We start from the raw sequence: 56,836 nt of genomic DNA, 5'->3' as shown, positions 1-56,836 counted from the left end.
TGTGGTAATCACATGTCTTTTTTTTATTGATTTCTTTTGCGAGCGTCTTCCGGGCCTTCTAAAGTTGTTGCCCCTTTGTGATGAATGGATTGATCGCGATCAGATTCAACTCTTCTTGACGCCTTTAGGCGTTTTTCCTGTCTATCCTTACCCATCATACATCCCTCCTCAACTATTAGGGTGTCACCTCTTGTTTATTTCATGCAAATCCCGCACCTTCTCATACGTTTAAAAACTGGAGATTTTCCCATAATGTAATTGAGGTGATGAGGGTTGGAGGCATTGTACTATTATTGGTCAATATGGTTCGTTTGGATTATGGTGACATTTATCATGGAGAAAAGCACGTGGCGCAATGTGCTGGGCGTATGTGTTCTCATTCATATTATATGCAGTCATGTCATGGTTTCTATTTTAGACATTAGGATCAATGCAGGATTTTTGATGACCTTTTTATATGCTTGCGTGTCATTCGTGATCTTTCTGCCTGCTCATCGAATCATGCGAATCATGCAATTAGGTTCCATGGTCAGTGCGTATGCTTTTTTTATGATTTTTGCATTATATGATCCAGTTTGGTTCACGATAATAAAGGTGGACTGGGTTGTATTTGCCTTGCTGATCTTGATGTGTTTAACATATGGGCATCAGTTAACGGAACGGATCACTTTATGGATGATGGCTATATGTCTGGGGGAAGCCCTTTATGCGCTTACGATTCATCGCCTCACATCTTCCATTGTCATAGGAGATCTCTCGTTTCTTTCCATGGCTGTTCAAGGAGCTGTCTTTCTATTAGGTGTAGGTCAGCTTGAAAAACTCTTGAACACCCGTTCATCTAGAAAACCAGTAAAAGGGGCTGCAAAATCAACATGACGGATTACACGTTTCCTGTGATTATTGGTGTCATCTTTGGGATGGCGGCTAGGCTTTATATGCTAAGAACTGATTATCGGCAATATCCCACATATATTCATGGACAAGTGATTCACATTGCGCTAGGTTTTATCGCATCAGGGCTTGGTGCTATTATTATGCCTGCGCTGATCCAGGAAGAATTCACTGCCATTACCTTTCTGACGCTTGCAGCCACGCAATTTCGTGATGTGCGTAATATGGAAAGAAATACATTGACCCAAATGGATTCGTATGAGCTTGTCTCACGAGGCAGTACATATATCGAAGGCATTGCGATCGCCTTTGAAAGTCGAAATTATATTGCCATTCTTACTGCCCTTATTACAACGACCGCCTGTATTTTCTTTTCGCTCGTCGTTGGGACAGTGGTCGGTATTCTTTGTTTTTTCATGGCAAAACTATTAATGTCAGGGAGCCAATTAAAGGATATCGTGAATATTCAAAAAGGGGAACTTCGTTTTGACGGCGCAGGACTTTACGTAAATGATATTTACATTATGAATATCGGGCTGCCTGAAAAGCAAAAATTGATTTTAGAGCATGGAATGGGGTTCATCTTGACTCCGAAGAATTTTAACTCGGCCACAACCATCGCAAACCTTGGGCAGCGGCAAGCTATCTTATTTGATTTATCCAACGTGCTTGGTGTATACCGAGATTCTGGTGAACCATCGCTTTGTCCGCTCGCAAAACGTGATCTGAATAATGGCACACTTGGCGTATTCATTTTACCGCAATGGCAGCGTGAAGATTTGGCTGTCCGTGTATTAGAAGAGGTGCCTATTTTAGAAAATGCCATTAGAATGCCGACAGATTTCATTAAAAAGAAAGTGAGGTAATAGGGCATGGCGAACACCATTGAACAATTTATATTGGCTGTGGCGACAACAAATAAAGAGCGGGTCATTGGCGGAACAGCCGTTTTTTTCTGTGAAAATAAAGAAGAGCTCGACATGTATGCCATGAATTTAGAGGCCATTTTAGATGGAATTGCACACGGCATTGGAGAAGATCTTTACTTGATCGTCAAACATTTTTAAGTTATTCATTGTGGTCTGATTAAAAATTGATATAATATATAAGTTGAACCCTTCATGTTTGAAGGGTTTATTTCATAAAACTGAATGAAAATTATAAATCCCGGTTGAAACATGATGATGAACATATTGAATCGCGGCTGGATTGAAAGGAAGGGTACTATGGGTAAACCTGTCGTAGCCATTGTTGGAAGGCCCAACGTTGGAAAATCTACAATTTTTAATCGAATCGCAGGCGAAAGAATATCGATTGTAGAAGACACACCTGGTGTAACAAGAGATCGAATCTATAGCTCTGCTGAATGGTTAAATTATGACTTTAATTTAATAGATACTGGTGGAATTGATATTGGAGATGAGCCGTTTTTGGCGCAAATTCGCCATCAGGCTGAAATCGCAATGGATGAAGCGGATGTTATTATCTTTATGGTCAATGGAAGAGATGGCGTCACATCTGCGGATGAAGAAGTCGCAAAAATTTTATATCGCACGAAAAAACCTGTCGTACTTGCTGTCAATAAATTGGACAACCCTGAAATGAGAAGCGACGTGTATGACTTTTATGCACTTGGATTTGGCGAACCGTATCCGATTTCTGGAACGCACGGACTCGGTCTAGGTGATCTGCTTGATGCTGTCGCAGAGCATTTCAAAAACTTACCAGATACACAGTATGATGAAGAAGTGGTCCAGTTCTGCTTAATCGGCCGCCCAAATGTAGGGAAATCCTCTTTGGTGAATGCGATGCTCGGTGAAGAACGTGTCATTGTCAGCAACATCGCTGGTACAACAAGAGATGCTGTAGATACAATGTTTACGTACAACCAACGTGACTTTGTCATTGTCGACACAGCCGGTATGAGAAAAAAAGGGAAAGTATATGAAACAACAGAGAAATACAGTGTACTCCGTGCGTTGAAAGCCATTGATCGATCGGATGTTGTCGCTGTTGTTCTTGATGGTGAAGAAGGCATTATTGAACAGGATAAACGTATTGCCGGCTACGCACACGAAGCGGGTAAAGCCGTTGTGATCATTGTGAACAAGTGGGATGCTGTTGAAAAAGACGAGCGTACAATGAAGGAATTTGAGCAAAACATTCGCGAGCATTTTCAATTCCTTGATTATGCACCTGTCTTATTCATGTCTGCTCTTACGAAAAAGAGAATTCACACGTTAATGCCAACAATCATTACCGCTAGTGAAAATCATGCGATGCGCGTTCAAACTAACATTCTAAACGATATTATCATGGATGCCGTAGCAATGAACCCAACGCCGACCCATAACGGACAGCGTCTGAAAATTTACTATGCAACACAAGTGGCGATCAAACCGCCGTCCTTTGTTGTGTTTGTAAATGATCCAGAACTTATGCACTTTTCTTATGAGCGTTTCCTAGAAAACCGAATTCGAGATGCATTTGGTTTTGAAGGAACACCAATTAAAATATTTGCGAGAGCGAGAAAATAAAAAGGGTGAGCAGGATGAAGAAAATTTCAGTACTTGGAGCAGGGAGCTGGGGAACAGCTCTTGCGCTTGTATTAGCTGATAATCATCATGATGTACACATGTGGGGACATAGACAAGAATTAATTGATCAAATCAATGAGAAACATGAAAATCATGATTACTTGCCTAATGTTGCATTGCCAGCGTCTATTCAAGCGACAACAGATATGAAACAGGCACTAGAAGGGACAGATGCGATTATTGTCGCTGTGCCAACAAAGGCTATTCGAGAAGTATTGAAACAGGCAAATGAGTTCATTACGTCAAAGGTGCCATTTGTTCATGTCAGTAAAGGAATTGAACCAGATACGCTTCTTAGAATTTCTCAAATGATTGAACAAGAAGTCCCAGAAGCGAAAAGGGAAGCAGTGGTTGTCCTGTCAGGACCAAGTCACGCTGAAGAAGTTGGCTTGCGTCATCCGACAACTGTGACTGTCTCGTCAGAAAATATTGAAGCAGCTCAATTTGTTCAAGACTTGTTCATGAACAATAATTTTAGAGTGTACACCAACCCTGATGTGATTGGGGTGGAAATTGGCGGGGCGCTGAAAAACATCATCGCTCTTGCAGCAGGGATCACAGACGGACTCGGATATGGCGATAATGCGAAAGCAGCGCTCATCACAAGGGGTCTTGCTGAAATCGCCCGCCTCGGCACAAAAATGGGAGGAAACCCTCTTACGTTTGCCGGATTAACAGGTGTTGGAGATTTGATTGTCACATGTACAAGTGTTCATTCGCGTAACTGGCGCTGCGGGAATTTACTCGGTAAAGGATTTAAGCTCGAAGAAGTGCTTGAAAAAATGGGGATGGTTGTCGAAGGCGTCCGCACAACAAAAGGCGCTTATCAGCTCTCCAAAGAATACAAGGTCAGCATGCCGATTACAGAGGCTCTTTACGGCGTCCTATTTGAAGGGAAAAAGGTAGACGATGCTGTAGAATCCTTGATGGCACGTGTGAAAACACATGAGATGGAAGACCTTGTGAACATGTTCGAAAACCAAACAAAGTAATTGGAAGACTGAACTTAGGCGTGTAGAGGATGCAAGAAGGGGAAGACTTGCATAACATAACAATGAAGTTTGAATAGAGCTTTGCCTCTACAGAATGAGGAAAAATAGTCGACCTAATGACTGAAGCAGAGTCCCCCTCTTTGCTTCAGTTTTTTTATTCACTTTTTTCTGAATGATTGGAAAAATGATTGATATTTTACTTAATTTTGGTTTAGAATGAAATATAAACGCTTACAATTCGTTTATATTAAAGGGGGACAGGCACGATGAGTTTTGCTTTAATCAAGATGTGGTTTGCGCTTGGTTCAATGGGGCTCATGTTTTTAGCCGTTGTAACCATTTATTTGAGTAGGTTTAAGCTGAAGAGCCGATTTCTGAAAATAACAGCTTCGACTGTTGCGTACAGCTTGATGCTCATATCAGGTATCATTGTGTTTTTAGTTGTAGTTAGCGGGCCGGTCAATGAATAAAGAAAAAGGAAGAATGTGATGATCAAAGCAAAAATCAGTGTCATGCTGTTAACACTTATTTTACTTACGGGGTGCCTTTATCCAGAGAATCGCAAAGCTGAAAACCGCGTGCCATATAAAGAGCAGCTGCAAAGTGTGCAGACAGCGATTGAAGATTTTCAAAAAGCGACAAATGGCCTTTTACCGATTGAAACAAAAGAAGGCGACACACCTATTTATCAGAAGTATGTCATTGACTTTAAGCGTCTGTCACCAAGATATTTACACGATGTACCGTCGACATCTTTTGAAGGCGGGGGCGAATATATCTATGTCCTCACAGACGTCGAACAAAACCCAACGGTGAAACTGCTTGATGTCAAAATGACACAAACGATCAGTGAATTACGCCTGAGGATCAAAATATATCAAGATGAACATACATATCCGCCATATGGCAAAGTAGTATCCAAAGATTTATATACGTTAAATGAAAAAAAACTAGGGTTAAAAGCACCGCCTACAGTGACGAGCCCTGTCACGGGTGAATCACTTCCATTACTGATTTCCTCAAATGGCGAAATCTATGTTGACTATCGCAGTGATTTTGCCCAGATTTTGAAAAATACGAAACAAAAGCTGAAACCAGGTGAAAATATTCAAGATGTCTATTGGCAGGAAACTCCGTTTGTACCAGCGTTTTCTGTTCCATATACGATCAACAAAAAAGGTGAGCCGGCTTTTTTAGAAAAAAAGACGTCATAAACAAGAATGAACCTTTCTCCTCTGCATATAAATGAGGAGAAAGGTTTTTTTATGGCTAAACATACTCTCAAAACAAAAAAGGTGTCATATTCAAATAGGACAACGTCATACACATATATTGTCCTGACACCTTTCAAGCACCGTTTGATTGAAGTATAGAGTATTTTATTTGAAAACGAGGATAGCAAGTCCGGGAGGGGATCACTTGGAAAAAGTCGATATTTTCAAGGATATCGCTGAACGAACAGGAGGCGATATATATTTAGGAGTCGTTGGAGCTGTTCGTACAGGGAAATCTACGTTTATTAAAAAGTTTATGGAGCTCGTGGTGCTCCCGAATATCAATAATGAGGCAGACCGTGCAAGAGCACAGGATGAATTGCCGCAAAGCGCAGCAGGAAAAACCATTATGACCACAGAGCCAAAATTTGTGCCAAATCAAGCGGCATCCATTCACGTGAGTGACGGCCTGGATGTTAACATTAGGCTTGTCGATTGTGTAGGCTACACCGTGCCTGGTGCACGTGGGTATGAAGATGAAAATGGTCCGAGAATGATTAATACGCCGTGGTATGAAGAGCCAATCCCGTTTCATGAAGCAGCGGAAATTGGTACACGCAAGGTCATTCAAGAGCATTCAACCATTGGTGTTGTGATTACAACAGATGGATCAATTGGGGAAATCCCAAGACATGACTATATTGAATCAGAAGAACGTGTCATTGACGAACTCAAAGAAGTTGGAAAGCCTTTTATTATGGTGATCAACTCTGTGAGACCTTATCACCCTGAAACAGAAGCACTGCGGCAGGAACTTAGTCAAAAATATGATATTCCTGTACTCGCGATGAGTGTCGAAAGTATGAGAGAACAAGACGTCCTCAGTGTACTTCGTGAAGCATTATATGAATTCCCAGTGCTTGAGGTGAATGTGAACCTGCCAAGCTGGGTTATGGTACTAAAAGAAGATCATTGGCTAAGAGAGAGTTATCAGGATTCAGTGAAAGAAACCGTCAAGGATATTAAGAGATTAAGAGATGTTGACCGAGTGGTAGGTCAGTTCAGTGAATTCGATTTTATCGAAAGAGCGGGCTTAGCGGGCATTGAAATGGGTCAGGGGATCGCAGAAATTGATCTGTATGCGCCGGATGATCTATATGATCATATCCTAAAAGAAGTGGTTGGTGTGGAAATTAGGGGCAAAGATCACCTTCTTGAGCTCATGCAAGATTTTGCACATGCGAAAACGGAGTATGATCAAGTGTCTGACGCTTTAAAAATGGTGAAGCAGACTGGTTATGGAATTGCGGCACCAGCTTTGTCGGATATGAGTTTAGATGAGCCGGAAATCATTAGGCAAGGATCAAGATTCGGCGTCAGATTAAAAGCAGTCGCGCCATCTATTCATATGATTAAGGTAGATGTAGAAAGTGAGTTTGCGCCGATTATCGGAACAGAAAAACAAAGTGAAGAGCTCGTCCGATACTTAATGCAAGACTTTGAGGATGATCCGCTTTCTATCTGGAATTCCGATATATTTGGACGCTCACTCAGCTCGCTTGTCAGAGAAGGCATTCAAGCAAAACTCTCGCTGATGCCGGAAAATGCAAGGTATAAACTAAAGGAAACGCTTGAACGAATTATTAACGAAGGATCAGGCGGTCTGATCGCGATTATTCTATAGGATGTGAGACCTCTCATTGATGGGGGTCTTTTTTTGCGTGCGGGTGAAGTCATAAAAAGACAATTGTATAAAGATTAGTCAGATTCAGGCTGAAATTAGGAATATTCGTTCGCAAAAGTGCCCTTAATCCTTGACGAATAAGGATTCTTCCCTTTAAAATGCTTGATATGGTATTTCATATGTGTTAATCTACTTACAGAAAATCTTCACTTTGTTGGACAAACATTCCTTCAAAGAGAAGTTTTCTAATGAAAAGCCATGTATGACGCTTTCTAGACGCTCTTTTTTTCAAAAAAAGTGTATAGAAAGAAGATGAATTGTGAAGAAATGATAACAATCTATTGAATGCATATTTTTGGGAGGAGGTGAAAGGCATGAACAAGACAGAACTTATTAACGCGGTTGCTGAAGCAAGCGAGTTATCTAAAAAAGACGCGACAAAAGCAGTTGATTCTGTTTTTGATACAATTTTAGATGCACTTAAAAATGGTGACAAAATCCAACTTATTGGTTTTGGTAACTTTGAAGTACGTGAGCGTTCAGCTCGTAAAGGACGTAACCCACAAACTGGTGCAGAGATCGAAATCCCTGCAAGCAAAGTACCTGCTTTCAAACCAGGTAAAGCACTTAAAGACGCGGTGGCAGGTAAATAATCGTTATGTGTAATGATCCTATTGAAGGAGTTATACATATACAGTTTCACACTGGTCTAGAAAAGCCCCTTTGATAAGGGGCTTTTCCTTTTGAATCAAATGGTTTGTTTAGAACGCTCTCCTTTGCTTTTAGGATCTGAAGTGTGCTAGAATCTGAATGAAATGTAATCGCCTTTGGAGGATATAATACATGAGTGAAATAAATAAAGAATTAATCGAACACGCGGTACGCGATATATTAAAAGCAATCGGAGAAGATCCAGATCGTGAGGGACTTCTTGATACCCCAAAACGAGTAGCAAAAATGTATGAAGAAGTGTTCTCGGGATTAAATGAAGATCCAAAAGAACATTTTAAAACCATTTTTGGTGAAGATCATGAAGAACTTGTTCTTGTGAAAGATATTGCTTTTCATTCAATGTGTGAACACCATCTTGTGCCATTCTATGGCAAAGCCCATGTCGCTTATATTCCGCGCGGCGGAAAAGTAACGGGACTCAGCAAGCTGGCGAGAGCAGTAGAAGCCGTGGCAAAGCGCCCGCAGCTTCAGGAGCGCATTACATCAACGATTGCAGATAGTATGGTGGAAACTTTAAATCCACATGGTGTGATGATTGTCGTTGAAGCAGAGCATATGTGTATGACGATGCGCGGAGTGAAGAAACCCGGCGCTAAAACCGTCACTTCAGCCGTACGCGGTACATTTGCAAATGATGCGGCAGCAAGAGCAGAAGTGCTTTCATTTATTAAAAACGACTAATCCATAGATGGAAGGTGAACAGATTGAGTGAAAATAAAGCATCTGATTTTGTGGTGATTAAAGCCATTGATAATGGTGTCAATGTGATCGGCTTAACTAGAGGTTCCGATACAAGATTTCACCATTCCGAAAAGCTCGATAAAGGTGAAGTCATTATCGCACAATTTACTGAGCACACATCAGCCATCAAAGTGCGAGGCGATGCTGTCATTCAAACAAGCTTCGGTGAAATTCAAAGCGAAGCAAAGAAATAACGCACGACTATGCACTTGATAGCATGAAAGTCAGGCCTGATATGGTATAATAAATCTCTATACAATGTAGAGAGCTACATATGAAACTGTAATTTTTGGGACAAGGGTGATATCTTTGCAAGACATCTACGGAATTTTATCTAATCTGAATATAAAATTAAACAAAAAGCTTTCTCATCCTTATTTGGCGAAGCATTTGCGTGCGCCGCTCATCGATGAAGATAAGCTCCTTCTTTTTCATGCAATGTTTGATGAAGCTCAAATCGATGCTGAGAAAAAAGAAAATTATATTTTAACGGCGATGCTTGTGCAAATTGCCCTTGATACCCATGACGAAGTCACAACTGCTGCAGCCATCAAACAAGACGAGTTCAAAAATCGTCAGTTGACCATCCTAGCAGGAGACTATTTCAGCGGTCTCTATTACTCTCTTCTCTCTGACATGAAAGATATTTACATGATCCGTACTCTCGCCACGGCGATCAAAGAGATTAATGAACATAAAATTAGACTATATGATCGATCCATTCAAGATGCAGCCCACTTTTATAAAAGTGTTGCTACAGTAGAATCTGCGCTATTCCAAAGAATTTCTGAGCACTTTCAATTGACGCATTGGAATGAAATTGCAAGTCGCTTCCTTGTTTATAAACGTTTTATGAAACAAGTAGAAGACGACAAACATTTAAAACTTTTTTTGAACGATAGCTATACGGACGCCTATACATGTTTTGACAACTTTGAAAGTGAAGGCTATGAAAAGGCCAAACGATCAATCAAGGAGCATCTAGTTTCATCTCCGATCGTTCAAAAAGAGCTATTAAATCGCTTGGATCATATGAAAAATGAACCTGCGTACCATCAGAAAGTGGAAGAAGGGTAAGTCATGCAGCAATCAAAAGAACAGCGAGTACACGGTGTATTTGAAAAAATTTATAAAAACTATGACCAAATGAACTCTGTCATTAGCTTTAAACAGCATAAAAAATGGCGCGATAAAACAATGAAGCTCATGAATGTTCAAAAAGGAGCCAAAGCACTAGATGTATGCTGCGGAACTGCCGATTGGACGATTGCGCTTGCAGACGCTGTTGGAGAAACAGGCGAGGTCAAAGGTCTTGACTTCAGTAAAAATATGCTGAGTGTTGGCGAAACGAAGGTGAAAACAGGCGGCTACAATCAAATTGAGCTGCTCCACGGCAATGCAATGGAGCTTCCTTTTGAGGACAACTCATTTGATTATGTCACAATCGGTTTTGGCCTTCGAAATGTCCCTGATTACTTAACAGTGCTAAAGGAAATGACACGAGTGGTAAAACCCGGTGGAATGGTTGTCTGCCTTGAAACATCACAGCCTGAGATGATTGGGTTTAAACAAGGATATTATGTCTATTTCAAATACATCATGCCGCTCTTTGGCAAGCTGTTTGCCAAAAGCTATCAGGAGTATTCATGGCTTCAAGAATCAGCCAAAACGTTCCCTGGCATGAAAGAACTGGCGTCTCTTTTTGAAGAGGCCGGTCTGTCTGATGTCTCGTATCATCCATTTACAGGCGGTGTAGCAGCAACACATATCGGAAAGAAGCTTTGAATAAACGATATTTGGGTGAAAATAATGAAACTAAAAGCAATGATTTCTTTTCTAAATCATGATATCGATATAATTGAAAAAGAGCTTGAACAAACCGTTCGCTCTGATTATGCATTATTAAGTGAAGCCGGTCTTCATTTGCTGCAAGCGGGCGGAAAACGAATCCGCCCCGTTTTTGTTCTCCTTTCAGGCATGTTTGGTGACTATGATATTAATAAAATTAAATATGTAGCCGTAGCGCTTGAATTAATCCACATGGCATCACTTGTCCATGACGATGTCATTGATGATGCAGAACTGAGAAGAGGAAAACCGACGATTAAAGCAAAATGGGACAACAGAATTGCGATGTACACGGGGGATTACTTATTTGCAAGGTCACTCGAGTACATGACGAAAATCAATCACCCAATGGCACATGAAATTTTGTCAAAAATGGTCGTCGAGCTCTGTCTTGGGGAAATAGAACAAGTCAAAGATAAATACAACATGGACCAAAACCTTCGTACATATTTAAGAAGAATTAAACGAAAAACAGCCTTGCTTATTGCAGGCAGCTGCCAATTAGGTGCGATTGCAGCTGGAACAGATGAAAAAACACATAAAGCCCTTTACTGGTTTGGGTACTATGTTGGTATGTCGTACCAGATCATTGATGATGTCCTTGATTTTACAGCAACTGAAGAAGAATTAGGTAAACCTGTTGGTGGGGACCTTTTACAAGGAAATGTTACCCTTCCTGTTTTATATGCGCTTCAGAACCCGACGTTAGAAGGTCAGTTGAAGCTGATCAATAGTGAAACGACGGAAAAGCAGCTGAAACCTGTGATTGAACATCTCAAACAAACAGATGCGATCGACCGTTCCATTCGAGTGAGTGAAATGTATTTGAAAAAAGCATTTGAACAGCTCGATCAACTTCCGCGTGGGCGGGCTAAATCTTCATTAGCGTCGATTGCAAAATATATTGGTAAACGAAAATTCTGATCAACGTTTCGTTGATTGGTTTTTTTGTGAAATTTTTTGTCAAAAATTGATTATTATAAAAAAAAATGATACGATCACTTTGTAACAATGTAAGCCTATACATACATAACGACGGGGTGGAAAACGTATATGGACAAAACATTTCTTATGGTCAAGCCTGATGGTGTGGAAAGACAATTAATCGGTGAAATTGTGTCAAGATTCGAAAAAAAGGGGCTTCAGCTTGTTGGAGCAAAGCTCATGAGCATTCCAAAAGAAGTAGCAGAAACACATTACGGAGAGCATAAAGAAAAACCATTTTTCGGTGAATTGGTTGACTTTATTACGTCAGGACCTGTATTTGCGATGGTATGGCAAGGTGAACAAGTCGTAGACGTAACAAGGCAGATAATTGGAAAGACAAATCCGAAGGAAGCGCTTCCAGGAACAATAAGAGGCGACTATGGATTAACTGTTGGCAAAAACATTATCCATGGCTCAGACTCACCAGAAAGTGCCGAAAGAGAAATCAACCTTTTCTTCAAACAAGAAGAACTGACAAACTGGGATCAAACGATCTCAAGCTGGATTTATTAATGTTCAAGCCAAAGTGTTCATCAAATGATCACTTTGGCTTTTTTATATTGAGATTTCTATACGATTTTTCGCATGAGATGATACAAATTTATGATAAAAACAGCTATACTAGGACAAAGATAGATGAGACAGGAGAGGACATTGATGGATCAGTATCAAGTATTTGTTGGGAAATGGAAAAAACTAACTGGGGTAGATCTGAATTTATATAAAGAAGCACAAATGAAACGAAGATTAACATCTCTTTATGATAAAAAAGGATATAAAGATTTTGAGGCATTTGCGTCTGCTCTTGAAAAGGACAAAGCGCTATTAGATGAAACGATGGATCGAATGACGATCAATGTGTCAGAATTTTACCGAAATTATCAGCGCTGGGAAGTACTTGATCAAAAAATCCTGCCGCTGCTTTCAAAAAACAGCGGCACCCTAAAAATATGGAGTGCAGCTTGCTCTACTGGAGAAGAGCCATATACACTCTCAATGTTGCTATCAAGCCATCCGCTTGTGAAGGACTTCCAAATTATTGCAACGGATATAGATGATAAAGTCCTGCAATCTGCGCAAAAAGGAAGATATCATGAACGATCTTTGCAAGAGGTGCCAGATCAAATCAAGCAAAAATATTTCACCAAAGAAGATTCTTCATTTTACACGGTGAAGGATGAGATTCGAAAGCACATTCAATTTAAGAAACACAACCTTTTAGCAGATCCATATGAAAAACAGCTGGATCTCATCGTGTGCCGAAATGTCCTCATCTACTTTACAGAAGAGGCGAAAGAAGAAATTTACTTAAAAATGAGCAGCAGTTTAAAGCAAAACGGCGTATTATTTGTTGGTTCTACAGAACAAATTTTTCACCCAGAAAAGTTTGGACTAACCTCTGCTGATACTTTCTTTTATCAAAAGAAGGGGTAGTAGCTGACTTTTTAGTAGGAAGTGTGTTATTATAGTTTTACTTAAAAGCGTTAATGCGATGAAGGGAGAATAAGTCATGAGGTACTTAACAGCAGGTGAATCACATGGTCCACAACTGACCACAATTATTGAAGGAGTTCCAGCGGGACTTTACATAGAGCAGGATGACATCAATTATGAACTGGCTAGAAGACAAAAAGGTCATGGCCGCGGAAGAAGAATGCAGATTGAAAAAGACCAAGCAAAAGTGTTAAGTGGAGTCCGCCACGGGAAAACATTAGGTTCTCCTATTGCACTTGTTGTTGAAAATAATGATTGGAAGCACTGGACAAAGGTCATGGGTGCAGAGCCGATTACTGAAGAAGAAGAGAGTGAAATGAAGCGTCAAATCTCTCGTCCAAGACCAGGGCATGCGGATTTAAATGGTGCGATTAAATATGGTCACCGTGATATGAGAAACGTATTAGAGCGCTCATCAGCACGCGAGACAACGGTTCGTGTAGCAGCAGGTGCAGTAGCGAAACAAATTTTGGCTCACCTTGGAATCAAAGTGGCTGGTCACGTCCTTGAAATTGGTGGAGTAAAAGCTTCCCATACCGCTTATGAATCTATTGAAGATTTGCAAAAAGTAACAGAAGAATCACCTGTTCGCTGCTATGACAGTGAAGCTGGTCAAAAAATGATGGATGCCATTGACGAAGCGAAGAAAAACGGCGATTCAATTGGTGGTATTGTCGAAGTCATCGTTGAAGGGATGCCAGTTGGAGTCGGCAGCTATGTGCACTATGACCGCAAACTGGATAGCAAGCTTGCGGGTGCAGTACTTAGTATCAACGCTTTTAAAGGGGTTGAATTCGGTATTGGCTTTGAGGCGGCTTCTAAAAATGGCAGTGAAGTTCATGATGAAATCATCTGGGATGAAGAAAAAGGCTATACGAGAAAAACAAACCGTTTAGGTGGTCTTGAAGGCGGAATGTCAACTGGCATGCCAATCGTCGTAAGAGGGGTTATGAAACCAATCCCAACCTTATACAAACCATTGCAAAGCGTGGATATTGAAACAAAAGAACCTTTCTCTGCAAGTATTGAGCGTTCTGACAGCTGTGCTGTTCCAGCCGCAAGTGTTGTAGCAGAAGCAGTTGTTGCATGGGAAATCGCCAATGCAGTGGTTGAGCAGTTTGGTCTTGATCAAATTGACCGCATTAAAGAAAATGTGGACAAAATGCGCCAGCTTCAGAGGGAGTTTTAATGAAAACACTGGAAGTGAAGACGTCTTCAGCCACTTATCCTGTATATATCGGTGATGGGATTAGACAAAATATCGTAGACTTGATTACTTCCACTGGACGATCCTACACGAAGCTCTTTATCGTGACAGATTCAGCCGTCGATGCCCTTTATGGAGATGAAATGGTTCAATTACTTAAACAGAAATGGTCTGTACAAAAAGTAGTGGTGCCAAACGGAGAACAATCAAAATCTTTTGCGCAGTTTGAGCAGATTCATACGAAAGCCATCCAATTTCAACTCGACCGCTCCTCATGCATCATTGCATTAGGCGGCGGGGTGATTGGAGACTTGGCTGGCTTTGCTGCTGCCACTTATATGAGAGGCATTGATTTTATTCAAGTGCCGACCACGCTGCTTGCACATGATAGTGCAGTCGGCGGAAAAACCGGAATCAATCATCCGCTCGGCAAAAATTTAATTGGTGCGTTTCATCAACCGGCTGCTGTCATCTATGATACAAGTATGCTAGAGACACTCTCACCAATAGAGCTGAGATCAGGCTTTGCAGAAGTGATAAAACATGCACTGATTTCAAGTGAAGTCTTTTTATCAGAACTGATGTCCATTCGTTCGTTGACAGAATTATCAAAGGATGAACTTGCACATATGCTTTATAAAGGGATTCAAGTGAAAGCATCCATTGTTCAAGAAGATGAAAAAGAACAAGGTGTGCGGGCATACTTGAATTTAGGTCATACACTAGGGCATGCCATTGAAGCGGAGTATGGATACGGTGCGATCACGCATGGAGATGCCATTGCAATTGGCATGCAGTTTGCTTTATATGTCAGTGAAAAAGAGCAAGGACTCAGCCTAGATCGTGAGAAACTTAAAGTGTGGATGAAAGAACTAGGGTTCCCAGTTCAAGTCACACAAACGATTTCAACCAAAACATTTGTCGATCGCATGATTGGTGATAAGAAGGCAAGAGGCGGGAGTGTTCAGTTTGTTTTGCTAAAACAAGTTGGAGACGTCACCCTGCAATCTTTCACAAAAGATGAGCTGTATCACTGGCTCGAAGAATGGAAACGGGAGGAGGGCTGTCTATGATGTTTCGCGGGATACGCGGGGCTACAACTGTGACAGAAGATACAGAAACAGAAGTGTTAACCAAAACGAAGCAGCTGCTAGAAGCGATCATTTCAAAAAATCAAGTAGATCCAGAGCGTGTCGTGCAGATCTTGATTTCAGCTACACAAGATATTCACTCTGTTTTTCCAGCAAAAGCACTCAGGCAGTTTGAAGGATGGACCTATGTGCCTGTTACTTGTATGCAAGAGCTTGACATTGATGGAGGTCTAAAGAAGTGTATTCGCGTTTTAATGACCGTTCAGACAGATGTCAAGCAGGAAGACATCCAGCACGTATACTTGGAAGAGGCTGTCACGCTTCGGCCTGATTTACAGTTGACAAAAAACAAGGAATTATAATACGATATGAACAGCCGAAGTTTACACACAGGTGTGAACGGCATTGCAAGCTTAGAGAAGATGAGAATGAGACTAGGGTAGTTGAGATGAGTAGAGTTGAGCAGAGATACGATACTTCTATTTAATCATACTGCCTAAAAGAGCGAAGCCTCTTTTAGGCTTATTTCGTATACTCAAACAAATCCTCAAGATGTCCCCTCATTCTCCTTAATTCCATTTAAGGAGTGTGCTTATGAAATCCCAATCAAACCTTACCCAATTTTTAAGAGACAGTCAGTTTTACAAAACCATCCCGATTGTTGAAACCATTACAGTTGATACGCTCTCACCCATTCAAATTGTTGAGAAACTGAAACAGGATATTGTGTATTTGCTAGAAAGCAAAGACGAATCTTCTAGCTGGTCGAGATATTCCTTTATCGGATTACATCCTTTTTTAACATTACATGACGAGCAAGACCATTATATTGCTCGTGACGCTGCGGGAAAGACAGTGATGCAAAAAGCGGAGCTGAAAGAGTTGCTTGACTGGATGAAAGAGCAATATCAAATCAAGACACCTGAAATTGATATTCCATTTACTGGCGGAGCCGTAGGGTACTTAAGTTACGACCTCATTCCAAACATTGAGCCGTCTGTCAAGCCGCATCCGAATGCATCAACAACAGATAATTGCACATTATTTGTTTGCCAAACAATGGTTGCATTTGATCACGAAACAAACCAAGTTCATTTTATTCAGTACACGCAGCTGAACGGTCATGAAACAGAGGAAGAAAAAATTCTGGTTTATCGAGAAAATCAAAAGCAGCTTGAACTGATGATACAGCAGCTTCATACAAAAATTGATATGAAAGAACTTATTATCTCAGGGAATATGAATGAATCCCCTTCTTTTGAACAGGTGACGTCTACCTATGAAAAAGCAAAATTTTTAAAGGATGTCGAAAAAATCAAGGAGTATATTCGAGCGGGTGATATCTTCCAGGGTGTACTTTCTCAGCGTTTTGACATTCCAGTGACAGTGAGCTCATTTGAATTATATCGTGTGCTTCGGATCGTCAATCCATCACCGTATATGTATTTTATGAAATTAAAAGATCGAGACTTAGTCGGAAGCTCGCCAGAACGATTAATCCATGCGAAAAACGGACACTTAGAAATCCATCCAATTGCTGGTACAAGAAAACGAGGAATGACAAAAGAAGAAGATGATGCACTAGCAAGAGAGTTGCTCGATGATGAAAAAGAAAAAGCAGAACATTACATGCTGGTGGATCTGGCTCGAAATGATGTGGGACGTGTGGCAGAATACGGCAGTGTGTCTGTCCCAACTTTTACAAAAGTCGTGAATTTTTCGCACGTCATGCACATTATTTCTATTGTGACAGGAAAGCTGAAGCAGGATACACATCCAGTAGACGCGCTTATGTCCGCTTTTCCAGCAGGCACATTGACAGGCGCCCCCAAAATTAGGGCGATGCAATTATTAAACGAATTGGAGCCTGAGCCAAGAGAGACGTATGGCGGCTGTATTGCCTATATTGGTTTCGACGGCAATATCGATTCCTGTATTACCATACGCACAATGAGCGTCAAACATCAGACTGCTTCTATACAAGCAGGTGCCGGCATTGTCGCTGATTCCGTTCCAGAAAACGAATGGGAAGAGACATGTAATAAGGCAGGAGCACTTCTAAAAGCCATTCAGCTTGCTGAACATATTTTCTCAGAAAAGGAGAGTGTGCCAAATGAATCAACGACTATCAGCTCTTGTTAATGGAGGAAAACTATCAGAAAAAGAAGCGAATGGCCTGATGCATGATATGATGAGCGGCTCGTTAACAGATGCTGAAGTCGCTGCTAGTCTATCTATTTTAGCGCATCGAGGAGAAACTGCCGAAGAAATGACAGGCTTCGTGAAAGCCATGAGGCAGCATGCAGCACCAGTAGAAAGGTCACTTGATGTTGTTGATACGTGCGGGACAGGAGGCGACGGTTTATCAACATTTAATATATCAACAGCCGCTGCCATCGTTGCTTCGGCTGCTGGGGCGAAAATCGCCAAGCACGGAAATCGTTCCGTCTCCTCTAAAAGCGGGAGTGCTGACGTGCTAGAATGTCTTGGTATTCAAATTCAATCCACACCTGAAGAAACAAGACGGCAAATACAGCAGAAAAACATGGGCTTTTTATTTGCACCGCTCTATCATTCTTCTATGAAACAAGTAGCCGCCGTACGCAAGCAGCTCGGATTTCGGACGGTATTTAACTTATTAGGACCGCTTTGCCACCCGATGCAGGCCAAAAAGCAAATCATCGGTGTGTATGCAAAGGAAAAGGCAAAGCTCATGGCGAAAGCTCTTGCTCCTTTAGAGCCAGAACATGTCCTGTTTGTTTGCGGAGATGATGGGCTGGATGAATTAACCATTACAGCAAATTCATACATCATTGAACTCAAAAAAGGTGTCATGACAGAATATACGTTAAACCCAGAAGACTTCGGACTTGAAAAAGGGCATTTATCAGACATTCAGGTCGAATCACCAGAAGAAAGCGCCAAATTGATTCAGAATATATTGAATTATCAAGCGGGTGGAGCACCGCTTCATATTACAGCGCTTAATGCTGGGGCCGCATTATATGTGGCAGGAAAAGCAGAGAGTCTGATGGCAGGAACAATGAAAGCATTAGAAACGATCAAAAACGGATCAGCTAAAGAACAATTAGCCCGTCTAAAACAAAAAACGAAAGAGGAAGAGATCTATGCTTAATCAAATTATCGCCCGTAAAAAAGAACATGTGCAAACCTTGCAATTACCTGAGGAAGGACATTATGAAAGACAATCATTTAAAGAAGCCCTTATGAATCCTCACCGCTCGATCGGACTGATTGCTGAGGTGAAAAAAGCGTCTCCTTCCAAAGGAATCATTCAGCCTCATTTTGATCCTTTACAGACAGCAAAAGCATACGAAGCATCAAATGCTGATTGTTTATCTGTCTTAACGGATGAACCGTTTTTCCAAGGGAAAAACGAATATTTGTCTCTTATTAAAGAACACATCACACGTCCCATTTTAAGAAAAGATTTCATTATTGACTCTATACAAGTAGAAGAATCGAAACGGATAGGGGCAGATGCCATTTTATTAATTGGAGAGGTGCTTGAGCCGCAAAAGCTGTATGAGCTCTATACAGAAGCGAAAGAAAAAGGACTGGATGTCCTCGTTGAAGTACATGCAGCACATACACTAGAAAAGATTTTACACCTATTCACTCCTGAGATCATCGGTGTGAACAACCGGAATCTCAATACGTTTACAACAACTGTTGAACAAACAAAAGAGATCGCGCCACTTGTTCCAAAAGACGTATTACTAGTAAGTGAAAGCGGGATAAAGACATTTGATGATCTGACCTTTGTGAAACAGTACGGAGCAAATGCCGTTCTTGTTGGTGAATCTTTAATGAGGGAACAATCACAGGAGAAAGCCGTTCAGGCATTGTTCGGAGAATGAAGAAAAGTAAGCCTTACTTAAAATATTGCGGGGCTGTCTCACAAGAGGATGTCGCATGCATCTCGCAATCTCAAGCGGATGCCATCGGTTTTATTTTTGCGCCGAGTAAAAGACGAGTTGATCCAGATCAAGTGAAACACTGGCTGTCACAAGTAAAATGCAAAAAAGAGATAGTGGGGGTATTTGTGAATGAAAAAACACCAAAAGTGTGCGAGATCACAAACAACCTCCCCTTAGATATTGTGCAGCTTCATGGCGATGAGACGCCAGAAGATGCAAGCGACATCAAACAACAAACGAAGGCGCTCGTTTGGAAAGTGTTCCATCACGAGCCCGATGTAAACGACACACTTGAACATATGACGGCATTTGCTCCAAGTGTCGACGGCTTTCTCATTGATGCGAAAGTAAAAGGAATGAGAGGCGGTTCTGGAACAGCTTTTGCATGGGAGGCGGTGCCTTCATATGTTCAGCATGCAAAACAACTGGGAAAAACTTGCGCCATTGCTGGCGGGATCACGCCAGACACCATAATAGATCTGCTTGCTTTTGGTCCAGACGCCATAGACCTTTCAAGCGGTATAGAAGAAAACGGGAAGAAAAGTAGTACAAAGATGAAAGTGCTCGAAGAAAGGATGTTGAACCATGTACGCATATCCAAATGAGATTGGCAGATATGGAGAATTTGGAGGGAAATTCGTTCCTGAAACGCTCATGCAGCCACTAGAAGAGATCGAACAAGCTTTTCGTGAATTAAAAGAAGACCCTGCTTTTCAAAAGGAATATATATCGCTTTTGAAAAACTATTCAGGCAGACCAACTGCACTCACATACGCTGATCAATTATCGGCATATCTCGGTGGTGCTAAAATCTATTTAAAAAGAGAAGATTTAAACCATACAGGCGCTCATAAAATTAACAATGCGCTTGGGCAGGCACTGCTAGCGAAAAAAATGGGGAAATCAAATATCATCGCCGAAACAGGAGCAGGTCAGCACGGTGTAGCTGCTGCAACAGTGGCCGCAAAATTCGGTTTATCCTGCACTGTATTTATGGGAAAAGAAGATGTGGAAAGACAATCACTCAATGTGTTCCGAATGAAACTACTCGGCGCTGAAGTTATACCTGTCACAAGCGGGAATGGAACATTAAAGGATGCAACCAATGAAGCCATCCGCTATTGGGTCCAGCATTGCAGTGACCACTTTTATATGATCGGCTCAGTCGTTGGACCTCATCCGTATCCTCAAATCGTCAGTGAATTTCAGCGGATGATCGGAGATGAGGCAAAAGCGCAGATACTTGAAAAGGAAGGGCAGCTTCCTCATAAAGTCGTTGCCTGTGTTGGCGGAGGGAGCAATGCGATAGGAATGTACCGGGCGTTCTTAGATGAAGAGGTCGATATCATTGGTGTAGAAGCTGCTGGGAAAGGAATCGACACTCCGCTTCATGCAGCGACCATCACGAAAGGGACAAAAGGTGTCATACATGGATCTTTGACATACTTGATTCAAGATGAATTTGGTCAAATTATTGAGCCTTATTCGATTTCAGCTGGATTAGACTATCCGGGGATCGGGCCAGAGCATGCGTATTTGCATGCGAGCGGCCGGGTTCAATATGTGAGTGCGACAGATCAAGAAGCACTAGATGCGTTAAAGCTGCTCACAGAAAAAGAAGGAATCCTGCCAGCGATCGAATCTGCACATGCTTTAGCAAAAGCGTTTGAAATGAGCCAGAACATGAGTGAAGACGACATTGTTCTTGTCTGCTTGTCAGGCAGAGGAGATAAGGACGTGCATACATTAATGAATGTGCTTGAAAGTGAGGGTGAAACAAAATGATCACATTTCAATTAGAGCAAGGTCAGAAATTATTTATTCCATTTATTACAGCGGGTGATCCATCAGAAGAGATCACCATTGATTTAGCCCTCGCGCTTCAAGCAGCAGGGGCACATGCGATTGAACTAGGTGTTCCGTATTCCGATCCGTTAGCGGACGGCCCCGTCATTCAAAGAGCTTCTAAAAGAGCACTTCATCATGGTATGAATATCGTAAAAGCGATAGAATTAGCAGGAAAGATGAAAAAAAACGGCGTAAAAATTCCTGTAATTCTATTTACGTATTATAATCCTGTGTTACAATTAGACACAGAATACTTTTTCGCTTTACTGCGCAAAAATCATATTTCGGGGCTCTTAACACCCGACTTGCCTTTTGAAGAGAGTAGCGAGCTGCAGAAGAACTGTCAAGCACACGACATTTCATATATATCACTCGTTGCACCAACAAGCAAGGAACGATTAGAAAAAATTGTAGAGCAGGCAGAAGGTTTTGTGTATTGTGTTTCATCTCTCGGCGTCACAGGTGTCAGACAATCTTTCGACGCATCGATTACAGATTTTATTCAACAAGTGAAACAGCTGAGTCAAATACCAGTTGCTGTAGGTTTTGGTATTTCAACAAGAGAACAAGTAGACTCAATGAATAAAATGAGTGATGGTGTCGTTGTCGGCAGTGCGCTTGTCAAAAAAATTGAAGAGCTTCAAGAACAATTAGTAGCAAGTGATACACGCCAAGAGGCTTTAAGAGAATTTGAAACATATGCAAAAACATTTAGTCCCCTCTATTCATTCAAATGAGGTGAAACATTTTGCAAATCAAAGATCAATTAAAACAGCTAAAACCGTATCAACCTGGGAAACCAATTGAAGAGGTCAAAAAAGAATATCAATTAGACAAAATTGTGAAATTGGCTTCAAATGAAAACCCTTTTGGATGTTCCACACATGCAAGAGAGGCCATACAAGCTGAACTTGAACATTTAGCGATTTATCCAGACGGATACAGCGCAAGTTTAAGAACGGAACTGGCTGAGTTTCTTCAAGTAAATGAAAAACAATTAATATTCGGGAATGGCTCAGATGAACTTGTGCAAATTATTGCTAGGGCATTCCTTGATCAACATACAAATACGGTGATCCCATCCCCGTCATTCCCGCAATACCGTCACAATGCAGTGATTGAGCATGCAGAGATTAGAGAAGTACCACTTCTAAATGGAGGAGCTCATGATCTAAAGGGAATGCTGAATGCGGTGGATGACAACACAAAAGTCGTTTGGGTGTGTAACCCGAACAATCCGACAGGAAATCATTTGTCAGAGTCTGAGCTCGTATCGTTTTTAGATCAAGTGCCTGCTCACGTGCTTGTCGTTCTAGATGAAGCATATTTTGAATATGTTCGCGCGGAAGACTTTCCGAACAGTTTATCTCTATTAAAAGCCTATCAAAATGTCATTGTACTGCGCACGTTCTCTAAAGCATATGGACTTGCGGCACTTCGAGTAGGTTATGGGGTTGCCTCAGAGGAGTTGATTACTGCCATTGAACCTGCGAGAGAGCCTTTTAATACAAGTCGTATCGCTCAGGCAGCTGCACGTGCAGCCATTAAAGATCAAGACTTCATTCAATCGTGCAGACAAAAAAATGAAGCAGGTCTTAAACAATATCAAGAATTTGCAGACCGTTTTGGATTGTTTATCTATCCATCTCAAACAAACTTTGTGCTGATTGATTTTAAAAGAGATGCAGATGAGCTGTTCAATGCACTTTTGAAAAAGGGCTATATCGTTCGATCTGGTCAAGCTCTCGGATTCCCAACTTCTTTACGTATTACTGTTGGAACAAAGGAGCAAAATGAAGAAATCCTAACTACACTTGCCGATTTATTACAAGGCATTCGTGCGTAGCATAACAATGAAGTCATATCCTGTTTATGGGATATGGCTTTCGTTGTAACTCATCCAATATACATATAAGCTATTGAAACAGCTTGTTTAATTTACGCGAAAAATCAGGTGATGAACATGAATGAAGCAAACGAAACCATATTAATCGCTGGGCTTGGTTTAATTGGTGGTTCTATTGCACTGTCGATTAAAAAAGAATTTCCACATAAAAAAATTGTAGGCTATGATGTCTCTAAAGAACAAATGATTGCTGCAACAAAACTAGGAATCATCGACGCGACTGCCGAATCCTTGATGGAAGGCTTAAAAGCATCAGCAACGATTATTTTGGCAACGCCAGTACAACAAACCGTCAAAATGTTAAGTGATATTGCAGCATCTGGTATTGAAAGAGAGCTCACGATTACGGATGTAGGGAGCACAAAGCAAAAGGTCGTTCACTTTGCTGAAAAAACGTTGCCTGATCATTACCAATTTATTGGCGGGCATCCGATGGCAGGGTCTCATAAGTCAGGTGTCATTGCAGCAAAAGACTTTTTATTTGAAAATGCATTCTACATTTTAACGCCAGCAAAAGTAACAAGTCGTCAAGCTGTTGACCGTTTGAAGGATCTACTGAAGGGAACCAATGCTCATTTCATTGAAATGACACCCGAAGAACATGATGCTGTGACAAGTGTGATTAGTCACTTTCCACACATCGTCGCTGCCAGTCTTGTGCATCAAGCGCATCATTTTGAGGAAGAATTTCCTCTTGTAAAACGGTTTGCTGCTGGAGGCTTTCGAGATATTACCCGTATTGCATCAAGTAATCCTGCAATGTGGCGCGATATCCTGTTGCACAATAAAAACAAGATTTTAGACCGATTTCATGAATGGAAAAAAGAGATTGACCGCATTGAATCCTTTGTGCAACAAGAAGATGCTGAGGGGTTATTCTCTTATTTCCAAGAGGCCAAGGAATATCGCGACGGCCTGCCTCTGAGGAAAAAAGGAGCGATCCCTGCTTTTTATGATCTTTATGTCGATGTGCCGGATCATCCAGGTGTTATTTCGGAAATTACAGGATATCTAGCAAATGAAAACATCAGTATTACAAATATCCGTATTATTGAAACGCGAGAAGACATTAACGGGATTTTACGCATTAGTTTTCAAACAGATAATGATCGAAAGCGGGCAGAACTCTGTATAAAAAATAGAGCAAATTACGATACATTTTATGCTGATTGAGGTGAGGAACATGAAAATTCATAAAAGTGCTCCTATGAATGGAGAAATTCATATTCCAGGAGATAAATCCATTTCTCATAGAACTGTGATGTTTGGCGCTATTGCTGACGGGACTACAGTAGTAAAAAACTTTCTTCCTGGCGCTGATTGTTTAAGCACGATCGATTGTTTTAGAAAGATGGGTGTCGACATCGAACAAAAAGGTACAGATGTTGTCATTCATGGTAAGGGACTAAAAGGACTTAAAGAGCCGAGTGATATTCTCGATGTCGGTAACTCTGGCACGACCATTCGTTTAATGATGGGAATCTTGGCTGGCTGTGAGTTCCACAGTACGCTGATCGGAGACGAAAGTATTGCCAAAAGACCGATGAAACGGGTAACAGGTCCGCTAAGACAATTAGGAGCCAAGATAGATGGCAGAGCAAATGGCGAGTATACACCGCTTTCTATACGTGGGGGTAATTTAAAAGCTATCTCTTATGAGTCTCCAGTTGCCAGTGCCCAGATTAAGTCGGCTGTCCTTCTAGCTGGACTGCAGGCAGAAGGAACAACGACGTTAACTGAACCGCATAAATCAAGAGACCATACCGAAAGAATGTTATCAATGTTTGGTGTCTCGCTACATGAAGATGCACAAAGTGTTTCAATTGAAGGTGGACAAACGTTAAAAGCAACAGATGTATTTGTCCCTGGAGATATTTCTTCAGCTGCATTTTTCTTAGTGGCTGGATCTATCGTTCCAAACAGCCGGATTGTATTGAGAAATGTCGGTTTGAACAAAACGAGAACTGGTATTATAGATGTGCTAAAACAAATGGGTGCAGACCTCGACATTCAAGAAGTGGATGCTAAAGGCGGAGAACCGTACGGTGATTTAACGATCTCTACCTCTTCATTAAAAGGGATCGACATTTCAGGTGATATGATCTCTAGACTGATCGACGAAATTCCTATTATTGCGCTCCTAGCTACTCAAGCAGAAGGAACAACGATCATTAAAGATGCTGCTGAATTAAAAGTGAAAGAAACCAATCGTATTGATACAGTCGTTTCAGAACTTAAAAAACTAGGTGCTCATATTGAAGCAACAGATGATGGAATGAAGATTCATGGTAAAACGAGACTTAAAGGCGGCGCAGTCGTCTCAAGCTACGGAGATCATCGAATTGGTATGATGTTAGGAATTGCGGCATGTATAACAGAGCAAGCAATCGAGATTGAAGATACAGATGCAGTACGTGTATCTTACCCAAATTTCTTTGAACACATTGAATACTTAACGCAAACAGTCTGAGGATTTCCTCAGGCTTTTTCTTTCCTTTTGCATATTTGAAAGAACTATAGCATAGCTTGTCTCAAGGTGAAACCTTGAAAAAGAGCATTTTGCTGATTCAAAAACAATTTTTTAGTGTATTCGGTTTACAAATCATCAGTTTAGTAAAGTATTGATTGAAAAAGAGTCTTCAAAACACAAAAATGGCTTCATGTTAAAAGAGCAACATATTTGCTGGATATGCAGCTGTCGATTATGATATGAAGTAACAACAGTTTAGGTTTTTGGAAACAGAAAGGAACGGTTTGATTTGAATAGTTCATTACAAGAAGCCATAAAATTAGTTGAGGCGGGTGAGACTGAAAAGGGACTCCAAACACTTGCTCAAGCAGAGAAGCATCTTCATGATGAAGAAAAAGCGCAGGCAGCTCAGTTATATTATGACTGGGGAGATATTGACAAAGCGCGGAACCTCATTAGTGATTTACATGATTTATATCCAGAAGAAACAGGATTAACCTGTTTTTATGCAGAGCTGTTAATAGACTCTGATGAAGAAGAGAAGGCAATAGCAGTTCTTGAAACGATTCCTGAAGATGACGATGCGTATCCAGAGAGTTTATTGTTAATGGCAGATTTGTATCAAATGCAAGGACTATTTGAAGTTAGTGAACAAAAGCTTTTAAAAGCGAAAGAGTTACTACCTCATGAAGCCGTCATTGATTTTGCTTTAGGGGAATTGTATTTTTCCCAAGGTCTTTCAAAGAAAGCAGCCGACTATTTCTACAAAGTGGCCGATCAACAAAATGAAATTGGTGGTGTCAATGTATATCAGCGGCTCGCTGAATCATTAAGCACAGCTGGAGAATTTGAAGATGCCCTTGAATGGTATGAAAAAGCTGTAAAGGATCAAGTGGATCCAAATACACTTTTTGGCTACGGATTTACAGCGATGAGGGCTGGCAGAACGAAAACGGCTATTCAGCAGCTCTCTGAACTAAAAGATATTGATCCTTCGTATTCGTCACTTTATATGCCTTTAGCCAAAAGCTATGAGGAAGAAGGACTATATCATGAAGCTTTAGAGATAGTAAAAGAAGGAATTAAAGTGGATGAGTATAACAAAGAGTTATATTTATATGGGGCAAAGATTGATTTAAAAAATGGCCATTCGGAAGATGCGAAAAAATTGCTTCAAGAAGCACTTGCTCTTGATCCAGGATATATTGAAGCGGTTCAAACGCTGCTTGCGATCTATTTAAATGAAGAGCTGTTTGATGAAATTCTGGATGTGATTAAAGAGGTTAAAAGCTTTGGGGAAGAAGATCCAAAATGGAATTGGTATGCTGCTTCTGCTTCTGTCGGACGAGAAGAATACGATGAAGCCGCTGAGTATTTCAAACTTGCTCTGCCTGATTTTGATGAGGAACGTGACTTTTTATATGAATATGCTTCGTTCCTTTTAGAAGAAGGCAGACAAAAAGAAGCCTTGCCGTTATTACGAAAAGTTCTTCAGAAAGATGGCACGAATGAAGAAATTGAAGAAACGATTTTAAGAATTGAAGACGAAATTTCCTTATAGTTTGCAGGAATGAAGAACTGGTTTGTTGAATAATTCATGTATAGCAATTTAATTTACGATAGAGGAGGGAATAACATGCAGACCCCTGTTTCTGTCAATGAAAAGAAGGAATTTATCCGGTGGTTCTTAAACCATTATCAGTTAAAGCGAAGAGAGTGTGTTTGGATATTAAATTATTTAATGAGTCACGACTCTTTGATGGAAAAGGTTCATTTTGTAGAGCAAGCAGAATTTTGCCCAAGGGGAATTATTATGTCAACACACTGTGTGGATGAAGTTCCCTTTAGATTTTATAAAGAAAATATCATGACGACAGATGCAGAAAAATCATTTCATGATATTCGTTTGAATAAACAGCAAGATTTGTTTATTCAATTGAATTTCCGATCTGCATATCGTTCGCCGGAATATGCCGCTGTACTTGAAACAAATCCTCATATTCCTAAAGATCTTTATGAAAATGAAAAAGATAAAGATCTTGCTGAGAAAGTGCTAGAGCATTCTATCGCTACTTTCCAAAAAGAACGGCTGATGAAAGAAATCGATGAAGCGCTTGACCGTCATGATCAAGAAACATTTAATAAGTTAGCAAAAGAATTAAGCCTATTATCATAAACCAAGCCAATAAGCCTTGCCCTATACAGGCAGGGCTTATGTGATGAAAGAGGGGAACTAGATGAAGTTTCAGGCGGAGGACGCGGATCTCTTTTTACAATCTAAAGATTACATTGATACCGCTATCATTCCATTAGTTGGGATAAATGCAAGCCATATCAAACAAACCGTGTCTTTAGGTGAGTTTACAATGCTTGTGGCAGAGGATCTTGAAAGGCAACTGAAAGGCAGAGTGTTTCTTTTTCCTCCATATACATATTTAGAAGTAAATAATCGTAAGCAAGAAGACATACTTGCACTAAAACAATCATTGCAAGAACATTTTCAGCATGTTGTGTTTATCACATCTGATAACAAATGGAAAGAACAGCTAGAAGTGAGCGAATCGGCATTTATATTGCAGTCTGTTCCGCTTGAGCATTTAAAGGTCAATTTAAAGCAAAAAGTCATTCAAGACAGTGTAGAACAAATTTTGAACTTTTTGTTACAAAAATGGAACCCGTCATAAAAACCCTTACATTTGCATTGTACATAGCTTTTTAGGCTGTTGACCTTGTGAATAGATTGATATATTATGAGGGTGTCCTAGTTTTATGAAATTTTTTCTAATTCAGTTATAAAGTAGCTGACGACCTGAGGGGGGGAGAAAAAAATGAGCGAGAAGAGACATGGAGTGTCCAGGCGTCAATTTTTGAATTACACGTTGACCGGCGTGGGGGGATTTATGGCCGCTGGAATGCTCATGCCTATGGTTCGCTTTGCGCTTGACCCTGTGCTAAAAGGAACAGAGGATCAGGATATGGTTCAAGTTGTCAGTGTAGATGAACTGACAAAAGAACCGAAGCGCTTTGACTTTAAAATTGATCAAGTAGATGCATGGTATGAGTCAAAGGAATCTAGGTCTGCATGGGTGTACAAAGAAGGGGATGAAATTGTCGCTTTATCGCCAATCTGTAAACATTTAGGATGTACAGTGAACTGGAACAGTGATCCGAAAAATCCAAACAAATTTTTCTGCCCATGCCATTATGGGCTGTACGACAAGGATGGTACAAACGTACCCGGAACTCCACCGCTTGCTCCGCTTGACCATTATAAGCAGCAAGTGAAGGACGGATACCTCTATCTTGGAAAAGCTGTGCCGAAAGGGGAAGGGTAACGATGCTTAACAAGATTTACGATTGGGTAGATGAGCGGCTGGACATCACACCGATATGGAGAGACATTGCGGATCATGAAGTGCCTGAGCACGTCAATCCAGCACATCATTTCTCTGCTTTTGTGTATTGTTTTGGCGGTTTAACGTTTTTTGTGACGGTCATTCAAGTCCTTTCGGGCATGTTTTTAACGATGTATTATGTACCGGATATTAAAAACGCATGGGAATCTGTCTATTATTTGCAAAATGAAGTGGCATTTGGACAGATTGTAAGAGGGATGCACCACTGGGGTGCGAGTCTAGTCATTGTTATGATGTTTTTACATACGCTGAGGGTCTTTTTCCAAGGGGCGTATAAAAAGCCTAGAGAGCTAAACTGGATTGTCGGTGTGCTCATTTTCTTTGTGATGCTTGGACTTGGTTTTACAGGGTATCTTTTACCGTGGGATATGAAGGCGCTATTTGCGACGAAGGTTGGTCTTCAAATTGCAGAGGCGACACCTTTCATTGGGAAAGAGATTAAAACGCTGCTTGCAGGTCATCCTGACATTGTAGGTGCACAAACGCTGACGAGATTTTTCGCTATCCATGTCTTTTTCTTGCCAGCGGCATTATTTGGGCTGATGGCTGCCCACTTTATTATGATTCGTAAGCAAGGAATTTCTGGACCGCTGTAAAATTTTGCGTTTGATGAATGTTCAATGAGGAGGGGATGACTTTGCATAGGGGAAAAGGGATGAAGTTTGTCGGAGATTCCAGAATACCGGCAGAAAGAAAACCTAACATACCTAAAGACTATTCCGAATATCCGGGAAAAACCGAAGCCTTTTGGCCGAACTTTCTTTTAAAGGAATGGCTTGTAGGTGCTGTTTTTTTAATTGGATTTCTTGTCCTAACTGTTGTTCATGCACCTCCGCTTGAGCGGATGGCTGATCCGACAGATACGGGCTATATTCCGCTGCCAGACTGGTATTTCTTATTTTTGTACCAGTTGTTAAAATATGAGTTTGCTGCAGGGAGCTATACGGTGGTTGGCGCAATGATTATGCCTGGAATTGCGTTTGGTGCTCTTTTACTCGCACCATTTCTTGATTCTGGTCCTGAACGTAGGCCATATCGAAGACCAATTGCAGTTGGGATGATGATTCTTGCAGTTGGTGCAGCAACCTATTTAACATGGGAGTCTGTTGCTACTCATGACTGGGAAGCAGCAGCGAAGCAAGGTGAAATCAAGAAAGAAGCAGAGATTGATACCTCAGCTGAAGAGTATAAAATCTATCAAGAGCAGACATGTATCTCCTGTCACGGAGATAATATGCAAGGCGGTGCAGCTGGCCCGTCACTTGTTGACAATGGCTTAGCACCAGAGGAAATTGCGAAAATCGCTGTAGAAGGAAAAGGCAACATGCCTAAGGGCATTTTTAAAGGCAGCGATGAAGAACTTGAAAAGCTCTCGAAATATTTATCTGAGGTCAAATCTAAATAATTCAGTTGTTTAAATGCAAGTACAAGGATATACTCAAAAGGAGAAAAAAGCTGGCGCTGTCAGCTTTTTTCTGATTTTAACAGATCGTGAGTGAAGAGAAATATGAGATGGATTCAATATCTGCTAGCCACACGCTACATGCTTGTGCTCGTGCTCATTGTCAACTTTCTTGGGACTGCGTACGGCTACTACTGGTATATTCCGCAGCTCGTTGAGACGCCGGCTGTCTTTTTACCTTTTGTACCGGACAGTCCGACGGCAAGCTTTTTCTTTTTATTTGTATTACTAGCCTTTCTAATGAAACGCCATGCTCCTTATTTTGAAGCACTGGCCCTTGTCACCTTGATCAAATATGGATTATGGGCTGTAGGGATGAATCTTTTCGTGCTCGTTTCTGTTGATGATTTTCCGTGGGAAGGATATATGCTAATTGGTTCGCACTTTGCGATGGCGGTACAGGCTGTGTTATTTGCGCCGTATTATCGTTTTCACATGCGTCATTTGGTTGTAGCAGGCATATGGATTTTACATAATGATGTGATTGATTATGTATTTGGAATGATGCCGCGTTATTCTATGCTTTCTGCCTATTCAAATGAGATCGGCTACGTGACGTTTTGGTTAAGTATTGCCGTTCTTCTTGTTTCGTATTATCTTGTCCTCTCGAAAAAGTCGGTCAAGCTTGAACTCCCTTAACAATGTTGGTCTAACCTTGTCCTTTTCTTCATACGCTGTATGGAGAAAGGCTAGGAGGGACTTGCATGAAACGAAAGTCAATCGCGATGATTCTATTATTATTTCTCGTCTTGCATCCAGCTGCTGCAAAAGGTGAGGAAACAACAGCTGCTAAAGCGCTGCAAGAATTAACGGAACTATCAGATTCAATCTTTCAATTAACGAGACAAGCTAAATATGATGAGGCATTACAAGTCGCATTGTATGCTGAAAAGACATTTAAAGCTGAGAATTGGCGTGGAACTCTGACGAATACGCAGGTTCGGCAAATTACACTTGGCTATCAAGATATCATTAAAGGACTCCCGCAGGAAGACTTAAATGAGCGCGAAAAACTTCGGTATGCCTCTCAGTTTAGAATGCTTCTCGATGCGATACAATCAAATTCAGAACCTCTTTGGGGTTCGCTTGAGAAGCCGATTATGGGGTCTTTTCCGACATTAAAGAAAGAAGTAAAAGATCCAGAATCGACGACGTTCTATGAAACTTGGAATGAGCTGGTTTCATTGTATGATATGATTTATCCGAGTTTAACCATTGATATCTCGCCTGAAAAGCTGCAAACAATTAAGCAGCACATGGAAGTAATTGAACAAGGTGAATTTTTAAAAGCATCGAGTGGGACAAAGCTTGAGCGTCTCACGAAACTCGAAGAAGATTTATCAAGTGTGTTTGCGAACGTTGATCAAGATGAAGCGGATCCATCGCTTTTATGGGTCATCTTAACAACAGGAAGTATGATTTTACTCACTTTAACGTATGTTGGGTTTAGGAAATACCGTGCTGAAAAAGAAAAAAAGCAAAAGCGACAAGCCGATTATCCAAAGTCATAAAAAAAGAAGCACCGTTATCGGGCTTCTTTTTTAGTGGGGATTGAGCGGCTTTTTATGTTCATCTAATGTGAAGCCTTCACCAAGTACGTCATGCACGTCACTCACTGATACAAAGGCATGAGGATCGACGGAAGTTACGACACTCTTGAGGTGGACAAGCTCATTTTTTGGAACGACGCAGTAAAGGACGTTGCGTTCCTGTTTCGTATAGGAGCCGACACCCTTTAAAATGGTCACTCCGCGCTCCATTTCCTCTGTGATTTTCTTTTGAATGATGTCATCCTTTTCAGAAATAATCATCGCTCCTTTGGCAGCGTAAGCGCCTTCTTGCATGAAGTCGATGACTTTTGCAGCAACAAATACGGCAACAAGTGTATACATGGCTTCTTTGTAATTTAAATAGGTGAGAGAGATGGTAATGACACATGCGTCGAAGATAAACATCGTTCTTCCCATTGCGACTTGATAATGTTTGTTGATCAGTCTTGCAATAATGTCCACGCCGCCTGTTGTCCCGCCGAATTTAAAGATGATTCCGAGGCCTGTTCCGATAAACACACCTGCAAAGAGTGCGGCTAAGGCTAAATCATGCTGAAGAGGCATATGTATTTGAAAGCGCTGAAAGATGGCTAGAAAGACAGAAAGACTGACGGTTCCGACAATTGTATATGTAAACATGGTTCTGCCAAGCATTTTCCAGCCGATAAAAAAGATCGGAATGTTTAACACAAGGTTTGAAATAGATGGGTCAATGTGAAATAGAAAATATAAAAGCAGTGTGATACCTGTAAATCCGCCTTCCGCCAAGTTGTTCTGCATATTAAAATGAACAAGGCCGAAAGAAAAAATCGCAGATCCTATTAAAATAAATACGATATTTTTAAGACGAATTTCTTTTAGCAAAAGATCACTCCTTTTTTTGCTTAGACAGCGATAATATTATATGGTATGGAAGAGAAACAAGCAAACTGAGTTTTAAACATTTGTCAAATATTTATGATTTCGCTAACATGTAAGAGATGGATAGGAGGATGAGCTTCATGACGAATGAAAAAACGCTGCGTCACGTGCAGCAAGAAGTCGATGATTACATAGGACAATTTAAAGAAGGCTATTTCAGCCCGCTTGCCATGATGGCCCGTCTGACAGAAGAATTAGGTGAGCTGGCAAGAGAGGTCAACCATTACTATGGAGAAAAGCCGAAAAAAACAACAGAAACAGAAAAAAGCATGGAAGAAGAAATTGGCGATGTGCTGTTTGTGTTAACATGCCTTGCCAATTCACTCAATATATCACTTGAAGAAGCCCATGATCGTGTGATGCATAAATTCAATACAAGAGACAAAGACCGCTGGACGAAAAAAGAAGGGAAGTAGAGAAGATGACGAATCAAACCATCAAAGTTGTAATCGCTGGAGCAAGAGGAAGAATGGGGATAGAGGCTGTCAAGCTGGCAGAAGAAACAAGCCATTTCGAACTAGTAGCAGCACTTGATCACACACATGAGGGGAAAAAGCTATCAGATGTGCTTCATACAACATCTGATGCGCCCATTTATACGGATATTGACGTGTGTCTTTCAGAAACAGCACCGGATGTATTAATTGATTTGACGACCCCAGAAATCGGGAAAGTACATACAAAAAAAGCCCTTGAACATGGCGTACGTCCAGTCGTAGGCACAACAGGTTTTTCAGAAGACGACCTAAAAGAACTTCAGCAATTAACAGAAGAAAAAGGGATAGGCTGTATTATTGCGCCTAACTTTGCTGTTGGTGCTGTTTTAATGATGAAGTTTGCCAAAATGGCAGCAAATTATTTTCCTGATGTTGAAATCATTGAGCTTCATCATGATAAAAAATTGGACGCTCCGAGCGGTACAGGACTAAAAACGGCTGAAATGATTGCTGAAGTAAGAGAAAGCAAAAAGCAGGGGCACCCTGAAGAAAAAGAACTAATCGAAGGTGCTCGAGGAGCAGATTATGATGGCATCCGTCTTCACAGCGTAAGGCTTCCAGGCATGATTGCTCATCAAGAAGTGCTGTTTGGAATGGACGGACAGACGCTCACGATCCGTCATGATTCTTATAACCGTGCATCCTTTATGTCAGGTGTGAAGCTTTCTGTTGAACAGGTGATGCATATTGATCAACTCGTCTATGGCTTAGAAAATATTATCGACTAATAAGGAGTGGATCCCTGATGAACATTGCTTTAATCGCTCACGATAAGAAAAAAAGTGACATGATTCAATTCGCCATTGCGTATCGAGATCTTTTGGCAGATCATACACTTTATGCAACAGGAACCACAGGTTTAAGAGTGAAAGAAGCGACTGGGCTGCCCATTCATCGTTTCCAATCAGGACCACTTGGAGGAGATCAGCAGATCGGTGCTATGATTGCTGATAATGCAATGGATCTTGTGCTCTTTTTTAGAGACCCTCTCACTGCACAGCCGCATGAACCGGATGTATCTGCACTCATCCGGCTTTGCGATGTGTATGCCATCCCATTAGCAACCAATATGGGGACCGCCGAAATTTTAGTCAGGAATTTAAATAAAGGTACGTTTGATTTTCGAGATGTAGCAAAAAACGGAGGAACGCATGAAACCACTTGATATCCTTGCATTCGGTGCCCATAGCGATGATGTAGAGATCGGTATGGGTGGAACGATTGCAAAATACGTAAAAAAAGGGGCACGTGTTGGGATTTGTGACTTGACTCAGGCTGAATTATCTTCAAACGGAACGGTTGAAAGCCGAAAAGAAGAGGCCAGAGCAGCCGCTGCCATTTTAGGCGTCACGACTCGAATCCAGCTCACGTTGCCAGATAGAGGACTTTATCTGAATGACGAAGCGATGAAAGAAATTGCAGGTGTCATCCGAACATACAAACCGAGACTTATTTTTGCCCCGCACCACCAAGATCGACATCCTGATCATGGTCATGCGGGTTCACTTGTAGAAGAGGCCGCTTTTTCTGCAGGTATACATAAATTTGAAGATTCATACAAGCAGCCAGCGCATAAAATAAGCCAGATGTATTATTACATGATTAATGGCCACCATCGTCCAGATTTTGTGATCGATATCTCAGACGAGATGAAGCAAAAAATTGATAGCTTACATGCGTATAAAAGCCAATTTGTCAAAACAGAGAGTTCAGTGGAGACACCGCTTGTAAATGGTTATATCGATTTTGTCAAAATGAGAGAGTCGATGTATGGAAGGGAAGTCAATAAACCTTTTGCAGAAGGGTTTCTGACAAAGAAGCCACTTTTGATGGACGATGACTTACTTGGGGGGTAATTATGAAAAAATTGAAGATCGGAATCACTTGTTATCCGAGTGTTGGCGGTTCGGGCATTATTGCCACAGAGCTTGGAAAACGTTTAGCTGAAAAAGGGCACGATGTTCATTTCATTACCTCAAGTATTCCGTTTAGACTCAATAAAGTGTATCCGAATATTTATTTTCATGAGGTGGATGTCACTCAATATGCTGTGTTTCAATATCCGCCTTATGACCTTGCACTGGCAAGTAAACTCGCAGAAGTGGCAAAACGAGAGAAGCTTGATATTATTCATGCGCATTATGCGGTCCCTCACGCTGTCTGTGCGTTCTTAGCCAAACAAATGACTGGACAGTCTGTCAAAGTCGTCACCACCCTTCACGGGACGGATATTACGGTTTTAGGCTATGACCCATCTTTAAAGGAAGTTATCCGGTTTGCGATCGAATCATCTGACCGCGTAACGGCTGTATCACATTCATTAGCTGCGCAGACATACGATCTAATTAAACCGAATAAAAAAATTGATACGATCCATAATTTCGTCGATGAGCGTGTATATTTGCGTGAAGATCACGAAGTGCTGAAGACGCATTATGGTCTTCTGCAGGATGAGAAGGTCGTCATCCATGTATCAAATTTCCGTAAAGTGAAGCGGGTGCATGACGTAATCCATGTGTTTAAACAGATTTCTGAACAGGTGAATGCAAAACTGCTACTGATTGGGGACGGCCCTGAAAAATCGGTTGTTTGCGAGCTTGTGAAAAAGCTTGGATTAACGGACCGCGTGTTATTTTTAGGAAAGCAAGAGAAGGTGGAGGAGCTCTATTCGATTAGTGATTTGAAGCTGCTGCTTTCTGAGAAAGAGAGTTTTGGTCTTGTACTACTTGAAGCAATGGCATGCGGAGTACCTTGTATAGGAACAGACGTTGGAGGAATTCCAGAGGTGATTGCACATGGAGAGACAGGATTCCTTGTTCCGCTTGGTGATGTAGATGGAGCAGCAAAACATGCCATCTCTATTCTGAAAGACAATGCGCTCCATAAGCAAATATCGATGGCAGCCAAGTCTAGTGTTGAAGCCAATTTCTCTTCTGACAAAATTGTGAGAGAGTATGAAGAGCTTTACTTAGAATTGATCGAAGGTGATGTTGAAAATGAATGAACCATTCACACATGCGATCCCTATTTTACATACACTGCATGAACATGGGTATCAAGCTTATTTTGTCGGCGGTGCGGTGAGAGATGTCCTTTTAGGCAGGGAAATTGGGGATATCGATATTGCGACAGATGCCACACCTGATGTGGTGGAGTCTTTATTTGATAAAACAGTAGATGTCGGCAAAGAGCATGGCACTGTTATTGTGTTACTTGACGGGGTCAGCTATGAGGTCACTACGTTTCGGACTGAATCAGAATATGAAGACTTTCGACGGCCTAAAGAAGTGGCGTTTATTTCATCACTAAAAGAAGATCTTTTAAGAAGAGATTTAACGATCAATGCAGTGGCCATGGATATTCATGGTGACATCATTGACCATGTGGGCGGCAAGCGGGATATTAAGCGAAGACGAATTCAAACGGTTGGAGATCCTGCATGCCGCTTTCAAGAAGATGCGCTTCGGATGATGAGAGCGGTGCGGTTTTTAAGCCAGCTCGGGTTTGAGCTTTCTAAAGAGACGGAAGAAGCAATGAAAAAAGATAAACATCTGCTTGCTAACATATCTGTTGAACGCAAAAAAATCGAAATGGAAAAACTTTTAAAAGGCCGCTACTGTGAGCAAGCCATCAAGGTGCTCATCTCCACCAAATTGTATGAAGAATTGCCCGGCCTCAAAAAGGATCAGCTGAATGAAACGTTCCAAGCTTTCCCGTATTATTTATTGGATGGGTTAGATGAGGTATGGGGAGCCTTTATCCATTTACTTGGTCTAGATGAGGCGGAGGCGGTGTCCTTTTTAAAAGAATGGAAGTTATCAACGAAACTTTTAAAAGAAGCCGTTGCCATTAGCAAATATGTTGATTGTGACTGGGATGCGGAAAAAATGTTTGAAGCTGGTGAACATGTCCTGCTTTCTAGTATGAAAATCACGCAACTCAAACATGAGCGCCGCATTTTCTTTGATGAGCTGGAGGCGGCGAAACGTTCATATGATGCGTTGCCGATTAAACAGCTTCAAGACCTTGCAGTGTCAGGAAAAGATTTGATGGCCTTTCGGCAAAAGCCAGCTGGTAAATGGATTGCAGAAGAGCTTTCTTCTGTAAAAAAAGCCGTTTTGCAAAACCAGCTTGAAAACCGAAAAGAAGCCATAGAGGAGTGGCTCATAGCGTGCGATCAGCGATTAGAAAACGATTAATTGAACTATTTACAGCATCTGAGCAAGATTTTGTCTCAAGCCAGCAAATATGTGATGAGCTTGGCTGCTCCCGAACGGCAGTATGGAAGCATATAGAGGATTTGCGAAAAGAGGGATATGAGGTCGAAGCGGTCAGAAGAAAAGGATACCGGCTGCTTCGTAAACCGGACAAAATTAGTGAAGACGAAATTCTGTTTGGTTTGGAAACAGAGCTGTTTGGCAGGCATATTTATTTTCAAGAAGAAGTCACCTCAACTCAGCTCATTGCCCATGACCTCGTCAATAAAGGAGCCCCGCACGGCTCGCTTGTTGTCAGTGATCATCAGACAAACGGAAAAGGCCGCCTTCAAAGAACGTGGCATTCACCAAATGGGACAGGCATTTGGATGAGTTTGATTCTCCGGCCGGAAATACCGCTGCACAAAGCGCCGCAAATGACGCTTTTAGCATCTGTCGCCATCGCTGAAGCCATAGCGCAGCAAACGGGTCTCAGTCCATCAATCAAATGGCCAAACGATATTTTGCTTAACGGAAAAAAGGTCGTTGGTATTTTGACTGAATTAAAAGCAGAAGCTGACCAAGTTCACGCAGTCATTATTGGTCCAGGCATTAACGTGAATCAGACGGCAAATGATTTTCCTGAAGAATTAAAGGATGTTGCGACGAGTTTGCAAATGGAGCTGGGTGAAAAGATAGACAGAGCGGCATTGATTCAAACCATCATGTCCACCTTTGAAAAAAGGTATGATGAATATATGACTTATGGTTTTGCTCCGATCAAACAATTATGGGAATCGTATGCGATGACCATTGGAAAGCGTATCATCGCACGCACCGTCAATGGACAATATGCTGGAACGGCGCTTGGGATTAATGATGAAGGCGTTCTTTTACTCGAAACGGAAGGCGGAATCCAAAACATCTACTCCGCTGACATTGAGATCAAGTCAACTTAAGTGGAACACCCGGCACATTTTTGATATACTTCGTGTGGGCAGTATCTGAAAAAGAACTGTACCTGTTAGGAAGAAAAATTCGATAAATTTCTGCCTTGATCCTAAGGGACTTGGACAGAGGGATGATTCGTCTGCACATGAGAGATAAAAGCATGTGAGATCAGACAAGCCATCTCCTCTCCAGAATGAGGAGGAACAAATGAAGACAAAGTTAGATTTTTTCAAAATGAAAGAACAAAACGAACCTATTGTGATGCTGACAGCATACGACTATCCAGCTGCAAAGCAAGCGGAAAAAGCGGAAGTCGACATGATCTTAGTTGGTGACTCACTTGGGATGGTTGTCCTTGGACTTGATTCCACAGTGCAAGTGACGATGGATGATATGATTCATCACACAAAAGCAGTCAAAAGAGGCGCAAAAGACACATTTGTTGTGACGGATATGCCATTTATGTCTTATCATTATTCATTAGAAGAAACGATGAAAAATGCAGCACGCATTATGCAAGAAAGCGGTGCTGATGCCTTAAAGCTTGAAGGTGGAGACGGAGTATTTGAATCCATCCAAGCACTTACAAGAGGCGGTATTCCTGTTGTAAGCCATTTAGGGCTCACCCCCCAATCAGTCGGTGTCCTTGGCGGCTATAAAGTGCAAGGAAAAGACAAAGAGAGTGCACAGAAATTGATTGAAGATAGTCTGAAATGTGAGGAAGCAGGCGCCATCGCCCTTGTGTTAGAATGTGTACCTGGTGAACTGACAAAACGGATTACTGACATGCTAAAGATTCCTGTGATCGGAATTGGGGCAGGGGCTGAAGCAGATGGACAAGTTCTCGTTTACCATGATGTGGTAGGGTACGGCGTGTCTAGAACACCTAAATTTGTGAAACAATACGCGCAAATCGATGCTGTATTAGAAGAAGCGCTCATACAATATACAAAAGAAGTAAAAGCACGCACATTCCCAGAGGATGCTCATACCTTTCATATGAAAGAAGAAGTCCTTGATGGTTTATATGGGGGGATCAAGGAATGAAGGTTGTCTCCCATATTCATGAACTAAAAGAAATGATCAAGCAGCATCAAAAGAAGCAGCATTCCATTGGATTTGTCCCTACAATGGGTTTCCTTCATGAAGGACATCTTACGCTTGCAAAAGAAGCAAGAGATCAAAATGACATCGTAGTGATGAGCATCTTTGTTAATCCATTGCAATTTGGACCGAATGAAGACTTTGAATCCTATCCAAGAGATATGAAAAGAGACCAGCGTCTTGCCGAAGAAACTGGAGTAGATATATTATTTACACCTGATGTGAAGGAAATGTACAAAGACGAGCCATCGATTACGATGACTGTCCAAAAGCGTACAGACGTCTTATGCGGGAAGAAACGCCCAGGACACTTCGACGGAGTTGTCACGGTGCTGACAAAGCTGTTTCACCTTGTCGCACCAACCAATGTATACTTTGGTCTAAAGGATGCACAGCAAGTCGCTGTTATCGATGCGATGATCAAGGATTTCTTTTTTGATCTTCACCTTGTGTCTGTTCCTACTGTTCGAGAAGAAGACGGTTTAGCGAAAAGTTCAAGGAACGTGTATCTGTCTGAAACAGAAAGGCAAGAAGCACCTGCTTTATACCGGGCATTAAAAAAAGGACAGACAGCTGTAGAAAATGGTGAACATGATGTAAATCGTATTTATCAATTAGTGGAAGAGGAGATTCTTCAAACGAGTGGGGAAATCGATTATATTGACATTTACTCCTACCCAGAGCTTGAACCTCTTCAGCACTTAACGGGCCAAGTGATCATTGCCACTGCTGTGAAGTTCTCCCGGGCAAGACTGATTGATAATGTGATTTTCCATGTTCCTGAAAGCGGTGAAAAACATGTATAGAACTTTTATGACCTCGAAACTTCATAAAGCGACAGTGACTGAAGCAAACTTACACTATGTAGGTAGTATTACCATCGACGAAGATTTGCTTGATGCGGCAGGCATGATGGCAAATGAGAAAGTGCAAATTGTCAATAATCACAATGGTGCTAGACTTGAAACATATATCATCCCTGGGGAAAGAAAGAGCGGTGTCATTTGTTTAAATGGTGCGGCAGCAAGATTGGTTCAGCCAGGAGATGAAGTCATTATTATCGCTTATGGGATGTTGTCAGAGGAAGAAGCGCAATCGCACACACCTAAAGTGGTCGTGTTAAATAAACAAAATCAAATTGAACAAATGATTGGGCAAGAGCCTGCGAGAACGATTTTATAACGCACGCTCACATGGAAACAGAACAGTTTCATCATAAGGAAGCTGTTCTGTTTCAGCTATATTGCCCAGAGTGTGTTTCACTATGAGTGGAACGAGGAATTGAGGTGTCCATTTTATGACCGATCAAAGGTTTGTTGTCGTTGATATTGAAACCACCGGGAATTCACCAAAAAAAGGTGATAAAATCATTCAAATTGCTGCGGTGGTCATTGAAAATGGACAAATTGTCGAACGGTATTCAAAATATGTGAACCCAGGGAAAACGATTCCTGGATTTATTGAACAGCTGACAGGTATTAAACAGCACATGGTTGATGACGCGGTGTTTTTTGAGGACATTGCCCAAGAGGTGTATGATCTCATACAGGGCGCTTATTTTGTTGCGCACAATGTTCATTTTGATTTGAACTTTTTAAACGATGAACTAAAAGCATGCGGGAAAAATGAGCTGGATGTGCTAGCGATTGATACGGTTGAAATTTCTAGAATTCTTTATCCTGAGCTTGAAGGTTATAAGCTAACTGAATTAAGCGAAGAGCTCATGCTTCCACATGACCACCCGCACAGGGCGGATAGTGATGCGGAAGTTACTGCCATGTTATTTTTAACCTTATTACATCAATTAAGGAATACACCGCCAAATGTGTTAAAACAGCTGCGCAGATTATCCTCTTATCTTCTAAGTGATATAGGACTTTTAATTAAGCAGCTTGAAACCAATCACTCTAGTCAGGATGATTCGCTTGTAGAAGTAGGATCTTTTGCTGTGAAAGATGTGACCAATCCTATCACTGAATCGACATATGCAGTAGGCGCTGACGACGAGCAGCTGTTTGAGGAGATAAAAGAGAAGCTTCCTCAAACATTAGAAGGCTATGAAGTAAGAGAAGGCCAGCTCACGATGATGAACAAAGTAAGAGATGCGTTCCATGAAAGAGCTTATGCGTTAATTGAAGCGGCGCCAGGAATCGGGAAAACACTCGCTTATCTTATACCAGCTGCTTTAGAAGCAAAGAAATCAGGAAAACCTGTCATTATCAGTACATATTCAATTTTACTGCAGCAGCAAATGCTTCAGCGCGATGTTCCGCTACTCAAGCAATTGCTCCCATTTGAGCCAGCCGCCTGTGTGTTTAAAGGGCGGGCACATTATATTTGTTTAGATAAGTTTGAGCATGTGCTGCATGAGGAAGATGATAACTATGATGTTGTCTTAACAAAAGCGCAAATTTTAATGTGGCTTCTTGTCACTGAAACAGGTGATTTGTCTGAACTGAATTTACCGTCAGGAGCTGCAAATATAAAAGACCGTATCTCTTGTATGCACATGCCATTTACATCGAAAAAACGCCGTTTTAAAGAACATTGTTTTTATGAACGGGCTAAACGAAAGGCTCAAACCGCTGATTTAATTTTGACGAATCACCGTCTGCTTTTATCTCAAACGGAAGGACCTTCTATCTTTCAGCATGCAGATGTCTATGTGATTGATGAGGCCCACCAATTTGAAAAAACAGCCAATGAAACGCTAGGTGACAGTGCGTCTTATCTCCAGCTTCATGCGAAATTAACGCAGCTTGGCTCTTTGCATGGCGGGCTGCTTAAGAAATTGAAAAAGAGATTTCATGGGGCAGGTTTATCAACTGACACCTTTATTGAAATGGACGAGTATCTTCAGCAGCTTCAGATGGAAAGTGACGCATTTTTTAGTACCGTACATTCTTTTGTCAAAAGGACAAAACCAAAAGCGGACATCAATCGTCTCATTCATAGAGTCCGTCATCATTCAAAACATGCTCAGTGGGTCCGAATTAAAGAATCAGCGAGTAAGCTTTGTTCATTATTGATTGCTTGTGAGAAACTGTATGAGCAGCAAAAAAATGAGTTGCTTCACAAAAGTGATCAGTTCATAGAGCAGTTTGCATTTGAAGCAGAAGAATACGATCAAGTGATGTCATTTATGCAGACATTCTGCAGTACGCTGTACCGGTTTATCTTTGAACCAAACAATGATGAAACCGTTTGGATTGAGATTGATGCAAAGGGTGCCAAGAATGCTGTCTTTATGCACGCGCAGCCGCTAGATACAGGGGAGTTGCTAGCTGATCGGTTCTTCATGAACAAAAAAAGCGTTGTCCTCACATCAGGGACGCTTACCATCAATCAACGCTTTGATTATTGCTTGGAACGTTTTGGCCTGCAAGATTTTTACCCACACCTTGTCCAAATTGATTCACCCTTTGAACTTGAAAAACAGCTTAAGGTCGTTGTACCTGCTGACATGCCGCCGATCACAAACCGTGATGAACGCGAATATGTGAAGCAAGCTGCAACATATATTAAGATCATGGAAAAGCAGGATCAAGCGAAAATATTGGTGTTATTTAATTCACATGAGATGTTAAAAGCAGTGTATGAAGAGCTGAAATCAGAAGGTATGCAATCGGCCTTGTTTGCTCAAGGTTTGACAGGCGGGAGCCCTGTAAAATTGACAAAAATGTTCAAATTGGCGAAGCAGGCCATCTTGCTAGGAACAGGGAGTTTCTGGGAAGGTGTGGATTTTCCTGGCTCAGAGCTAACGACCGTCATTATGGCAAGGCTTCCTTTCCGACCGCCCGATTCACCGCTCATTGAAGCAAAATGCGAAGTGGCAAAAAAACAGGGGAAGAATCCGTTTAAAGCCGTCGCTCTCCCGGAAGCTGTGTTAACGTTTAAGCAAGGAGCAGGCCGCTTGCTGCGCTCGGAAAAAGACATCGGAACATTGCTGATTTTAGACCGCCGAGTGAAAACCGCTTCGTATGGAAAACTATTTTTAGAATCACTTCATCATGCGCCAGTTCACGAGATGTCCAAAGAGTCGCTTGAGGCGTATATAGAAAAGCTTAACAACGAAAAGCCGCTGTCATAAGCGGCCTTTCACTGGTGTGGGTTTGGAGTTAATTTATCGTAACGGCTTTTTATGTTCCGTTGTAAAAATAGTATCGGTTCTCACATTGAAAAGTATGACTAACAATATTTACGTACCGAGGAGGAATTAGAAGTGGAAAGTAAAATAGAGGTACTTTCAACTGTTCAAATTAAGCATTCAGAAGACCTATACAAAATCGTCGATTTGCTGAACAGAACGCTTAAAAGGGAAGATCTTATGTTTGGATTAGCATTAGATCAAGAAGATCAAAATCAAGCGATATTTACCATATATCGCACATAGGGGAAGCTTGACATGAAAAAAATAGTTTGGATTATTTCATCCATTGCTGCGCTCGTTTTACTCATTGGCATCATTAGCTTTTCGTGGATTTATCAAATTGCCATGGGACAAAAAGAAGAAGGTCATGAGGCAGCGATTGAACGAGCAAAAAAGCAAGCATCAATAGAACAAGTAGAGCAAGTGGATACCTTTGTTGGGAAAGAAAAGCAATTTATTGTGGAAGGTAAAAACAAACAAAACGAAGCGATCTATGTGTGGGTACCTGCCAGCAAAAAAGAAAAAGTCATTGCTAAAAAAGCAAAAGAAGGCATTACTTCAACCCAAGCAGTACAAGCCGTTCAAAAGGAGAACACCATTTCTAAGCTGAAAAATGTTCAATTAGCAAGAGAAGGTGACGTCCTCCTTTGGGAAGTAACGTACTTAAATGAGAACAACCAATATAGTTTCAGCTATGTTGATTTTACGACAGGACGAGTGGAAAAAAATTTAACACCATAGTTTCTTCTGTCTTGCGTTGACCATGCTGATTTAGAACGGTTATAATAAAATGTATGAAAAAAGAATCACACCTATCTAACAAGGTGAGTTTCTTTCTGGCTTTGGAGGGAAATATGTTGAAAACAACTATTAATCAAGTGTTCAAACACGTCGATGAAGAAGTAACAATCGGCGCATGGATTGCCAATAAACGTTCAAGCGGGAAAATTGCATTCTTGCAGCTTCGCGACGGGACAGGCTTTATTCAAGGAGTCGTTGTAAAAGCAGAGGTGGAAGAGGAAGTCTTTAAGCTTGCGAAATCAGTGACACAAGAGACATCGGTCTATGTCACAGGACAAGTAACAAAAGACGAACGTTCACCACTTGGTTTTGAATTACAAGTGAAATCCATTGAAGTGATTCACGAAGCAACAGATTACCCAATTACACCAAAAGAACATGGAACAGAATTCTTAATGGATCACCGTCATTTATGGCTGCGTTCTAAAAAACAGCATGCCATTATGAAAATCCGTAACGAAATTATTCGTGCTACATATGAGTTTTTCCATCAAGAAGGCTTCGTGAAAGTGGATCCGCCAATCTTAACAGGAAGTGCTCCAGAAGGAACAACAGAGCTGTTTGCTACTAAATATTTTGATGAAGATGCTTACCTTTCTCAAAGTGGACAGCTTTACATGGAAGCTGCTGCGATGGCACTCGGAAAAGTATTCTCATTCGGTCCAACATTTAGAGCAGAAAAATCGAAAACAAAACGTCATTTAATCGAGTTCTGGATGATCGAGCCTGAGATGGCATTTGTTGAATTTAATGAGAACCTTGAGTACCAAGAAAATTATGTGTCTCACGTTGTTCAAAGTGTACTTGAAAATTGTAAAGTAGAACTGCACACACTTGGCCGTGATACAGCAAAATTAGAAAACATCAAAGCACCATTCCCGCGCATCACATATGATGAAGCGATTAAATTCTTGCAGGATAAAGGATTTGATGACATTGAATGGGGAGATGACTTCGGTGCGCCGCATGAAACAGCGATCGCCGAAAGCTATGATAAACCAGTCTTTATCACTCATTACCCAACCTCATTAAAACCATTTTATATGCAGCCTGCACCAGACCGTGATGATGTCGTCCTTTGTGCAGATTTAATTGCACCAGAAGGCTATGGAGAGATTATCGGCGGTTCTGAACGTGTTCATGATTTAGATCTGCTTGAAGCAAGATTAAAAGAACATGGGTTAGATCAAGAAACGTACAAATGGTACACAGAATTAAGACAGTATGGTTCTGTACCACATTCAGGTTTTGGTCTTGGACTTGAACGAACAGTTGCTTGGATTAGCGGAGCGCCGCATGTGCGTGAAACAATTCCATTCCCAAGATTATTAAACCGTTTATATCCTTAAGACGTGAAAGCCTCCAACATATGGAGGCTTTTTCAAACGTCTTAAGGGCAGCACGTATGAGAAAACGTGATATACTGAAAGTTAAGAGGTGTATCCGATGAAAAGGCAGCAATTTATAGATATGCAGAAAATGGGTTCGACCAGTTTGCCTAATTTGCTGATTGCCCATTATGAGCAATTAGGACTGAATGAATCACAAATGATGGTCATGTTAAAGATTAAAATGAATGAAGAACAAGGCGTCTTTTTTCAAACATTTGAAGAGCTTTCACATGGTATGACCATTTCGGCCGAAGAATGTGCTTATATGGTGCAGTATTTGATTCAAAAAGGGTTTATTTCGATCCAGCCGTTTGAAGACAGGTCTGGTATTCAGCATGACCGTTACTCGGTAGAACCCTTATGGGGTGTGCTGTATGACTTTTTAGAAGCAAAACAGGCGAAAGACCTGCAAAAGAATCATGTGCAGGCTGAAAAATCTTTATATGCGCTATTTGAAGATGAGTTTGGCAGACCACTTTCTCCTCTTGAAGGGGAGACACTCTCGATCTGGATGGACCAAGACCATCATGATGCTGAGATGATTCGTCTTGCTCTAAGAGAAGCTGTTTTATCAGGGAAATTAAATTTTCGCTATATCGATCGAATATTGTTTGAGTGGAAAAAGAAAGGGCTGAAAACAGCGGAAGAAGCGAAAGAGCATAGCCAGCATTTCCGTTCGCAGCAAAAAGCCCCACCTTCAAAAGAAGAAACATCTTCATATAAAAGACAAGTTCCTTTTTATAATTGGCTGGAACAATAACCAATAAAGGAGAAGGCATGTTATCAAAAAAACAAATCAATGAATGTTTAGATATTATAGGAGATATGTTTCCAGAGGCTGAGTGTGAGCTTGTTCATTCCAATCCATTTGAACTAGTGATTGCTGTCGCACTCTCAGCGCAATGTACAGATGTTCTAGTGAACAAAGTGACCAAACATCTATTTCAAAAATATAAAACACCAGAAGACTATTTAAGTGTGCCGCTTGAAGAGTTGCAGCAGGATATTCGTTCGATCGGTCTTTATCGTAATAAGGCAAAAAACATTCAAAAATTAAGCCAAATGCTGATTGAAGATTATGGCGGTGAAGTGCCAAGAGATCGAGATGAGCTAATCAAGCTCCCAGGGGTGGGACGGAAAACAGCAAATGTCGTTGTATCTGTCGCTTTTGGAATTCCCGCCATTGCAGTAGATACACATGTCGAGCGCGTCAGCAAACGACTTGGGATTTGCCGCTGGAAGGATTCTGTTCTTGAGGTAGAGCAAACCTTAATGAAGAAGGTGCCAAAAGATGATTGGTCCGTGACCCATCATCGTCTCATCTTTTTCGGCAGATATCACTGTAAGGCGCAGCGGCCACAGTGTGAATCTTGTCCACTTCTTGATATGTGCAGAGAAGGGCAGAAGAGGCTGAAAAAAGGGCTGGTGAAGCTGGCATGAGCGGAGCAGCTGTTTTCACCTCATATGTCGAAAAGCTAAAAGAGAAAAAGGTAGAGATAAGCGGCGAAAAAAAGGATATATTAAGAATCAATCCACTCGCATTTGATCTATCTTCAGAACCTTTACTAGATGAGCAACCGTGGCAGAAAACGGAAGAATTTGTTCCTTTGATGTTTGATCTGTGGAATGAATTAAAAGACAACATGCTTCCTCGCTTTCAAACGAGAAAATCTCGGTGTGAAGAGGATGATATGCTGCAAGGCATTGTCAGTATGATTGCAATGTTTTACTGGATCAAAGGAGAGAGGCTTCAAACCGTTGATTGGGAGGAAATTAAACAACAGACGTTTCCAGTAGCCCCCATTAACTGGACAGAACGATTAGAGTTTATTTTGCTTAAACCTACTCAATATCATTGCTTTATTCAATTGGACGAGTTATACACAGAGCTCAAAAAGCAGTATGGAAAATATGAAGCACTCAGAAAGTTAAAACAAAATCGTTAAAAAAGCACTTGCCACATAGGGCAAGTGCTTTTTTGTTATTCGTCTTCTTTGCGAGAAGTAGAATTTGACTGAGTATTTGAGCTTTGAGAATTGGCTTTCTCGTCGTCTTTCTTTTTATCTTTATTGGCATCGCTCTGTGAGTTGCTGTTTCCATTTGTACTGTCTGAGCCATCACCATTTTCGGTATTTCCGCCTTGATCTTTTTTATCATCAGGCTTCTGCTCATCAGTGCCGCCTTGGTTTTGATTATCATCTGTTTGATCTGTTTGCTCATCATCAGGTTGCTGTGGCTCTTCTTCTTCTTTGTTCTCATCATCTGCTTTTTCTTCCTCTTCTTCGTCATCTTTAATGGTGAGGAAGGTAGAAGCAGCTTTACTTGTGACATCGTCTACAGTCGCTGTCACTTGGAATTTATAGGTGGATCCTGGCTTCACATCAGAGATGACGGCTTCTTTAGAAGAGCTGTTTTGAATGTCTTTATAGCCGCCATCATCGACCGCTTGCTTCACATTAAATGTTGCATCTGCATCGTCATCATAACCCCAAGTGAGTGTAATCGATTTTTTCTCTTCATCATACACCGCTTTTAAGTCAGATGGTTTGTCAGCTTCTTTCTTTTCATATGTGTCAGAAACTTTTGTTGGGACAGTTCCTTTGACGAAGTATTCCGTTGTCTTCTTATCACTTGGTGTGTTTGGTCCAGCTAACTTCGCTGGATCTGATCCTTTTTCAACCGTTGCTTCAACGACACTGTCTGGCTTTTCAAATGAGCCGCTTCCATCATCAATTTGAGAAATTAATTTCTGGAAGACAACTTTGGCAACACGTTGTTCATAATCCGTGAGCCACATTTTGCCGTCTGCATCTTTTGAGTTGCCGATTCCGGTCCACACAGCTGCTGTGTATTGCGGCGTGTAACCGACAAACCATGAATCTTTCGCCCCGCCAGAAGGGACGTTGTATTTATTAATATCATCTTGTGTAAAGTTGGTTGTACCTGTTTTACCAGCTACTTGAACATTCGGTACTTGTGCGAGTGTACCTGTTCCAGATTGTACAGCAGTTTTCAGCATATCTGTAATCATAAACGCAGTGTAATCACTCATGGCTGCTTTAGAGTCTGGCGTTAAGTCAAGCTTCGTCCCGTCATTAAATTCAACAGACGTTACGGCATGCGGTTCATTATAGTATCCGTTGTTACCGAATGCACTAAATGCACCAGCCATTTTAAGAGAAGAGACTCCTTCGTCAAATCCGCCGATTGAGTAAGACTCAGGAATGTCAGAAGGTAAGTCCAAACCTAAGTTATTGGCGAATTGAACAGCATTATCTGTACCAGCTTCTTGGAAAGCTTTTAAAGCAGGGATGTTTCGTGATTGCGCCAAAGCACTTCTCATCGACATTTTCCCTAAGTGTCTTCTGTCAAAGTTGTTAATTGGTGTACCGTTAGAGTACGTATAAGGCGCATCATCAATTTGCTGATATGTTGACCATTTTTTGTTTTCAATTACAGGACCGTAATCTAAAATTGGTTTAATTGTAGATCCCGGCTGGCGTTTTGCATCAGTGGCATAGTTAAAGCCGCCGGCTGGCACATCACGACCACCACCAATGGCACGAATTTCACCATTTTTTGTATCCAGCAGGGTGACTCCAGCTTGCATACCTTTCGTAAATCCGGCTGAATCCCCATTGATGATGTCATCCAGATGATCCTGAGCTTTTCGATCAAGAGAAGTATAGATTTTTAATCCATCTGTTGATACATCTACTTTGGCTTTTTTCTGTACTTCTTCCATGACTTCTTCAATATAAGCAGAGTACTTACTTGAGTTTTGACTCTTATATTTATCAGCTGAAACAACGGTTTTGCTGACAGGTGTTGCTTTTGCTTCCTCATACTCTTTCTCTGAAATATAGCCTTGTTTTTTCATTAGGCCTAAAACGATATTACGGCGTTTTTCCGCTGCCTCTGGATGTTTCACTGGGTTATAGGCAGATGGACTTTGCGGCATACCTGCAAGTGTGGCAGCCTGTGCAACAGTTAGTTTATTTAAATCTGTCACTCCGAAAAATTGTTCAGCCGCTTTCCCAACACCATAAGCATAAGGAGAGAAGAAAATACGGTTTAAATACATTTCTAAAATTTCATCTTTAGAGTATTTTTGCTCAAGCTGAATCGAGAGCCACACTTCCTGTACTTTACGTTTTAACGTCTTTTGATTGTTAAGCAGGGAGTTCTTCACAACCTGCTGTGTAATCGTACTTCCACCTTCTGCTCCAAAACCGTCCTCGACGTTTGCGACAAGAGCACCGCCAATACGGATAGGATCAATCCCGTGGTGTTTATAAAAACGTGCATCTTCAGTTGCAATAAACGCGTCTTTTACCACGTCGGGTATATCTTTAATCGAGACATACGTTCTTTTTTCCGCCCCGACTTCTGCAAAGACTTTTTTGTCTTTATCGTAAAGTTTTGAAGAATACGGCGTTTTTAGCTTGCTATCATCAATAGAAGGAGCGCTTGATGCAAAAACGGCAAAAGTTGTGATTCCGGCTACTAAACAAAGAAGACCGATCACGAGTAAAGATAAAAATATTTTTTTAAATAGACCTGCTTTCTTTTTGCCTTTTTTGTTCTTTTGCTTCTTATTGTTTTCTTGACTTGCTTTACGTCGCTGTTCACGACTTGTAAATTGATCAGACATCACATCTCAACCTTTCGTGTTAAACCTTTTTCGAACGTAAATGTTGCTTGCTGTCATCCGAAAAATGAAGTGTCTCCACTACTTTAATATAATCAATTCTTGGCGAATATCCAAGTGTCATGAGGTGACCTGCTTCCATTAATTCATCTTTGCTAATGGATTTACGGCCGTTTTGCTGCTGCCGCTCCCAAAAGAAGAAGAGGTCAGTAGCGGACAAATAATAAACGGAACCAAATGCGGATATAATAACAAAACAAATACCGCCTTGCTTTTCAACCTGTTTCATATGCTCAATTTGATGGTCGTGGAAATTTTTGAGCGGAAACGAGGTGGTGCTTTTGGTTTCCTTTGCTTCAAAATCGATATAACGCCCTTTGTATACCCCGTTGTAGTCTGTTGTGGAGGATTGTTTAAAATAGGCTTCTTTAATGACAGCAGCGCTTCTTTTTGGATAATCCACATTGACAATTTGAACAGGGGTAGGCTTTTTATGAATGACTGCGATCCCGTTGACCAAATAGTACTGGTTCGTTTCATTTAAGTCAGCTTCAAGCGTCATCCCGCGGTTACTATAAGATGATTCGCCGCTGATTCTTTTTTTTGTCCCAATTTGTTGAATGGGCTGATACGATTTTCCGTTAGGATACCGAATCATCAAGTTTCAGCCTCCTTTTAATGCATTTTGTATTGGAGAGATCACCATGTTGTCACAACAAGAGCACATGATTACCCAGCATATTTTACATGAAACGAAAGCGAAAAATAAGGACAACCTGACAAGGACAAATGCGTACAAGCGCTTTTATGACCGTCATCCAGAGATGAAATGGTCTCTGCTTGCTTCTTTTGTCTCCAGAAATGCTGGATGGTCGATGACAGATTTAAAAGGCGAGCTCTTTCATCCGGGTTTAACGGATCAGCAAGGGCATCTGTTCTTTACAGCATATGAAAGAGCGAATTGGTTGATCTTTTCAGATGCTTACCCGCAGCTTCTCTTGTATGAATGGTCAAAAAGGTGCCGTAAACCTTTATTTCATCTGCTGCCCCATTTCGGTGTGTCTCGTTTTATGAGCGCTGAGTGGGAACGATTTTGGCAAACGCGTGACACAGAGCGACTGCTGCATGCACTCATCATAAATGAACAATATACTATACAATCTCCTATTATACAAAATCCTCTCCTGAAAAAGAATGTTTTTCACTCGATTCAATATCTTTTCAGCGAGTGGGCACATTTTCAAACCGTCGTTTTTCCGACAGTAGACGGGCATTTGTATGGGTTAACCATACGAAAGTTTTCCCAAGTAAAAGAGCGCATTACGTTAGGGAAAAAGCTAGCAAAACTATTGTTTCGAGCCGATTTGTTTTCGGATTTTTATCACTTTTTGCATACCGTGCCGCATACGGGATCTCGATTTGATTTTGAACCGTTTTTAGGGATTGCGCGAAGGTCAAGCCCTTTCCTCAGAACGGTGTATCCAGTCATGACACATTCATTAGACGATCAAAGGGAAGATTGGTTTCAAAAGAAATTGAGTCCATCCTTGTTTGAAGTAGAGCGTTTACCAAAACAAATTGAGCTCACCGACTGGTATTTTCATAAAAAAAGGCAGCTTCGTTTTCTTTTCTCATTAGAACACTATTTTTTGCATAAATAAAAAGCAGGGGGTACCTGCTTTTTTTACGTGGATGGACGGTTAGGGCCGCCGAGCTTTTTATCAAGCTGATCTGTACTATTTTCTTTCCCTTTTGTTTTTTGCTCTTTTGGTGCTTGCTGCTTTTTCATGACATCTACCTCCTTTGTCCTTAGAATTTACACAATCGGACGCGATCATACAAAGAAGGACAAGCACGTGTCGAAATGGAAGAAATTGCGCTTATCTTCACTTAGATTGGCGATTTAGTTCTAGTTTTGTCATGTATGAAGGAGGGAGCAAAAGAAAAGAGAATGTAACGAGAGATGATAAAGGAGGAATCTGATGATGAGCGAATTTGTATCAAAAGAATCCATTATGCAGTTGTTAGAGGAAATTGAGCGAAAGATTGATGAGGTGGAAGAAGAACTGTCTTTAGCTGTCAAAAAAACAAAAAACGCTGCCGTAGATGAGCAAGAACAAATCATTGACCGTCTTGAATCTGAAGTGAAGGAATGTGAATTGAAAATTCATGCAGCAGAGTATAAGCTGCGGGCAAGACCCGCATATCACGCCGGATAGCTTTTCTAATTGAGCAATAAGTAAACGTTTGATAGGATGGTTCATAGAGGTGAACACTTTGGATAATCAAACATTACTTAAACATACACAAGAGTTGATCACGTGGATCGAAGAAGCATACGAGCAGTACCTAAAGGGAAAGGCAGAAGAGGAATACCCAGTTTATGATTTTTACAACGATATTCAACCGGCCGTTGTCAAATTTGATCAGCAAATGGAAGAGTGGCTTACTGCTGCTACCTCATTTATTCATCAGGCCAATCCTAGATACTTACATCAAGAACAGCTTGAAGCCGTCCAAGAAAATGGAAAAGAGGTTGTGCTGCAATCTTATTTTGGCAAACAGCATGCACCTCGTGTGAAAAATTTAGTTGAGTCAGTGATTTATACACTGAACCTTTTAATAGAAGAAATCAACAAACGCAGCTGATGAAACAGCCTGCGTTTTTCTTATGGCTGCTGTAGGCACATCTTCTGCTTCCTGAACATAATATATCATTGACTTCAATATGTTTTCAGAGCGAGAGGAGCGAGATACATGTTCCCTTATTCAAACCAGCCATCTTATGAAATGAATCAATTTCAGCAACGGCCTTTTCCGTATCCAGATATGCAGCAGCCTCCGCAGCCTCCAGAATATTTCATGCCCCCATATCAAGGTGAAATGAACCAGCCGCCGTCTGCAGGTTATCAGCCGCCTTTTGGATATCAGGAAAACTTCCAGCCTTATCAGCCGCAGCCTGAAGCAATGAATCAGCCGCAAATGCAGCCGCCTGGCATGATGCCTATGCAGCAGCCTATGAATCCTTATCCTTTGCCAAGGCCGCAAAAACAGCAATCATCTCAATTTAAAAGTGTGCTGTCGCAATTTAAAAAAACGAATGGGCAATACGATTTTAATAAAATGTTTGATACTGCTGGACAAATGATGAGTACAATGAATCAAGTGGGCTCATTGGCGAAAGGATTTACTAGTATTTTTAAAGCATAGCAAAACCCAATAGATATACATCTATTGGGTTGTTTGTTTTGGCGCAGTCACACGAAGTGATTGATCTTTCCAAACGCTCTTCATATTGGTTTCATCTATTTTTGCAGGCATTAAAATGGTTTTGGTAAAGCTCGAATAGGAGGAAGTCGTGTCTGTTTTGATTTTTTCCTGTACCGATAAGTGTAAATATTGCGCTTTCACTTCTAGTGCGATATCACCTTCGACAAAATGGTCTGGAAATCGAATCTCAATATATACATATTGATCATCTTCTGTCACATCGGTTGTAATGGATGCAAGTGAATGGCTCGTGGTCATCAGCGCCTCTGCACTATTTAAAATGTCGTGAAACGGCGATGATGCAAAAAATTGTTCAATCGCTTCATATAAAATGTCTTCATTTGCTAACAACTCGTGTTTCTTTTCACTTTCATGTTTCATTTGAATCACCTCTCATCTACAGCCTATGCAAAAGGGGCTCAGGCGGTTATCAATTGATGAGAGGAAAAAATTATGATTAAATAGTGTTGAATGAAGCAAGGTGTATGGGCGTGAAAGTTTATACGCTGAATAGATCTAGAAGCAAAGCTTGAAGGGAGCAAATGAACATTGCTGAAAAAATTATTCGGTTTCGGAAAAAACCAAGATGATGTAAAGGAAGAAGTCATTTATTCTCCAGTTGATGGAGAGTTAATGGATATGACCGATGTACCAGATCCCGTTTTTTCTCAAAAGATGATGGGAGACGGCGTAGCTGTAAAACCAAAAAACGGAACCATTGTGTCGCCAGTAGATGGTGAAGTTATTCAACTCTTCCATACAAAACATGCAATTGGGATTCGAACACTCTCGGGGCTTGAGCTTCTGATTCATATCGGACTTGAAACGGTTGGATTAAATGGTGAAGGCTTTGAAGCACACATAAAAGAAGGGGATAAAGTGAAAGCAGGTGATCCTCTCATTACATGTGATTTAGCGCTGATTGAAGAAAAAGCGGCAAGCACAGTGACACCAATTGTCATCATGAATGGTGATTTAGTAGAACATCTTGACAAAGAACCTAAGGGCTCTGTAGAAAAGCAGACGTCCAAGCTTTTTACAGTGAAAATGAAATAATCCAAAAAAACTACCCTGAGTTGATAGGGTAGTTTTTTTATTGAGGAGACTAATCCTCCATTGGAACCCAGCCTTTACTTGCTTCCATGACAGTCCATAAACCCTCTGGAATCATGTACTTGTCTTTTTGACTGCGTTTAATGACGGTCTCAATCTCGTTTTCTCTGCCTTCTTTAATCTTTACTGCCCAATCGGGATCAACAATGACTTCTCTTGCAACAGCGATGAGTGGAATCCCTTGATTGTATGCATTCAGTGCATCCTCAGCTGTAATGACGCTGCCGACGCCGATGAGTGGAAGCGTGTCACCACAGCGCTCTTTTAATAACTCCATCCGCGTCTTACTTGTATCAGCACCACGTCTTGCCTTAGCGTCAATCTCCATTAAAGAAATATGCAAGTAATCAAGGTTTTTCGTCTTAAGTACGTCCACTAAAGTAAATGTTTCTGTCATGGTTAAACCAGGTGTTTCTGGTTCTTCAGGTGATAATCGATACCCAAAGATAAATGGTTTTGTTACATGCTCTTTGATTGCTTCTTTCACCGCATCTACAACTGCAATTGGAAATGCGAGACGTTTTTCTTCGCTTCCGCCCCATTGATCTGTACGCTGATTACTATGCGGGGAGTAGAATTGCTGTAATAAATATCCGTTCGCTCCATGGATTTCGATCCCATCAAATCCTGCTTGGATCGCGCGCCTTGCTGCTTCTTTAAATGAGTCGATGATGTGAGGAATTTCTTCTTCAGTCAAAGCTCTCGCAATTTGTTTTCCATCTTTAAATACATCACTTGGCGCAACGACATCACCGTTTGGGACTAAATGAGGGAGAGCCTGAGAGCCGCCATGATGAATTTGCATAATGGCTTTTGTTCCTTTCGCTTGAATCGCAGAAGCAAGCTTTTGAAGGCCAGGTATATCTTCATCCCTTGCAATAGAAGGCTGTCCTTCAAACGCCTTACCATCTGGCGTCACGTTTGCACATGCGGTGATGACCATGCCCATTTCGCTTGATCTAGCGGTAATAAAATCAATTTCTTCCTTTGAGATCGTGCCATCCTCATGAGAACCGAAGTGTGTCATTGGTGCAACGACTAAACGGCCATCAATAGAGGCACCCCCTGGGAATGTAAAAGGTTCAAATAAAGGCTTAAATTCGTTTTTCAATCTGATCATCTTCTTCCTTGATAAAATCATTTCACTATAGAAGTGTAATAGATATTGTTACAACACATCAAAATATTTGCTCACAAGCGGTGCATCAAAAAATTGCCGCCTAGTCATGCAAACAAATATTCGGTACACTAGAATGAGAGGTGGATACCAGATGAAGAAGAAAACAATGAACGAACTCATAGAAGATTTAAAAAAAGATGAACATATCGAGCATTGGCATGAAATTGAAGCGAAGCCTGCACTGACTTCTCCAATTCCTGAAAGAGTCAATGACAGGCTCAAAGTGGCGCTTGAAAAAAGAGGTGTGACCGAACTGTACATTCATCAAAAGGAAGCCTTTGAACGTGTGATGGATGGTGAGAATGTGGTGACTGTGACACCTACAGCTTCAGGTAAAACGCTTTGTTACAATCTGCCAGTTCTTCAGTCGATCGCAGAAGATCAGACAAGCCGCTCCCTCTATTTATTTCCAACAAAAGCACTTGCGCAAGATCAAAAAAGTGAATTAAACGAAATCATTCATGAGATGGATGTTCCAATTCACAGTGAAACCTATGACGGGGACACCTCCCCAGCGATTCGCCAGCGCGTCAGACAGGC

Annotated in this window: 66 protein-coding genes (1 of these 66 cut by a window edge); 59 read left to right on the top strand and 7 right to left on the bottom strand. The window is 41.2% G+C overall.

The window, feature by feature from the left end; all coding sequences use genetic code 11:
- Positions 1-23: 23 nt before the first annotated feature.
- The gene (locus M2369_RS13830) at positions 24-155 is read right to left on the bottom strand and encodes a YpzI family protein (RefSeq protein WP_008344525.1); all 132 of its coding nucleotides are present in this window, start codon (positions 153-155) and stop codon (positions 24-26) included.
- Between the two features lie 118 nt (positions 156-273).
- Between M2369_RS13830 and M2369_RS13825 the strand changes: the two genes are divergently transcribed.
- From M2369_RS13825 to ypjB, 36 genes are all read left to right on the top strand, one after another.
- Positions 274-876, top strand: a complete 603-nt coding sequence (locus M2369_RS13825; protein ID WP_438824994.1) for a YphA family membrane protein — start codon at positions 274-276, stop codon at positions 874-876.
- A complete protein-coding gene (locus M2369_RS13820; protein WP_007500964.1) occupies positions 873-1,757 on the top strand; it encodes a YIEGIA family protein in 885 nt (294 codons plus the stop codon). The genes M2369_RS13825 and M2369_RS13820 overlap by 4 nt, the downstream gene beginning before the upstream one ends.
- 6 nt (positions 1,758-1,763) lie before the next feature.
- Positions 1,764-1,958: a capping complex subunit for YIEGIA gene (locus tag M2369_RS13815; protein WP_008344527.1), complete on the top strand. Its 195-nt coding sequence runs from the start codon at positions 1,764-1,766 to the stop codon at positions 1,956-1,958.
- Positions 1,959-2,117: 159 nt separating this feature from the next.
- The gene (der, locus tag M2369_RS13810; protein ID WP_008344528.1) at positions 2,118-3,428 is read left to right on the top strand and encodes a ribosome biogenesis GTPase Der; all 1,311 of its coding nucleotides are present in this window, start codon (positions 2,118-2,120) and stop codon (positions 3,426-3,428) included.
- Between the two features lie 14 nt (positions 3,429-3,442).
- Positions 3,443-4,480 carry an NAD(P)H-dependent glycerol-3-phosphate dehydrogenase gene (locus tag M2369_RS13805; RefSeq protein WP_041507017.1) on the top strand — a complete coding sequence of 346 codons (1,038 nt, stop codon included), beginning with the start codon at positions 3,443-3,445 and terminating at the stop codon, positions 4,478-4,480.
- 266 nt (positions 4,481-4,746) lie between these two features.
- Positions 4,747-4,950: a DUF2768 domain-containing protein gene (locus M2369_RS13800; RefSeq protein WP_024718503.1), complete on the top strand. Its 204-nt coding sequence runs from the start codon at positions 4,747-4,749 to the stop codon at positions 4,948-4,950.
- Between the two features lie 18 nt (positions 4,951-4,968).
- The gene (locus M2369_RS13795) at positions 4,969-5,694 is read left to right on the top strand and encodes a hypothetical protein (protein ID WP_007500961.1); all 726 of its coding nucleotides are present in this window, start codon (positions 4,969-4,971) and stop codon (positions 5,692-5,694) included.
- A gap of 205 nt (positions 5,695-5,899) precedes the next feature.
- Entirely contained in the window at positions 5,900-7,378 is a 1,479-nt protein-coding gene (spoIVA, locus tag M2369_RS13790) for a stage IV sporulation protein A (RefSeq protein WP_008344534.1), read from the top strand.
- 374 nt (positions 7,379-7,752) lie between these two features.
- On the top strand, positions 7,753-8,031 hold the full coding sequence (hbs, locus tag M2369_RS13785; RefSeq protein WP_003215863.1) for a non-specific DNA-binding protein Hbs: 279 nt from the start codon (positions 7,753-7,755) through the stop codon (positions 8,029-8,031).
- A 190-nt stretch (positions 8,032-8,221) separates the two neighbouring features.
- A complete protein-coding gene (folE, locus tag M2369_RS13780) occupies positions 8,222-8,791 on the top strand; it encodes a GTP cyclohydrolase I FolE (RefSeq protein WP_003215789.1) in 570 nt (189 codons plus the stop codon).
- Between the two features lie 23 nt (positions 8,792-8,814).
- Positions 8,815-9,045 carry a trp RNA-binding attenuation protein MtrB gene (gene mtrB, locus M2369_RS13775; protein ID WP_008344541.1) on the top strand — a complete coding sequence of 77 codons (231 nt, stop codon included), beginning with the start codon at positions 8,815-8,817 and terminating at the stop codon, positions 9,043-9,045.
- Between the two features lie 115 nt (positions 9,046-9,160).
- Positions 9,161-9,928, top strand: coding sequence for a heptaprenyl diphosphate synthase component 1 (locus tag M2369_RS13770; protein ID WP_041507018.1), 768 nt, complete (start codon positions 9,161-9,163; stop codon positions 9,926-9,928).
- Between the two features lie 3 nt (positions 9,929-9,931).
- Entirely contained in the window at positions 9,932-10,636 is a 705-nt protein-coding gene (locus M2369_RS13765) for a demethylmenaquinone methyltransferase (protein ID WP_007500957.1), read from the top strand.
- 24 nt (positions 10,637-10,660) lie between these two features.
- Complete coding sequence (gene hepT / locus M2369_RS13760) at positions 10,661-11,623, top strand: heptaprenyl diphosphate synthase component II (RefSeq protein ID WP_024718506.1); 963 nt, start codon at positions 10,661-10,663, stop codon at positions 11,621-11,623.
- A gap of 129 nt (positions 11,624-11,752) precedes the next feature.
- On the top strand, positions 11,753-12,199 hold the full coding sequence (ndk, locus tag M2369_RS13755) for a nucleoside-diphosphate kinase (protein ID WP_003216015.1): 447 nt from the start codon (positions 11,753-11,755) through the stop codon (positions 12,197-12,199).
- Between the two features lie 144 nt (positions 12,200-12,343).
- Entirely contained in the window at positions 12,344-13,120 is a 777-nt protein-coding gene (locus M2369_RS13750; RefSeq protein WP_008344547.1) for a CheR family methyltransferase, read from the top strand.
- A gap of 76 nt (positions 13,121-13,196) precedes the next feature.
- Positions 13,197-14,369: a chorismate synthase gene (gene aroC / locus M2369_RS13745; RefSeq protein ID WP_007500947.1), complete on the top strand. Its 1,173-nt coding sequence runs from the start codon at positions 13,197-13,199 to the stop codon at positions 14,367-14,369.
- Positions 14,369-15,460 (top strand): 3-dehydroquinate synthase, encoded by a 1,092-nt coding sequence (aroB, locus tag M2369_RS13740; protein ID WP_041507019.1) that lies wholly within the window; start codon positions 14,369-14,371, stop codon positions 15,458-15,460. Before aroC ends, aroB begins: the two co-directional genes overlap by 1 nt.
- The gene (aroH, locus tag M2369_RS13735) at positions 15,457-15,840 is read left to right on the top strand and encodes a chorismate mutase (RefSeq protein ID WP_008344549.1); all 384 of its coding nucleotides are present in this window, start codon (positions 15,457-15,459) and stop codon (positions 15,838-15,840) included. Before aroB ends, aroH begins: the two co-directional genes overlap by 4 nt.
- A gap of 232 nt (positions 15,841-16,072) precedes the next feature.
- Entirely contained in the window at positions 16,073-17,620 is a 1,548-nt protein-coding gene (gene trpE / locus M2369_RS13730; RefSeq protein ID WP_041507020.1) for an anthranilate synthase component I, read from the top strand.
- Positions 17,592-18,614, top strand: a complete 1,023-nt coding sequence (trpD, locus tag M2369_RS13725) for an anthranilate phosphoribosyltransferase (protein ID WP_041507021.1) — start codon at positions 17,592-17,594, stop codon at positions 18,612-18,614. Before trpE ends, trpD begins: the two co-directional genes overlap by 29 nt.
- The gene (trpC, locus tag M2369_RS13720) at positions 18,607-19,359 is read left to right on the top strand and encodes an indole-3-glycerol phosphate synthase TrpC (protein ID WP_041507022.1); all 753 of its coding nucleotides are present in this window, start codon (positions 18,607-18,609) and stop codon (positions 19,357-19,359) included. The genes trpD and trpC overlap by 8 nt, the downstream gene beginning before the upstream one ends.
- A complete protein-coding gene (locus M2369_RS13715; protein ID WP_024718510.1) occupies positions 19,356-20,024 on the top strand; it encodes a phosphoribosylanthranilate isomerase in 669 nt (222 codons plus the stop codon). The genes trpC and M2369_RS13715 overlap by 4 nt, the downstream gene beginning before the upstream one ends.
- Positions 20,005-21,204, top strand: coding sequence for a tryptophan synthase subunit beta (gene trpB, locus M2369_RS13710; protein WP_007500937.1), 1,200 nt, complete (start codon positions 20,005-20,007; stop codon positions 21,202-21,204). Before M2369_RS13715 ends, trpB begins: the two co-directional genes overlap by 20 nt.
- Positions 21,201-22,004 (top strand): tryptophan synthase subunit alpha, encoded by an 804-nt coding sequence (gene trpA, locus M2369_RS13705; protein WP_017359752.1) that lies wholly within the window; start codon positions 21,201-21,203, stop codon positions 22,002-22,004. Before trpB ends, trpA begins: the two co-directional genes overlap by 4 nt.
- 11 nt (positions 22,005-22,015) lie before the next feature.
- On the top strand, positions 22,016-23,113 hold the full coding sequence (gene hisC, locus M2369_RS13700; protein ID WP_041507023.1) for a histidinol-phosphate transaminase: 1,098 nt from the start codon (positions 22,016-22,018) through the stop codon (positions 23,111-23,113).
- A gap of 117 nt (positions 23,114-23,230) precedes the next feature.
- A complete protein-coding gene (locus M2369_RS13695) occupies positions 23,231-24,346 on the top strand; it encodes a prephenate dehydrogenase (protein WP_041507024.1) in 1,116 nt (371 codons plus the stop codon).
- 10 nt (positions 24,347-24,356) lie between these two features.
- The gene (gene aroA / locus M2369_RS13690) at positions 24,357-25,643 is read left to right on the top strand and encodes a 3-phosphoshikimate 1-carboxyvinyltransferase (protein WP_259254600.1); all 1,287 of its coding nucleotides are present in this window, start codon (positions 24,357-24,359) and stop codon (positions 25,641-25,643) included.
- Positions 25,644-25,932: 289 nt separating this feature from the next.
- Entirely contained in the window at positions 25,933-27,204 is a 1,272-nt protein-coding gene (locus M2369_RS13685) for a tetratricopeptide repeat protein (protein ID WP_035702924.1), read from the top strand.
- 75 nt (positions 27,205-27,279) lie between these two features.
- On the top strand, positions 27,280-27,819 hold the full coding sequence (locus tag M2369_RS13680) for a ReoY family proteolytic degradation factor (protein WP_008344562.1): 540 nt from the start codon (positions 27,280-27,282) through the stop codon (positions 27,817-27,819).
- 61 nt (positions 27,820-27,880) lie between these two features.
- Complete coding sequence (locus M2369_RS13675) at positions 27,881-28,327, top strand: YpiF family protein (protein WP_024718515.1); 447 nt, start codon at positions 27,881-27,883, stop codon at positions 28,325-28,327.
- 144 nt (positions 28,328-28,471) lie between these two features.
- Positions 28,472-28,978 carry a ubiquinol-cytochrome c reductase iron-sulfur subunit gene (locus tag M2369_RS13670; protein ID WP_007500911.1) on the top strand — a complete coding sequence of 169 codons (507 nt, stop codon included), beginning with the start codon at positions 28,472-28,474 and terminating at the stop codon, positions 28,976-28,978.
- 2 nt (positions 28,979-28,980) lie between these two features.
- Positions 28,981-29,655, top strand: a complete 675-nt coding sequence (gene qcrB / locus M2369_RS13665; protein WP_003215804.1) for a menaquinol-cytochrome c reductase cytochrome b subunit — start codon at positions 28,981-28,983, stop codon at positions 29,653-29,655.
- A gap of 41 nt (positions 29,656-29,696) precedes the next feature.
- Entirely contained in the window at positions 29,697-30,464 is a 768-nt protein-coding gene (locus M2369_RS13660) for a menaquinol-cytochrome c reductase cytochrome b/c subunit (protein WP_008344567.1), read from the top strand.
- Between the two features lie 102 nt (positions 30,465-30,566).
- Entirely contained in the window at positions 30,567-31,160 is a 594-nt protein-coding gene (gene lhaT, locus M2369_RS13655) for a lipoprotein heptaprenylglyceryl N-acetyltransferase LhaT (RefSeq protein ID WP_007500909.1), read from the top strand.
- Between the two features lie 65 nt (positions 31,161-31,225).
- Positions 31,226-32,032, top strand: coding sequence for a sporulation protein YpjB (ypjB, locus tag M2369_RS13650; protein ID WP_008344572.1), 807 nt, complete (start codon positions 31,226-31,228; stop codon positions 32,030-32,032).
- 30 nt (positions 32,033-32,062) lie between these two features.
- On the opposite strand, the gene M2369_RS13645 is transcribed toward ypjB, so the two are convergent.
- On the bottom strand, positions 32,063-32,935 hold the full coding sequence (locus M2369_RS13645; RefSeq protein WP_003215598.1) for a YitT family protein: 873 nt from the start codon (positions 32,933-32,935) through the stop codon (positions 32,063-32,065).
- Between the two features lie 137 nt (positions 32,936-33,072).
- Here M2369_RS13645 and M2369_RS13640 point away from each other — a divergent pair, with 137 nt between their 5' ends.
- The 17 genes from M2369_RS13640 to M2369_RS13560 all read left to right on the top strand — a co-directional run bounded on the left by M2369_RS13640 (position 33,073) and on the right by M2369_RS13560 (position 48,028).
- Positions 33,073-33,408: a nucleotide pyrophosphohydrolase gene (locus tag M2369_RS13640; RefSeq protein WP_008344575.1), complete on the top strand. Its 336-nt coding sequence runs from the start codon at positions 33,073-33,075 to the stop codon at positions 33,406-33,408.
- A gap of 5 nt (positions 33,409-33,413) precedes the next feature.
- Positions 33,414-34,217, top strand: a complete 804-nt coding sequence (dapB, locus tag M2369_RS13635; RefSeq protein ID WP_017359745.1) for a 4-hydroxy-tetrahydrodipicolinate reductase — start codon at positions 33,414-33,416, stop codon at positions 34,215-34,217.
- Positions 34,218-34,234: 17 nt separating this feature from the next.
- The gene (mgsA, locus tag M2369_RS13630) at positions 34,235-34,654 is read left to right on the top strand and encodes a methylglyoxal synthase (protein WP_035702930.1); all 420 of its coding nucleotides are present in this window, start codon (positions 34,235-34,237) and stop codon (positions 34,652-34,654) included.
- A complete protein-coding gene (gene bshB1, locus M2369_RS13625; RefSeq protein WP_024718519.1) occupies positions 34,641-35,345 on the top strand; it encodes a bacillithiol biosynthesis deacetylase BshB1 in 705 nt (234 codons plus the stop codon). Before mgsA ends, bshB1 begins: the two co-directional genes overlap by 14 nt.
- Before the next feature lie 2 nt (positions 35,346-35,347).
- Positions 35,348-36,493, top strand: coding sequence for an N-acetyl-alpha-D-glucosaminyl L-malate synthase BshA (bshA, locus tag M2369_RS13620; RefSeq protein ID WP_058336706.1), 1,146 nt, complete (start codon positions 35,348-35,350; stop codon positions 36,491-36,493).
- Complete coding sequence (locus M2369_RS13615) at positions 36,486-37,688, top strand: CCA tRNA nucleotidyltransferase (protein ID WP_100325371.1); 1,203 nt, start codon at positions 36,486-36,488, stop codon at positions 37,686-37,688. Before bshA ends, M2369_RS13615 begins: the two co-directional genes overlap by 8 nt.
- Complete coding sequence (locus M2369_RS13610; protein ID WP_160757567.1) at positions 37,661-38,644, top strand: biotin--[acetyl-CoA-carboxylase] ligase; 984 nt, start codon at positions 37,661-37,663, stop codon at positions 38,642-38,644. Before M2369_RS13615 ends, M2369_RS13610 begins: the two co-directional genes overlap by 28 nt.
- 199 nt (positions 38,645-38,843) lie before the next feature.
- Complete coding sequence (gene panB, locus M2369_RS13605; RefSeq protein ID WP_008344587.1) at positions 38,844-39,683, top strand: 3-methyl-2-oxobutanoate hydroxymethyltransferase; 840 nt, start codon at positions 38,844-38,846, stop codon at positions 39,681-39,683.
- The gene (gene panC, locus M2369_RS13600) at positions 39,680-40,546 is read left to right on the top strand and encodes a pantoate--beta-alanine ligase (RefSeq protein WP_039165690.1); all 867 of its coding nucleotides are present in this window, start codon (positions 39,680-39,682) and stop codon (positions 40,544-40,546) included. The genes panB and panC overlap by 4 nt, the downstream gene beginning before the upstream one ends.
- Positions 40,539-40,922, top strand: a complete 384-nt coding sequence (gene panD, locus M2369_RS13595) for an aspartate 1-decarboxylase (protein WP_058336709.1) — start codon at positions 40,539-40,541, stop codon at positions 40,920-40,922. Before panC ends, panD begins: the two co-directional genes overlap by 8 nt.
- A 115-nt stretch (positions 40,923-41,037) precedes the next feature.
- On the top strand, positions 41,038-43,830 hold the full coding sequence (gene dinG / locus M2369_RS13590) for an ATP-dependent DNA helicase DinG (protein ID WP_259254598.1): 2,793 nt from the start codon (positions 41,038-41,040) through the stop codon (positions 43,828-43,830).
- Positions 43,831-43,962: 132 nt separating this feature from the next.
- On the top strand, positions 43,963-44,133 hold the full coding sequence (locus tag M2369_RS13585; protein ID WP_008344594.1) for a YpmA family protein: 171 nt from the start codon (positions 43,963-43,965) through the stop codon (positions 44,131-44,133).
- A gap of 12 nt (positions 44,134-44,145) precedes the next feature.
- On the top strand, positions 44,146-44,631 hold the full coding sequence (gene tseB / locus M2369_RS13580; RefSeq protein ID WP_072368280.1) for a cell wall elongation/penicillin-binding protein regulator TseB: 486 nt from the start codon (positions 44,146-44,148) through the stop codon (positions 44,629-44,631).
- A gap of 116 nt (positions 44,632-44,747) precedes the next feature.
- Positions 44,748-46,040, top strand: a complete 1,293-nt coding sequence (asnS, locus tag M2369_RS13575) for an asparagine--tRNA ligase (protein WP_024718525.1) — start codon at positions 44,748-44,750, stop codon at positions 46,038-46,040.
- Between the two features lie 97 nt (positions 46,041-46,137).
- Complete coding sequence (locus M2369_RS13570) at positions 46,138-46,842, top strand: DnaD domain-containing protein (RefSeq protein WP_007500879.1); 705 nt, start codon at positions 46,138-46,140, stop codon at positions 46,840-46,842.
- A 17-nt stretch (positions 46,843-46,859) separates the two neighbouring features.
- A complete protein-coding gene (gene nth / locus M2369_RS13565; protein WP_249855689.1) occupies positions 46,860-47,522 on the top strand; it encodes an endonuclease III in 663 nt (220 codons plus the stop codon).
- Positions 47,519-48,028 carry a YpoC family protein gene (locus tag M2369_RS13560; RefSeq protein ID WP_024718527.1) on the top strand — a complete coding sequence of 170 codons (510 nt, stop codon included), beginning with the start codon at positions 47,519-47,521 and terminating at the stop codon, positions 48,026-48,028. Before nth ends, M2369_RS13560 begins: the two co-directional genes overlap by 4 nt.
- A 35-nt stretch (positions 48,029-48,063) precedes the next feature.
- Here M2369_RS13560 and M2369_RS13555 read toward each other — a convergent pair whose 3' ends face one another.
- On the bottom strand, positions 48,064-50,736 hold the full coding sequence (locus M2369_RS13555; protein WP_259254590.1) for a PBP1A family penicillin-binding protein: 2,673 nt from the start codon (positions 50,734-50,736) through the stop codon (positions 48,064-48,066).
- 19 nt (positions 50,737-50,755) lie between these two features.
- Positions 50,756-51,391 (bottom strand): Holliday junction resolvase RecU, encoded by a 636-nt coding sequence (recU, locus tag M2369_RS13550; RefSeq protein WP_017359733.1) that lies wholly within the window; start codon positions 51,389-51,391, stop codon positions 50,756-50,758.
- Between the two features lie 46 nt (positions 51,392-51,437).
- On the opposite strand from recU, the gene M2369_RS13545 reads away from it, so the two are divergent.
- The gene (locus M2369_RS13545) at positions 51,438-52,394 is read left to right on the top strand and encodes a DUF2515 domain-containing protein (RefSeq protein WP_041507037.1); all 957 of its coding nucleotides are present in this window, start codon (positions 51,438-51,440) and stop codon (positions 52,392-52,394) included.
- A gap of 23 nt (positions 52,395-52,417) precedes the next feature.
- On the opposite strand, the gene sspM is transcribed toward M2369_RS13545, so the two are convergent.
- The gene (sspM, locus tag M2369_RS13540; RefSeq protein ID WP_017359731.1) at positions 52,418-52,522 is read right to left on the bottom strand and encodes an acid-soluble spore protein SspM; all 105 of its coding nucleotides are present in this window, start codon (positions 52,520-52,522) and stop codon (positions 52,418-52,420) included.
- A gap of 196 nt (positions 52,523-52,718) precedes the next feature.
- Between sspM and M2369_RS13535 the strand changes: the two genes are divergently transcribed.
- The 3 genes from M2369_RS13535 (at position 52,719) to M2369_RS13525 (ending at position 53,943) form a co-directional block, all read left to right on the top strand.
- Positions 52,719-52,952: a DUF5446 family protein gene (locus M2369_RS13535; protein WP_235683756.1), complete on the top strand. Its 234-nt coding sequence runs from the start codon at positions 52,719-52,721 to the stop codon at positions 52,950-52,952.
- A gap of 49 nt (positions 52,953-53,001) precedes the next feature.
- The gene (locus M2369_RS13530; protein WP_259254586.1) at positions 53,002-53,382 is read left to right on the top strand and encodes a YppE family protein; all 381 of its coding nucleotides are present in this window, start codon (positions 53,002-53,004) and stop codon (positions 53,380-53,382) included.
- 108 nt (positions 53,383-53,490) lie between these two features.
- Entirely contained in the window at positions 53,491-53,943 is a 453-nt protein-coding gene (locus M2369_RS13525) for a YppG family protein (RefSeq protein ID WP_017359729.1), read from the top strand.
- A 21-nt stretch (positions 53,944-53,964) separates the two neighbouring features.
- Here the strand turns inward: M2369_RS13525 and M2369_RS13520 are convergent, their stop codons facing one another.
- A complete protein-coding gene (locus M2369_RS13520; protein ID WP_007500867.1) occupies positions 53,965-54,384 on the bottom strand; it encodes an Hsp20/alpha crystallin family protein in 420 nt (139 codons plus the stop codon).
- A 168-nt stretch (positions 54,385-54,552) separates the two neighbouring features.
- Between M2369_RS13520 and M2369_RS13515 the strand changes: the two genes are divergently transcribed.
- Positions 54,553-55,059: a PTS sugar transporter subunit IIA gene (locus M2369_RS13515; RefSeq protein ID WP_058336717.1), complete on the top strand. Its 507-nt coding sequence runs from the start codon at positions 54,553-54,555 to the stop codon at positions 55,057-55,059.
- A gap of 49 nt (positions 55,060-55,108) precedes the next feature.
- Here M2369_RS13515 and M2369_RS13510 read toward each other — a convergent pair whose 3' ends face one another.
- A complete protein-coding gene (locus tag M2369_RS13510) occupies positions 55,109-56,227 on the bottom strand; it encodes an NADH-dependent flavin oxidoreductase (RefSeq protein ID WP_024718533.1) in 1,119 nt (372 codons plus the stop codon).
- Between the two features lie 160 nt (positions 56,228-56,387).
- On the opposite strand from M2369_RS13510, the gene M2369_RS13505 reads away from it, so the two are divergent.
- Positions 56,388-56,836, top strand: the start of a protein-coding gene (locus tag M2369_RS13505; protein WP_259254582.1) for a DEAD/DEAH box helicase. Its footprint extends 1,798 nt past the window's final position; 449 of the gene's 2,247 nt are visible here — the first part of the coding sequence; it begins with the start codon at positions 56,388-56,390; its stop codon lies beyond the right edge, outside the window.

This window comes from Bacillus sp. JUb11, assembly GCF_024807925.1.
In the GTDB taxonomy this organism is placed as follows: Bacteria; Bacillota; Bacilli; order Bacillales; family Bacillaceae; genus Bacillus; species Bacillus altitudinis.
Note: the sequence above shows the minus strand (reverse complement) of the source record. Positions and strands in the feature narration are given on the sequence as shown.

Excerpts from the sequence above, each read along its gene's own strand:
- nth (WP_249855689.1), top strand. The coding sequence starts at position 46,860 with ATGTTATCAAAAAAACAAATCAATGAATGTTTAGATATTATAGGAGAT.
- ndk (WP_003216015.1), top strand. The coding sequence starts at position 11,753 with ATGGACAAAACATTTCTTATGGTCAAGCCTGATGGTGTGGAAAGACAA.
- bshB1 (WP_024718519.1), top strand. The coding sequence starts at position 34,641 with ATGAAACCACTTGATATCCTTGCATTCGGTGCCCATAGCGATGATGTA.
- trpE (WP_041507020.1), top strand. The coding sequence starts at position 16,073 with ATGAAATCCCAATCAAACCTTACCCAATTTTTAAGAGACAGTCAGTTT.
- M2369_RS13535 (WP_235683756.1), top strand. The coding sequence starts at position 52,719 with ATGAGCGAATTTGTATCAAAAGAATCCATTATGCAGTTGTTAGAGGAA.
- M2369_RS13545 (WP_041507037.1), top strand. The coding sequence starts at position 51,438 with ATGTTGTCACAACAAGAGCACATGATTACCCAGCATATTTTACATGAA.
- aroH (WP_008344549.1), top strand. The coding sequence starts at position 15,457 with ATGATGTTTCGCGGGATACGCGGGGCTACAACTGTGACAGAAGATACA.
- trpB (WP_007500937.1), top strand. The coding sequence starts at position 20,005 with ATGTACGCATATCCAAATGAGATTGGCAGATATGGAGAATTTGGAGGG.
- dinG (WP_259254598.1), top strand. The coding sequence starts at position 41,038 with ATGACCGATCAAAGGTTTGTTGTCGTTGATATTGAAACCACCGGGAAT.
- hepT (WP_024718506.1), top strand. The coding sequence starts at position 10,661 with ATGAAACTAAAAGCAATGATTTCTTTTCTAAATCATGATATCGATATA.
- der (WP_008344528.1), top strand. The coding sequence starts at position 2,118 with ATGGGTAAACCTGTCGTAGCCATTGTTGGAAGGCCCAACGTTGGAAAA.
- dapB (WP_017359745.1), top strand. The coding sequence starts at position 33,414 with ATGACGAATCAAACCATCAAAGTTGTAATCGCTGGAGCAAGAGGAAGA.
- M2369_RS13675 (WP_024718515.1), top strand. The coding sequence starts at position 27,881 with ATGAAGTTTCAGGCGGAGGACGCGGATCTCTTTTTACAATCTAAAGAT.
- aroB (WP_041507019.1), top strand. The coding sequence starts at position 14,369 with ATGAAAACACTGGAAGTGAAGACGTCTTCAGCCACTTATCCTGTATAT.
- trpD (WP_041507021.1), top strand. The coding sequence starts at position 17,592 with ATGAATCAACGACTATCAGCTCTTGTTAATGGAGGAAAACTATCAGAA.
- M2369_RS13520 (WP_007500867.1), bottom strand. The coding sequence starts at position 54,384 with ATGAAACATGAAAGTGAAAAGAAACACGAGTTGTTAGCAAATGAAGAC.
- panC (WP_039165690.1), top strand. The coding sequence starts at position 39,680 with ATGAAGGTTGTCTCCCATATTCATGAACTAAAAGAAATGATCAAGCAG.
- M2369_RS13615 (WP_100325371.1), top strand. The coding sequence starts at position 36,486 with ATGAATGAACCATTCACACATGCGATCCCTATTTTACATACACTGCAT.
- M2369_RS13695 (WP_041507024.1), top strand. The coding sequence starts at position 23,231 with ATGAATGAAGCAAACGAAACCATATTAATCGCTGGGCTTGGTTTAATT.
- M2369_RS13570 (WP_007500879.1), top strand. The coding sequence starts at position 46,138 with ATGAAAAGGCAGCAATTTATAGATATGCAGAAAATGGGTTCGACCAGT.
- M2369_RS13815 (WP_008344527.1), top strand. The coding sequence starts at position 1,764 with ATGGCGAACACCATTGAACAATTTATATTGGCTGTGGCGACAACAAAT.
- panB (WP_008344587.1), top strand. The coding sequence starts at position 38,844 with ATGAAGACAAAGTTAGATTTTTTCAAAATGAAAGAACAAAACGAACCT.
- aroA (WP_259254600.1), top strand. The coding sequence starts at position 24,357 with ATGAAAATTCATAAAAGTGCTCCTATGAATGGAGAAATTCATATTCCA.
- M2369_RS13805 (WP_041507017.1), top strand. The coding sequence starts at position 3,443 with ATGAAGAAAATTTCAGTACTTGGAGCAGGGAGCTGGGGAACAGCTCTT.
- recU (WP_017359733.1), bottom strand. The coding sequence starts at position 51,391 with ATGATTCGGTATCCTAACGGAAAATCGTATCAGCCCATTCAACAAATT.
- hbs (WP_003215863.1), top strand. The coding sequence starts at position 7,753 with ATGAACAAGACAGAACTTATTAACGCGGTTGCTGAAGCAAGCGAGTTA.
- M2369_RS13670 (WP_007500911.1), top strand. The coding sequence starts at position 28,472 with ATGAGCGAGAAGAGACATGGAGTGTCCAGGCGTCAATTTTTGAATTAC.
- trpC (WP_041507022.1), top strand. The coding sequence starts at position 18,607 with ATGCTTAATCAAATTATCGCCCGTAAAAAAGAACATGTGCAAACCTTG.
- M2369_RS13555 (WP_259254590.1), bottom strand. The coding sequence starts at position 50,736 with ATGTCTGATCAATTTACAAGTCGTGAACAGCGACGTAAAGCAAGTCAA.
- M2369_RS13800 (WP_024718503.1), top strand. The coding sequence starts at position 4,747 with ATGAGTTTTGCTTTAATCAAGATGTGGTTTGCGCTTGGTTCAATGGGG.
- bshA (WP_058336706.1), top strand. The coding sequence starts at position 35,348 with ATGAAAAAATTGAAGATCGGAATCACTTGTTATCCGAGTGTTGGCGGT.
- folE (WP_003215789.1), top strand. The coding sequence starts at position 8,222 with ATGAGTGAAATAAATAAAGAATTAATCGAACACGCGGTACGCGATATA.
- trpA (WP_017359752.1), top strand. The coding sequence starts at position 21,201 with ATGATCACATTTCAATTAGAGCAAGGTCAGAAATTATTTATTCCATTT.
- aroC (WP_007500947.1), top strand. The coding sequence starts at position 13,197 with ATGAGGTACTTAACAGCAGGTGAATCACATGGTCCACAACTGACCACA.
- M2369_RS13795 (WP_007500961.1), top strand. The coding sequence starts at position 4,969 with ATGATCAAAGCAAAAATCAGTGTCATGCTGTTAACACTTATTTTACTT.
- lhaT (WP_007500909.1), top strand. The coding sequence starts at position 30,567 with ATGAGATGGATTCAATATCTGCTAGCCACACGCTACATGCTTGTGCTC.
- M2369_RS13750 (WP_008344547.1), top strand. The coding sequence starts at position 12,344 with ATGGATCAGTATCAAGTATTTGTTGGGAAATGGAAAAAACTAACTGGG.
- qcrB (WP_003215804.1), top strand. The coding sequence starts at position 28,981 with ATGCTTAACAAGATTTACGATTGGGTAGATGAGCGGCTGGACATCACA.
- tseB (WP_072368280.1), top strand. The coding sequence starts at position 44,146 with ATGAAAAAAATAGTTTGGATTATTTCATCCATTGCTGCGCTCGTTTTA.
- M2369_RS13715 (WP_024718510.1), top strand. The coding sequence starts at position 19,356 with ATGAAGAAAAGTAAGCCTTACTTAAAATATTGCGGGGCTGTCTCACAA.
- ypjB (WP_008344572.1), top strand. The coding sequence starts at position 31,226 with ATGAAACGAAAGTCAATCGCGATGATTCTATTATTATTTCTCGTCTTG.
- sspM (WP_017359731.1), bottom strand. The coding sequence starts at position 52,522 with ATGAAAAAGCAGCAAGCACCAAAAGAGCAAAAAACAAAAGGGAAAGAA.
- M2369_RS13680 (WP_008344562.1), top strand. The coding sequence starts at position 27,280 with ATGCAGACCCCTGTTTCTGTCAATGAAAAGAAGGAATTTATCCGGTGG.
- mgsA (WP_035702930.1), top strand. The coding sequence starts at position 34,235 with ATGAACATTGCTTTAATCGCTCACGATAAGAAAAAAAGTGACATGATT.
- M2369_RS13640 (WP_008344575.1), top strand. The coding sequence starts at position 33,073 with ATGACGAATGAAAAAACGCTGCGTCACGTGCAGCAAGAAGTCGATGAT.
- M2369_RS13820 (WP_007500964.1), top strand. The coding sequence starts at position 873 with ATGACGGATTACACGTTTCCTGTGATTATTGGTGTCATCTTTGGGATG.
- panD (WP_058336709.1), top strand. The coding sequence starts at position 40,539 with ATGTATAGAACTTTTATGACCTCGAAACTTCATAAAGCGACAGTGACT.
- M2369_RS13560 (WP_024718527.1), top strand. The coding sequence starts at position 47,519 with ATGAGCGGAGCAGCTGTTTTCACCTCATATGTCGAAAAGCTAAAAGAG.
- M2369_RS13830 (WP_008344525.1), bottom strand. The coding sequence starts at position 155 with ATGGGTAAGGATAGACAGGAAAAACGCCTAAAGGCGTCAAGAAGAGTT.
- M2369_RS13765 (WP_007500957.1), top strand. The coding sequence starts at position 9,932 with ATGCAGCAATCAAAAGAACAGCGAGTACACGGTGTATTTGAAAAAATT.
- M2369_RS13525 (WP_017359729.1), top strand. The coding sequence starts at position 53,491 with ATGTTCCCTTATTCAAACCAGCCATCTTATGAAATGAATCAATTTCAG.